At 69.9% G+C, this 57,671-nt stretch carries 47 protein-coding genes and 1 pseudogene (2 of these 48 cut by a window edge); 27 read left to right on the forward strand and 21 right to left on the reverse strand.

Annotation, left to right across the window (positions count from 1 at the left end; all coding sequences use genetic code 11):
* A protein-coding gene (locus ABZ928_RS47770) for a winged helix DNA-binding domain-containing protein (protein ID WP_361534593.1) crosses the window boundary here: on the forward strand, positions 1–538 show its 3' end. The gene continues 653 nt to the left of window position 1, outside the view; 538 of the gene's 1,191 nt are visible here — the last part of the coding sequence; the start codon falls outside the window, past its left edge; it ends in the stop codon at positions 536–538.
* Between the two features lie 69 nt (positions 539–607).
* On the opposite strand, the gene ABZ928_RS47775 is transcribed toward ABZ928_RS47770, so the two are convergent.
* Positions 608–916, reverse strand: coding sequence for a hypothetical protein (locus ABZ928_RS47775; RefSeq protein WP_361534596.1), 309 nt, complete (start codon positions 914–916; stop codon positions 608–610).
* A gap of 174 nt (positions 917–1,090) precedes the next feature.
* Between ABZ928_RS47775 and ABZ928_RS47780 the strand changes: the two genes are divergently transcribed.
* The 8 genes from ABZ928_RS47780 to ABZ928_RS47815 all read left to right on the forward strand — a co-directional run bounded on the left by ABZ928_RS47780 (position 1,091) and on the right by ABZ928_RS47815 (position 9,176).
* Complete coding sequence (locus tag ABZ928_RS47780; RefSeq protein ID WP_361534599.1) at positions 1,091–1,450, forward strand: arsenate reductase family protein; 360 nt, start codon at positions 1,091–1,093, stop codon at positions 1,448–1,450.
* Positions 1,451–1,508: 58 nt separating this feature from the next.
* Positions 1,509–2,333: a hypothetical protein gene (locus ABZ928_RS47785; protein ID WP_361534602.1), complete on the forward strand. Its 825-nt coding sequence runs from the start codon at positions 1,509–1,511 to the stop codon at positions 2,331–2,333.
* Between the two features lie 96 nt (positions 2,334–2,429).
* On the forward strand, positions 2,430–3,104 hold the full coding sequence (locus ABZ928_RS47790; RefSeq protein WP_361534605.1) for a hypothetical protein: 675 nt from the start codon (positions 2,430–2,432) through the stop codon (positions 3,102–3,104).
* A 352-nt stretch (positions 3,105–3,456) separates the two neighbouring features.
* Positions 3,457–4,485: a glutamine synthetase gene (gene glnII / locus ABZ928_RS47795; RefSeq protein ID WP_361534608.1), complete on the forward strand. Its 1,029-nt coding sequence runs from the start codon at positions 3,457–3,459 to the stop codon at positions 4,483–4,485.
* A 385-nt stretch (positions 4,486–4,870) separates the two neighbouring features.
* Entirely contained in the window at positions 4,871–5,440 is a 570-nt protein-coding gene (locus tag ABZ928_RS47800; RefSeq protein ID WP_361534611.1) for a winged helix-turn-helix domain-containing protein, read from the forward strand.
* A 98-nt stretch (positions 5,441–5,538) separates the two neighbouring features.
* Positions 5,539–6,804 carry a sensor histidine kinase gene (locus ABZ928_RS47805; protein WP_361534614.1) on the forward strand — a complete coding sequence of 422 codons (1,266 nt, stop codon included), beginning with the start codon at positions 5,539–5,541 and terminating at the stop codon, positions 6,802–6,804.
* Positions 6,789–7,442, forward strand: a complete 654-nt coding sequence (locus ABZ928_RS47810) for a response regulator transcription factor (protein ID WP_361534617.1) — start codon at positions 6,789–6,791, stop codon at positions 7,440–7,442. The genes ABZ928_RS47805 and ABZ928_RS47810 overlap by 16 nt, the downstream gene beginning before the upstream one ends.
* Before the next feature lie 180 nt (positions 7,443–7,622).
* Positions 7,623–9,176 carry a DUF1996 domain-containing protein gene (locus tag ABZ928_RS47815; RefSeq protein WP_361534620.1) on the forward strand — a complete coding sequence of 518 codons (1,554 nt, stop codon included), beginning with the start codon at positions 7,623–7,625 and terminating at the stop codon, positions 9,174–9,176.
* A 66-nt stretch (positions 9,177–9,242) separates the two neighbouring features.
* On the opposite strand, the gene ABZ928_RS47820 is transcribed toward ABZ928_RS47815, so the two are convergent.
* Entirely contained in the window at positions 9,243–9,677 is a 435-nt protein-coding gene (locus ABZ928_RS47820; RefSeq protein ID WP_361534623.1) for a hypothetical protein, read from the reverse strand.
* Between the two features lie 65 nt (positions 9,678–9,742).
* On the opposite strand from ABZ928_RS47820, the gene ABZ928_RS47825 reads away from it, so the two are divergent.
* The 5 genes from ABZ928_RS47825 (at position 9,743) to ABZ928_RS47845 (ending at position 14,985) form a co-directional block, all read left to right on the forward strand.
* Positions 9,743–10,306: a tetratricopeptide repeat protein gene (locus ABZ928_RS47825; protein WP_361534626.1), complete on the forward strand. Its 564-nt coding sequence runs from the start codon at positions 9,743–9,745 to the stop codon at positions 10,304–10,306.
* 49 nt (positions 10,307–10,355) lie between these two features.
* Positions 10,356–12,278 (forward strand): hypothetical protein, encoded by a 1,923-nt coding sequence (locus ABZ928_RS47830; protein ID WP_361534629.1) that lies wholly within the window; start codon positions 10,356–10,358, stop codon positions 12,276–12,278.
* A 69-nt stretch (positions 12,279–12,347) separates the two neighbouring features.
* Positions 12,348–13,226, forward strand: a complete 879-nt coding sequence (locus tag ABZ928_RS47835) for a metal-dependent hydrolase (protein WP_361534632.1) — start codon at positions 12,348–12,350, stop codon at positions 13,224–13,226.
* Positions 13,226–14,239, forward strand: a complete 1,014-nt coding sequence (locus tag ABZ928_RS47840) for a PDR/VanB family oxidoreductase (RefSeq protein WP_361534635.1) — start codon at positions 13,226–13,228, stop codon at positions 14,237–14,239. The genes ABZ928_RS47835 and ABZ928_RS47840 overlap by 1 nt, the downstream gene beginning before the upstream one ends.
* Before the next feature lie 56 nt (positions 14,240–14,295).
* Positions 14,296–14,985: a TetR/AcrR family transcriptional regulator gene (locus tag ABZ928_RS47845; RefSeq protein WP_361534638.1), complete on the forward strand. Its 690-nt coding sequence runs from the start codon at positions 14,296–14,298 to the stop codon at positions 14,983–14,985.
* An 8-nt stretch (positions 14,986–14,993) separates the two neighbouring features.
* Here the strand turns inward: ABZ928_RS47845 and ABZ928_RS47850 are convergent, their stop codons facing one another.
* The 5 genes from ABZ928_RS47850 to ABZ928_RS47870 all read right to left on the reverse strand — a co-directional run bounded on the left by ABZ928_RS47850 (position 14,994) and on the right by ABZ928_RS47870 (position 25,507).
* Positions 14,994–15,353, reverse strand: coding sequence for an isomerase (locus ABZ928_RS47850; protein ID WP_361534641.1), 360 nt, complete (start codon positions 15,351–15,353; stop codon positions 14,994–14,996).
* A 28-nt stretch (positions 15,354–15,381) separates the two neighbouring features.
* Entirely contained in the window at positions 15,382–17,004 is a 1,623-nt protein-coding gene (locus ABZ928_RS47855) for a SpoIIE family protein phosphatase (RefSeq protein WP_361534644.1), read from the reverse strand.
* A 72-nt stretch (positions 17,005–17,076) separates the two neighbouring features.
* A complete protein-coding gene (gene pulA, locus ABZ928_RS47860; RefSeq protein ID WP_361534647.1) occupies positions 17,077–22,485 on the reverse strand; it encodes a pullulanase-type alpha-1,6-glucosidase in 5,409 nt (1,802 codons plus the stop codon).
* A gap of 145 nt (positions 22,486–22,630) precedes the next feature.
* Positions 22,631–24,031, reverse strand: coding sequence for a glycoside hydrolase (locus ABZ928_RS47865; RefSeq protein ID WP_361534650.1), 1,401 nt, complete (start codon positions 24,029–24,031; stop codon positions 22,631–22,633).
* Between the two features lie 93 nt (positions 24,032–24,124).
* Entirely contained in the window at positions 24,125–25,507 is a 1,383-nt protein-coding gene (locus ABZ928_RS47870; RefSeq protein WP_361534653.1) for an alpha-amylase family protein, read from the reverse strand.
* A gap of 191 nt (positions 25,508–25,698) precedes the next feature.
* Here ABZ928_RS47870 and ABZ928_RS47875 point away from each other — a divergent pair, with 191 nt between their 5' ends.
* A complete protein-coding gene (locus ABZ928_RS47875) occupies positions 25,699–27,774 on the forward strand; it encodes a carbohydrate-binding module family 20 domain-containing protein (RefSeq protein ID WP_361534656.1) in 2,076 nt (691 codons plus the stop codon).
* Between the two features lie 49 nt (positions 27,775–27,823).
* On the opposite strand, the gene ABZ928_RS47880 is transcribed toward ABZ928_RS47875, so the two are convergent.
* Complete coding sequence (locus ABZ928_RS47880; RefSeq protein WP_361534659.1) at positions 27,824–28,612, reverse strand: hypothetical protein; 789 nt, start codon at positions 28,610–28,612, stop codon at positions 27,824–27,826.
* A 114-nt stretch (positions 28,613–28,726) separates the two neighbouring features.
* Between ABZ928_RS47880 and ABZ928_RS47885 the strand changes: the two genes are divergently transcribed.
* Positions 28,727–29,365 carry a hypothetical protein gene (locus ABZ928_RS47885; RefSeq protein ID WP_361534662.1) on the forward strand — a complete coding sequence of 213 codons (639 nt, stop codon included), beginning with the start codon at positions 28,727–28,729 and terminating at the stop codon, positions 29,363–29,365.
* A 67-nt stretch (positions 29,366–29,432) separates the two neighbouring features.
* Here ABZ928_RS47885 and ABZ928_RS47890 read toward each other — a convergent pair whose 3' ends face one another.
* From ABZ928_RS47890 to ABZ928_RS47905, 4 genes are all read right to left on the reverse strand, one after another.
* On the reverse strand, positions 29,433–31,151 hold the full coding sequence (locus ABZ928_RS47890; RefSeq protein WP_361534665.1) for a glycoside hydrolase family 13 protein: 1,719 nt from the start codon (positions 31,149–31,151) through the stop codon (positions 29,433–29,435).
* Positions 31,152–31,340: 189 nt separating this feature from the next.
* Complete coding sequence (locus tag ABZ928_RS47895; RefSeq protein ID WP_361534668.1) at positions 31,341–32,255, reverse strand: sugar ABC transporter permease; 915 nt, start codon at positions 32,253–32,255, stop codon at positions 31,341–31,343.
* A gap of 13 nt (positions 32,256–32,268) precedes the next feature.
* Positions 32,269–33,273: a sugar ABC transporter permease gene (locus ABZ928_RS47900; RefSeq protein WP_361534671.1), complete on the reverse strand. Its 1,005-nt coding sequence runs from the start codon at positions 33,271–33,273 to the stop codon at positions 32,269–32,271.
* Between the two features lie 114 nt (positions 33,274–33,387).
* A complete protein-coding gene (locus tag ABZ928_RS47905; protein WP_361534674.1) occupies positions 33,388–34,659 on the reverse strand; it encodes an extracellular solute-binding protein in 1,272 nt (423 codons plus the stop codon).
* Between the two features lie 413 nt (positions 34,660–35,072).
* Here ABZ928_RS47905 and ABZ928_RS47910 point away from each other — a divergent pair, with 413 nt between their 5' ends.
* Positions 35,073–36,107: a LacI family DNA-binding transcriptional regulator gene (locus ABZ928_RS47910; protein ID WP_361534677.1), complete on the forward strand. Its 1,035-nt coding sequence runs from the start codon at positions 35,073–35,075 to the stop codon at positions 36,105–36,107.
* Positions 36,108–36,239: 132 nt separating this feature from the next.
* Positions 36,240–37,106, forward strand: coding sequence for a phosphatase PAP2 family protein (locus tag ABZ928_RS47915; RefSeq protein WP_361534680.1), 867 nt, complete (start codon positions 36,240–36,242; stop codon positions 37,104–37,106).
* Here ABZ928_RS47915 and ABZ928_RS47920 read toward each other — a convergent pair.
* Positions 37,069–37,956, reverse strand: a complete 888-nt coding sequence (locus ABZ928_RS47920; protein WP_361534683.1) for a LysR family transcriptional regulator — start codon at positions 37,954–37,956, stop codon at positions 37,069–37,071. The genes ABZ928_RS47915 and ABZ928_RS47920 overlap by 38 nt on opposite strands.
* Positions 37,957–38,027: 71 nt before the next feature.
* Here ABZ928_RS47920 and ABZ928_RS47925 point away from each other — a divergent pair, with 71 nt between their 5' ends.
* Entirely contained in the window at positions 38,028–38,948 is a 921-nt protein-coding gene (locus ABZ928_RS47925) for a DMT family transporter (protein WP_361534686.1), read from the forward strand.
* Here ABZ928_RS47925 and ABZ928_RS47930 read toward each other — a convergent pair.
* Together ABZ928_RS47930 and ABZ928_RS47935 are read right to left on the reverse strand one after the other, a co-directional pair.
* Complete coding sequence (locus ABZ928_RS47930) at positions 38,936–41,926, reverse strand: bifunctional [glutamine synthetase] adenylyltransferase/[glutamine synthetase]-adenylyl-L-tyrosine phosphorylase (protein ID WP_361534689.1); 2,991 nt, start codon at positions 41,924–41,926, stop codon at positions 38,936–38,938. The two genes, ABZ928_RS47925 and ABZ928_RS47930, sit on opposite strands and share 13 nt — an antisense overlap.
* 105 nt (positions 41,927–42,031) lie before the next feature.
* Positions 42,032–42,892, reverse strand: a complete 861-nt coding sequence (locus tag ABZ928_RS47935; RefSeq protein ID WP_361534692.1) for a hypothetical protein — start codon at positions 42,890–42,892, stop codon at positions 42,032–42,034.
* A 159-nt stretch (positions 42,893–43,051) separates the two neighbouring features.
* Here ABZ928_RS47935 and ABZ928_RS47940 point away from each other — a divergent pair, with 159 nt between their 5' ends.
* Genes ABZ928_RS47940 through ABZ928_RS47950 form a run of 3 tightly spaced genes read left to right on the forward strand, consistent with a single transcriptional unit; the run spans position 43,052 to position 44,734 of the window.
* The gene (locus ABZ928_RS47940; RefSeq protein WP_361534695.1) at positions 43,052–43,780 is read left to right on the forward strand and encodes a helix-turn-helix transcriptional regulator; all 729 of its coding nucleotides are present in this window, start codon (positions 43,052–43,054) and stop codon (positions 43,778–43,780) included.
* 52 nt (positions 43,781–43,832) lie between these two features.
* Positions 43,833–44,264, forward strand: coding sequence for a pyridoxamine 5'-phosphate oxidase family protein (locus ABZ928_RS47945; RefSeq protein WP_361534698.1), 432 nt, complete (start codon positions 43,833–43,835; stop codon positions 44,262–44,264).
* A gap of 35 nt (positions 44,265–44,299) precedes the next feature.
* The gene (locus ABZ928_RS47950; RefSeq protein ID WP_361534701.1) at positions 44,300–44,734 is read left to right on the forward strand and encodes a VOC family protein; all 435 of its coding nucleotides are present in this window, start codon (positions 44,300–44,302) and stop codon (positions 44,732–44,734) included.
* Between the two features lie 70 nt (positions 44,735–44,804).
* Here ABZ928_RS47950 and ABZ928_RS47955 read toward each other — a convergent pair whose 3' ends face one another.
* Positions 44,805–46,370 carry a hypothetical protein gene (locus tag ABZ928_RS47955; RefSeq protein ID WP_361534704.1) on the reverse strand — a complete coding sequence of 522 codons (1,566 nt, stop codon included), beginning with the start codon at positions 46,368–46,370 and terminating at the stop codon, positions 44,805–44,807.
* Between the two features lie 95 nt (positions 46,371–46,465).
* Positions 46,466–47,827 (reverse strand): glutamine synthetase family protein, encoded by a 1,362-nt coding sequence (locus ABZ928_RS47960; RefSeq protein ID WP_361534707.1) that lies wholly within the window; start codon positions 47,825–47,827, stop codon positions 46,466–46,468.
* 349 nt (positions 47,828–48,176) lie between these two features.
* Here ABZ928_RS47960 and ABZ928_RS47965 point away from each other — a divergent pair, with 349 nt between their 5' ends.
* The 5 genes and pseudogenes from ABZ928_RS47965 to ABZ928_RS47985 all read left to right on the forward strand — a co-directional run.
* On the forward strand, positions 48,177–48,839 hold the full coding sequence (locus ABZ928_RS47965) for a DUF3105 domain-containing protein (protein ID WP_361534710.1): 663 nt from the start codon (positions 48,177–48,179) through the stop codon (positions 48,837–48,839).
* Complete coding sequence (locus tag ABZ928_RS47970) at positions 48,836–49,456, forward strand: DUF305 domain-containing protein (RefSeq protein WP_361534713.1); 621 nt, start codon at positions 48,836–48,838, stop codon at positions 49,454–49,456. The genes ABZ928_RS47965 and ABZ928_RS47970 overlap by 4 nt, the downstream gene beginning before the upstream one ends.
* Positions 49,457–49,641: 185 nt before the next feature.
* On the forward strand, positions 49,642–51,588 hold the full coding sequence (locus tag ABZ928_RS47975) for a S53 family peptidase (protein ID WP_361534716.1): 1,947 nt from the start codon (positions 49,642–49,644) through the stop codon (positions 51,586–51,588).
* A gap of 92 nt (positions 51,589–51,680) precedes the next feature.
* On the forward strand, positions 51,681–53,720 hold the full coding sequence (locus ABZ928_RS47980; RefSeq protein WP_361534719.1) for an NAD(+) synthase: 2,040 nt from the start codon (positions 51,681–51,683) through the stop codon (positions 53,718–53,720).
* A 5-nt stretch (positions 53,721–53,725) separates the two neighbouring features.
* Positions 53,726–53,922: pseudogene (locus ABZ928_RS47985) on the forward strand (hypothetical protein); the annotation flags it as partial.
* An 84-nt stretch (positions 53,923–54,006) separates the two neighbouring features.
* Here ABZ928_RS47985 and ABZ928_RS47990 read toward each other — a convergent pair.
* From ABZ928_RS47990 to ABZ928_RS48005, 4 genes are all read right to left on the reverse strand, one after another.
* A complete protein-coding gene (locus tag ABZ928_RS47990) occupies positions 54,007–55,236 on the reverse strand; it encodes an MFS transporter (protein ID WP_361534722.1) in 1,230 nt (409 codons plus the stop codon).
* A gap of 79 nt (positions 55,237–55,315) precedes the next feature.
* Positions 55,316–56,365 (reverse strand): endonuclease/exonuclease/phosphatase family protein, encoded by a 1,050-nt coding sequence (locus tag ABZ928_RS47995; RefSeq protein WP_361534725.1) that lies wholly within the window; start codon positions 56,363–56,365, stop codon positions 55,316–55,318.
* A gap of 185 nt (positions 56,366–56,550) precedes the next feature.
* Positions 56,551–57,198: a TetR/AcrR family transcriptional regulator gene (locus tag ABZ928_RS48000; RefSeq protein WP_361534728.1), complete on the reverse strand. Its 648-nt coding sequence runs from the start codon at positions 57,196–57,198 to the stop codon at positions 56,551–56,553.
* A 371-nt stretch (positions 57,199–57,569) separates the two neighbouring features.
* Positions 57,570–57,671: the 3' portion of an MFS transporter gene (locus tag ABZ928_RS48005; RefSeq protein ID WP_361534731.1), read on the reverse strand. It continues 1,497 nt past the right edge of the window; only the last 102 of its 1,599 coding nucleotides appear in the window; its start codon lies beyond the right edge, outside the window — the gene reads right to left on this strand; its stop codon occupies positions 57,570–57,572.

Here is a 57,671-nt window from a genome sequence, read left to right on the forward strand (position 1 = left end):
CGCCGCCGCGGCCCAGGCCTCGCTGCTCGGACGGTGGCTCGCGGTGTGCGGGCCCGCCACGGAGGACGACCTCAAATGGTGGACGGGCTGGAAGGTGACGGACGTCCGGCGGGCACTGGCCGCGATCGGGGCGGAGGAGGTGGCCCTGGACGAGGGCAGGGGGTGGGTCGTCGCCGGGGACGCCGACGCGGTGGCCGCCGGTGCGGTGGAGCCGTGGGCCGCGTTGCTGCCGGGGCTCGATCCGACCGCGATGGGGTGGCAGCGGCGGGACTGGTATCTGGCGCCGGAGCTGCGGCCGTCGCTGTTCGACGGGAGCGGCAACGTGGGGCCGACGGTGTGGTGGGACGGGCGGGTGGTGGGCGGCTGGGCCCAGCGCGCCGACGGGGAGATCGTGTGGCGGGTGCTGGAGCAGGGGGGTGTGGGGCGCGAGGCCGAGGCGGCGATCGGGGCGGCGGCGGAGCGGTTGCGCGGGTGGCTGGGCGCGACCCGGGTGACACCGCGCTTCCGGACGCCGATGGAGCGGGAGTTGGCGGGATAACGGGGTTGAGGGGTTGAGGGGTAGCGGATGCCGGGCGCCGAGAAGCTCGGCACCCGGCATCTCAACGGCTCACCGCGCGTAACGCATCAGCGCCCGCACCATGTGGCACGTCGTGTCCGACGGTGGGTGCACGCCGATCGTCTCCGCCGTGCTCCGTATCGTCTCGTTGCGGGCCTGGTTGGGCAGATAGACGCCCGAGTCGAGCAGGGCGATGGCGAGCCGCATCGCCTTGAGGCGGCGGTTGTGCGTGATGTACCACTCGCGCGGACGTCCCGGCGGCAGCGGGCGCTTCTCCACGGGTGCGTACGGCAGGTCCAGCAGCACCGGGTGCTGGGCGGTCGACTGGGTGGGCAACGGCTTCAGTGCGGCAGCGGGCACAGGCATCCTCCTGTCGCGGTCAGGGCATCCGACGGGGTCCTGGAAGCCCCCGCCCTCACCCTCGAACACTGCTTCTATTCTACCCGCCCCCACTGACAAAAGCCCCTGGCCACAAGGGCTTTCGGGGGTGCTGTGACAGGGGTGGAGAACGAGTTTTCGCGTACCGTGGACTGCATGGAGATCTGGATCAACCCGGCCTGCTCGAAGTGCCGCAGCGCGATCAGCCTGCTCGACGCCGAGGGCGCCGACTACACCGTCCGCCGCTATCTGGAGGACGTACCGAGCGAGGACGAGATCAGGGCCGTACTCGACCGGCTCGGCCTGGAGCCGTGGGACATCACCCGCACCCAGGAGGCCGTCGCCAAGGAGCTCGGGCTGAAGGAGTGGGCCCGGGACGAGTCCGCGCGGGAGCAGTGGGTGAAGGCGCTCGCCGCGCACCCCAAGCTCATCCAGCGGCCGATCATCACCGCGGACGACGGTACGGCGCTGGTCGCCCGCACCGACGACGCCGTACGGGATGCTCTGTCCCGATAGGCAAGTGATTGTCCGGCGGCGGGAGTTGAGGCGGTTCCCGCTGTTACCCTCCGCCGCCATGAGCTTCGGTGATCAAGGAATGCCGTACGGAGCCCCGGACCCGTACACCCAGCAGCCGTACACCCAGGACCCGTACACCCAGTGGGTGGTCGAGCAGGAGCGGATACGTCGGCGGCGGCGCACCCGGCGTGCGGTGGCCGCGGGGGTGGGGGGCATCCTCGTCGCGGCGATCACGGCGGGGACCGTGCTGTACACGGACGGGGGCGGCGCCGCGGACGACGTCGCCGCTCCCCCGTCCTCGGCCGTTCCGTCCGTCACCGTCTCCCTTCCCTCCGACGCCCCGTCCGCACTGCCCTCGCTGCTCGCCCGGCCCGTGATCCGGCCGGAGCGGGCCTTCCCGGAGAAGAGCGTGCGGCTGGCGGACGGCTCGCGGTACGAGCGCGTCGATCTGGCCAGCACCCAGGACTGTTCCGAGGGCGTGGCGCCCGAGCTGGCCGCGCTGCTCGCTCAGGGGCAGGGGTGCGAGCGGCTGACCGCCGCACTGTTCACGGACGCCGAGCGGCGCTCGCAGGTGACGGTGACCGTGCTGAGCTTCCGGACCGTGCAGGACGCCTCGTCGGTGTTCGCGATGGCCTCGATGGACCCGGTGACGTATCAGGTGGTGTCGCTCGATCCGCCGCCGGAGGCGGGGCTGCCGACCGTGCCGCCCGGGTCGGCCGGGGTGTTCCGGCGGGTGATGACCGTACGGTCCGTGGTGTTCGCCAACGGGCAGTGGGGGGACGGGTCGGAGGCCGACGAGGCCGCGATCACCGCGGAGACGGAGGGGCTGCTGCGGTACGCCAACGACAACGTGGTGGCGTACGAGGACCCAAGTTCCGTGTGACGTAGGTTACTTCAGTGACTCCTGTAACCGCTGAGTAACATCGTTCGGTATCTCGTACATAGCGGCGTACGCTCCCCTACCTCCCAGGAGGCGCGCATGTCGCGTAGGAGAACACTCAGTTCGGGCAAGAAGGTCGCGCTGCTGGTCGGCGCGGCGGCGATGGCGGGTGGCGGTGCCTTCGTCATGGCGAGCACCTCGAACGCCTCACAGTCGGCTCAGACTCCGCAGACCAAGGCCGCCGCGGACTCCGTCGTCTGCCAGGGGCTCGCCACCGCCCTCGGCAACAACCAGAAGTTCATCGACGGCCAGCGGGCGAACCCGGACGCGCAGTCCGCGGCGCGGATCGCCAACCGTGAGGCGGTCATCGCGCAGATCCAGGTGCAGCAGAAGGCGTCCGGGTGCGCTGTTGGGGAGTCGGCTCAGGGCTCCCAGACGGCACAGCCGGCCGCGACGGGCGCCGCGCCGAGCACACCGGCGGCCGCCGCGGGAAACACCGGAAACGCCGGCGGGGCCGCCGCCTCCGGGCAGCAGGTCTGCAACGGCTCCACCGTCACCCTCTCCGGCGAGGGCGGCGCGCCGGCCGCCTCCAGCAACCAGTTCCCGGCGGGAACCAAGCTGAAGGTCACCAACCTGGACAACAACAAGTCCACGACGGTGGAGGTCACCTCGGTCTCCGGCAGCTGCGTCCTGCTCAACAACGCCGCGTTCGAACAGGTCCGTGAGCCCGGGAAGTTCCTGATCCGGCGGGCCGTGATCGAGAAGGTGGGGTGAGGCCTACGGCGTAGGAACTCGCCAGTACGTGTCATGGGTCCTGCTGCTCGCGGCCACGAGCAGCAGGACCGACACACGTCCGGCCCCGGCGTCCAACCCCATCGCATACGAGCTGTCACCGGGTCCCCGCCCCGGCCCAGCTGTCGACTTTCTGTGTCGCTTTCCGCACACCGGGGGCCCTCACGGCGTGAGACGTGCCACAGAACCAGCAGGTAACACGGGGTTCACATTCGAGCAATGATCGGGAAATCGCCTGTTGACAGGCTGCCGGGCATCAGCGCGGCGTTTCAGTGCCGCAGCGCCGCAGCACCCGCACATGCGCCTAGAGACCCACCCCCGAAGGATGTGGCCCGTGACCTTCAAGGCTGAGTACATCTGGATCGACGGCACCGAGCCGACGGCCAAGCTTCGTTCGAAGACCAAGATACTGGCCGACGACGCCAAGGGTGCCGAGCTGCCGATCTGGGGCTTTGACGGTTCCTCCACGAACCAGGCCGAGGGGCACTCCTCCGACCGTGTGCTGAAGCCCGTCTTCTCCTGCCCGGACCCGATCCGCGGCGGCGACGACATCCTGGTCCTGTGCGAGGTCCTCAACATCGACTTCACGCCGCACGAGTCCAACACCCGTGCCGCGCTGACCGAGGTCGCCGAGAAGTTCGCCGCTCAGGAGCCGATCTTCGGCATCGAGCAGGAGTACACCTTCTTCAAGGACGGCTACCCGCTCGGCTTCCCCAAGGGCGGCTTCCCGGCCCCCCAGGGCGGCTACTACTGCGGTGTCGGCGCGGACGAGATCTTCGGCCGTGACGTCGTCGAGGCGCACCTGGACAACTGCCTGAAGGCGGGTCTCGCGATCTCCGGCATCAACGCCGAGGTCATGCCCGGTCAGTGGGAGTTCCAGGTCGGCCCGGTCTCCCCGCTGGAGGTCTCCGACCACCTGTGGATCGCCCGCTGGCTGCTCTACCGCACCGCCGAGGACTTCGGCGTCTCCGCCACCCTGGACCCGAAGCCGGTCAAGGGCGACTGGAACGGCGCGGGCGCGCACACCAACTTCTCCACCAAGGCGATGCGCGAGACGTACGAGGCGATCATCACCGCCGCCGAGTCGCTCGGCGAGGGCTCCAAGCCCCTCGACCACGTCAAGAACTACGGCGCCGGCATCGACGACCGTCTGACGGGCCTGCACGAGACCGCCCCGTGGAACGAGTACTCCTACGGTGTCTCCAACCGCGGCGCCTCGGTCCGTATCCCGTGGCAGGTCGAGAAGGACGGCAAGGGCTACATCGAGGACCGCCGCCCCAACGCCAACGTCGACCCGTACGTCGTGACGCGCCTCCTCGTCGACACCTGCTGCTCCGCGCTGGAGAAGGCCGGCCAGGTCTGACCCGCCCAGCGGCTCCGGCAGCTCTCTGAGGGGCGTCCACCTTCGCGGTGGGCGCCCCTCGCTGGCGCAAACGCCTGGTGGGGTGATGCACACCACCCTCGATTTCACGTCAAGGAAGCGTCCAAGCAGTGAGAGGAGGCTCCTGTTGCGGGCCTGTGTCTGCTTCAATGGGCCCATGGCCAGCATCCAGAACCCCAGCGCGACAGGTCGCCATGACCTTGAGCCGTTCTGGCCTTCCCGTCAGCACCACGATTTCGACCGGGTGTGTTGCCGCGCGGTGAACGCGCAGGCCCTCTAAAGCCGTACACCCCTTCGGCCTTCGGCCCGCGCGCAGTCGACGTACGTCCACCGACGAACCTTCTCGCGCGAAAAGAGCTGACCTCTCATGGCGACCACTCGTACTCTGTCCACCGCCACCCTCCCCACCCCTTCCGAGAGCGGCGCACGGCATCGACTCCGGGCCGTCGGCCCGAACGACGTTCCCAGCGTCGTGGACTTCCTGCCGCCGGGTGCCACCTGGCTGCCCGCGCCCCAGCACACGCTGCCGACCCTGCCGGGCCAGCCGCCGATGATCGGCTACCTGGTGCTCGTCCCGGCCGACCAGCAGCCGCCCCTCCTGCCGGACCCGGGCGTCCGCTCCGGCGGCCTCGACGGCGACGGCGACCCGCTCGTCCGGATCGACACCGTGCAGCGCACCGCCGAGGTGAACGGTGCCGAACTCGACCTCACCTACCTGGAGTTCGAGCTCCTCGCCCACCTCGTCGCGCACCCCCACCGGGTGCACACCCGCGACCAGCTGGTCACCACGGTCTGGGGTTACGGACATGTGGGCGACGGCCGCACCGTCGACGTCCACATCGCCCGGCTGCGCCGCAAGCTGGGCGCCGAGAACCGGCAGGCCATCCAGACGATCCGCCGGGTGGGCTACAAGTACGCGCCGCCGACCGGGCGCTGACCCACCCTGACGAGGTGAGGGGGTGTACCCAGCACCACCCCCTCACCCGGTGTCCAGGCCCCGTGCCCCCGCCCTCGTCCTCGGCCAGACTGACTGCCATGGACATCGAGACGCGGCGCGACAGTGGTCGTGCGAGGGCACAGGGCATGGGGCGGGCGGCACTTCGGGGGCTGGGGCTGGCGCTGGTGGCGCTGCCGGGGGCCGTGCTCGGTTTCACGCTCTCCCTGGTGTCCATCGCCCTCATCCCGATCGGGGTCGGGATCGTCACCACGCCGTGGGTGCTGACCGGCGTACGGGCGTTCGCGGACTGGCGGCGGGTGCTGGCCGCCGAGTGGGGCGGGGTGCGGATCCCGTCGGCGTACCGGCCGATCCCGGCAGACTCCAATCCCTGGGCGCGCACCTTCGGGATGCTGCGGGACCCGGCGACCTGGCGGGATCTGCGGTGGCTGCCGGTCGACATGACGGCGGGCTTCGTGACCGCGCTGCTGCCGGCCGTGCTCGTGCTCTACCCCCTGGAGGGGTTCGCGCTCGCGGCGGGGCTGTGGCGGGTCTTCCCCGACGGGTACTGGTACGGGTTCGTCCCCGTCACCGGGCAGGTCTCCGCGCTGGGCGCCGCCCTCCTCGGGCTCGTCATCCTCTTCTTCGGCCACTTCTTCGCACCCCGGGCGCTCCAGGCGCACTTCCGGCTGACCCGTTCCGTACTGGCCGCCGGTCAGGGCGAGTTGGCCGAGCGGGTCCGGGTGCTCACCGAGACCCGTCGGGACGCCGTGGACACCTCCGCGGCCGAACTGCGGCGCATCGAGCGGGATCTGCACGACGGGGCGCAGGCGCGGCTGGTCGCGATGGGCATGGACCTAGGCACCATCGAGATGCTCCTCGACAAGGACCCGGAGAAAGCGAAGGCGCTGCTCGCGCAGGCCCGTAAGTCCTCCGTGGACGCGCTCGCCGAGCTGCGGGACCTGGTGCGCGGGATCCATCCGCCGGTGCTGGCCGAGCGCGGACTCGGGGACGCCGTAAGGGCGTTGGCGCTGCGGCTGCCGTTGCCCGCCGAGGTGACGGTGGAGCTGGGCGGGCGGGCCGAGGCGCCGGTCGAGTCGGCTGCGTACTTCGCGATCAGCGAGGTCCTCACCAACGCGGTGAAGCATGCGGGCGCCGACCGGCTCTGGGTCGACCTGCACCACGCCGAGGGCACGCTGCGGATCACCGTCACCGACGACGGCAAGGGCGGCGCGGTGATCGGGGCGGGCTCGGGGCTGGCCGGGGTCGAGCGGCGGCTCGGTACATTCGACGGCGTCCTGGCCGTCAGCAGCCCCGCGGGCGGTCCCACCATGGTGACCATGGAGATCCCTTGCGTGTTGTCCTAGCCGAAGATCTGTTCCTCCTGCGGGACGGGCTGGTCCGGCTGCTGGAAGCCCATGACTTCGAGATCGCCGCCGCCGTCGAGTCCGGCCCCGAGCTGACGCGTGCGCTGGCCGAGCTGGAGCCGGACGTGGCCGTGGTCGACGTACGGCTGCCGCCCACGCACACCGACGAGGGGTTGCAGTGCGCGCTGGAGGCGCGGCGGGCGCGGCCGGGGCTGCCGGTGCTGGTGCTGTCGCAGCACGTGGAGCAGTTGTACGCGCGGGAGCTGCTGGCGGACGGGACCGGCGGGGTGGGGTATCTGCTGAAGGACCGGGTGTTCGACGCGGCGCAGTTCGTGGACGCGGTGCACCGGGTGGCGGCGGGAGGGACGGCCATGGATCCGCAAGTGATTCAGCAGCTGCTGACCCGGCGGGCCGCCGCCGACCAGCCGCTGGGGCGGCTGACCGCCCGGGAGCTGGAGGTGCTGGAGCTGATGGCGCAGGGGCGGTCCAACGCGGCGATCGCGGGGCAGCTCGTCGTCACAGAACGGGCCATTGCCAAACACACCTCCAATATCTTCGCCAAACTCGGACTCGAGGTCTCGGACGATGACAATCGCCGCGTTCTGGCGGTCCTCGCCTATCTGGACCAGGGCCGGTGAACGGCCGCTGATTTTCCGTAACTTCAGCTGCTCAGGCGGCTGTTGGGGCGAGGGTGCCGAGTAATCCTCTGAATTTTGTGAGAGACGGATGAACACCCGTGGGACCACGTCCGTATGGAACGACGCCGCTTCACTCCTGTCGGGCGCCTCGATGCCCCGCAAGGAAGTCAGAGGAGTTCCATGGGACGCAACAATCGTAAACGCCGTACGTCGATGACCACCAAGGTCGTGGCCGGATCGGCAGCCCTAGCGCTCGGTGGGGGCGGGCTTGTCTGGGCGAACTTCTACGCATCGGCTCATGAGTCGAACTCGGGGCAGAACCAGGTGAAGGCCGCCGGGGCACAGATCGCCACGATCCAGTGCCCGGACGTCGGCCAGAAGCTGACGAACGTCCCGAACGGCGCCCGGAACGGCGTGAGTACGGAGCTGGCGAACCTCGACAAGCAGATCACCGAGGCGTACGCCCGGCTGGCATCCACGCGCCAGGCGCAGACGAACGACTCGGGGTTCGTGCAGAACGCCATCCTCGGCCCGCTGAAGGACAAGCGGTCCGCGACCCTGGACCGGATCCGGATCAACATCCAGCGGGCCGGCGGACAGGTCAACAACCTGTCGCAGTTCGCCGCGTGCACCGGGGTCGCGGCCACCCAGCCGCAGACCAACGCCGGTGGCGGCCAACAGCAGAACGGCGGTCAGCAGCAGAACGGTGGCCAACAGCAGAACGGCGGCCAGCAGCAGGGCGGTCAGCAGCAGAACGGCGGTCAGCAGCAGGGCGGCCAGCAGCAGAACGGCCAGGGCGGTAACGGCCCGACCGCCGCCGACTTCGTGGACATCACGAAGGTGCAGGCCAACGCCACGCTGGGGGTGGGCGCGAACGGGCTGCCCGCCAACGGGCGTTCGGGTTCGCGGGGCACCTTCACCACCAAGTGCGGCACCAACGGCAACGACAACCACAACACGGACAACGTGATCGTCGCGCCGGGTGTCAGCAACGGCGCCCATCACCTGCACGACTACGTCGGCAACCAGAGCAACGACGCTTTCGCGAGCGACCAGGAACTGGCGGCGGCACAGACCAGCTGCCAGAACCAGGGCGACAAGTCCTCGTACTTCTGGCCGGTGCTGCGTCTCCAGGACGGTACGCAGGACTTCGACCAGAACGCCGCCGGTGGTGGCACCGAGGGCAACGTCGGCAAGATCCTCCAGCCCGCCCAGGCCCAGCTGAAGTTCGTCGGCAACAAGAAGGGCAACGTCGTCGCGATGCCGACCGCCCTGCGCATCATCACCGGTGACGCCAAGGCCTTCGTCAACGGCAACGCGAACGCCAACGTCAACTGGTCCTGCACCGGCTTCGAGAACAAGGTCCAGCTGCACGACAAGTACCCGATCTGCCCGCAGGGCAGCCAGGTGGTGCGCACGACCAACTTCCAGAGCTGCTGGGACGGTCAGAACATCGACAGCGCCAACCACCGCACCCACGTGGCGTTCGTCCAGGCCGACGGCACCTGCGCCAACGGCTTCAAGGCGATCCCGCAGCTCCAGGTCCGGCTCGTCTACAACGTCCCGGCGCCGACCATCCAGAACGGCACGGTGGTGAAGCCGTACGCGGTGGACTCCTTCCCGGAGAACATCCACAAGCCGATCACCGACCACAACGACTTCATCAACTTCTTCTCCACGAACACGATGAACAAGATGGTCAACTGCATCAACACCGGCCAGAAGTGCCAGTGAGCCAGTGATGAAAGAGCCGGCGGTGGGAATTCCCACCGCCGGCTCTTTCGTGTTCGGCGGAGCCGCTCAGTGGCTGCCCGAGTGCGTCGCGTGCGCCGAGTGGTCCGTGCCCTCCTCGATGTCCCCGCCGAGCGTCTTGCGCAGGGTCGCGGTCACCGCCTTCGTCTCGCCGACGGCCACCCACTTGCGGCCGACCAGGTAGTGCCCGCCGTAGTCCTTGGCCCCGTTGATCCACTCGCGCTGGCCGCGGTCGGTGGCGAAGGTGGCCAGCAGGAACTTGCCGTCGGCGTCGCTCTTGCGGCACGAGGCCTGGCGGAGTTCGTCGGCGTCGATCTGGATGGTCGGCTCGCAGCCCACCTCGGCGGCGAGGTGTTCGAGGCTGCCGGTCGCCGTCTCCGGTACGGCGGCGGCCTTGTCGTCACCGTCGCCGCCGCCGGATCCGCAGCCGGCCAGCAGGAGCGCCGCCGCGGCGGCCGCGAGCATCGGTCGGGTCAACCTCATCTGTTCCTCCGGAACCTTCCCATGGGCCTGGGTGCCCGTCCCCTTGCATACGGGTGCGGGACGGGATGCGCTCAAATCCCGCGCCCCCGTGGGCACACCCGTGCGAAAGTGTGCCGGTGAACGAGAACTGGGAACAGCGCATCACGGCCGCCTGGGCCACCTTCGACGACTACCCCGAGGAGCGGGCCGCCGACTTCCGGGCGGTGATCGACACCCTCGTCGCCGAACTCCCCGAAGGCACCCCGGACGCCCCCTTCGAGCGGGCCTGCGCCTGGGACTCCACCGGCCACTCCGACAAGGCGGCCCCCCTCTACCGCGAGGCCCTGGCACTCGGCCTCACCGGCTACAAGGGCCGCCGCGCCAAGATCCAGCTCTCCAGCTCGCTCCGGAACATCGGCCAAGCCGAGGAGGGCGTCAAGCTCCTCACCCCCGAACTGGACGCCCCCTCCGACGAGTTGGACGACGCCGTACGAGCGTGTCTCGCCCTGTGCCTGTCCAGCCTCGGCCGTGACCGCGAGGGCCTCTCGCTCGTCCTGGGCGCGCTGGCCCCCCATCTGCCGCGCTACCAGCGGTCGATGGCGAACTACGCGCGAGCACTGGTGGAGCCCGAGGACTCTTCGGGGGCCTGACTCACCCGGGTGGCGGTGACCTCCGTACGATTCGCTCGTTTTGCTGAACGTGCAGTCACAGGATGTCGCCCCGCGCCCCGCACCCGCCGCCTCCCCCGAGCCGTTCGTCGATGTCGAACAGGCCGAGGCCGCGCTCGTCGAGCACTACCCACGGCTCGTCCGGCTCGCCTATCTGGTGCTGCCGCCGGGCCTGGGCCGCAACCGGCGGGTCCTGACCGCGCACGCGCTCACGCAGCGCGCGCTGCCCCGGGGCCGCGCCTCGACGCCCGTGATCCCGGCCCAGTCGACGGGCCGGGACGGCGACCCCGGGTACGCCTTCGTCCGCCTCCAGGTGCTGCGTACGGCGCTGGAGGCGGGCCTGCCGCTCACCTTCAAGGCGCGTCCCAAGCGCTCCCAGCTGCCGCCGCTGCTCCCCCAGGTGTGGGGTCTGCGCCTCTTCCCGCGCTCGGGCGGCGCCGATGAACTCGCTCTGGACCAGAAGCTGTCCGCCCTGTCGGCCCCGGCCCGCGCCGCGTACGTGCTGCGCGGTCTGGAGAAGCTCCCGGACGGCGATGTCCGCCGGGTGCTGTCCGAGGCCGGGGTGGCGGAGCCGGACGAGGCGCTGGAGGAGGCCGACACCGTCCCGGCGGCCCAGTACGCCCTCCTCGACTCCCCCGAGTTCGACCCGTGCTCCCTCCAGGCCCGGCCCACCGACCTCATGCGGCGGCGCCAGCACCTGAAGGCCGCGCTCGCCGCCGCCGCGGCCGTCGCCGTGTGCGGGGCGCTGCTCGGGCTGCCGGGCGACGGCTGGGGACCGGACGGCGCCGCCGCCCCGTCGTACGCGCGGAACCCGGCGGCCCAGGCGGCCCTCGACCCGGCCCAGCTGACCCGGGTCCCGGCGCTGGCCTGGCAGGCCGCCTCGCGCAACGACTTCTCCGTGTGGCCCGCGCGCGGCGACCTCACCGACGACACCGCGCTGCTGCGCCGCGCCCTCGCCGTCTGGGCCCGCCCCGGCGAGACGGTACGCGTGTCGGCCACCCCCGGCACCCCGTCGGGCGGCCCGTCCGGACCGGCCCAGCTGCTGTACGCCGGGACCGTCGACAACGCGCGCGTGGTGATCCTCTACGACGGTCTGCGCATCGCCCGCTACGCCGAACCGAAGGACGGCACCGAGGGCGCCGCGCTCGACTTCGCGCGGGCCGACGGGGCGACCTCGGCGGAGGCGAGCGCGATCGTGCTGGGCCGGGCCGACGGCAACATCCGCTATCTGACGGCGCCTTGGGTGAAGAAGGCGGCCGAACGGGACCTGCTGAAGCCGTCCGCCGGCGCGATGGACCTGAGCCTGAAGGACGGCATCACCTCCCCGATGGCCGGCCCCGCCCAGAGCGGCAGCTGCACCTCCTGGAACGTCCTCCAGCTGACGGACGCCTCCGGCACCCGGCTGCTGAGCGACCTCGGCGAACTGGTCCCGGCCCGCCTCACCACGGGCCGCCCGGGCGCCTCCCACGAGGCGACCGGCGCGGAGGCGCTGCGCACCTGGGCGCCGTACGCCTGCTCGCTGTCGGCGATGCGCTCGGCGGGCGTGCGGACGGTGAACGCGTGGTCGTACGCGCAGCAGCGGCTGCCCGACGCGAGCGGAGCGGCGGACTGGGTGTGCACGCGCGCGGAGACCTGGCGCGGCGGCGGGACGCGCGTGCTGGCTCAGTTCCGGACGCCGGGCGGGGCGTACGGGGCGGTCGCGGCGCAGGCCGAGAACGTACCGGCGTGCGGGCCGCGCGATCCGCATGTGCTGGCGGGTGTGCTGTGGAAGTCGGCGGCGGGGTCCTGGTATCTGCTGGCCGCGGGTGACAAGGACACGGCGTCGGTCCGTACGACGGGTGCGGTCAGCGGGTCGGCGCGGGGCAATGTGCTGACCGTGAAGACGAAGGAAGGCGCCCAGGCGGGGCTCAAAGGGACCTTGGAGGACGGGCGGGCGGTCTCCGGACTCCGCTAGCTGACACTGGCGTCAACAAGTCGCTGCACGAGGGTTCCTTCGGGACTTACCCATGAGTACATTGACGCCATGTCTAACACGCCGGACCGGGTCACCCTCAAAGCTCGGAAGGTGTCCTTCGCCTGGGAGGGCACCCCGCTGCACTGGGTGCCCGGCGATCCGTTCACCGCGCACACCATCAATGTGCTCCACCTTCTGCTGCCGGCCGGCGAGCGCTGGTTCGTGCACGTCTACAAGCAGGTGCTGCCGCTCATCAAGGACGAGCGGCTGCGCGAGGACGTCATCGGGTTCATCGGCCAGGAGGCCATGCACTCCCAGGCCCATGACGAGGTCCTGCCGCATCTGAAGGAGCTGGGCCTCGATCCGACGCCGTACACCGCGCAGATCGACTGGTTCTTCGAGAAGCTGCTCGGCGACCGGACGCTGCCGCCGGGCAGGCCGCGCACGTGGTGGCTCCTGGAGCGGGTGGCGATCATCGCGGCCATCGAGCATTACACCGCGTTCCTGGGCAACTGGGTGCTGAACGCCGAGGAGTTGGACCGGCGGGGCGCCGATCCGACCATGCTGGACCTGCTGCGCTGGCACGGCGCGGAGGAGGTGGAGCACCGGTCGGTCGCCTTCGACCTCTTCCAGCACGTGGACGGCAACTACCGCCGCCGGGTCCGGACTTGGGGCGTGGCGTTCGCGGTGCTGGTGTTCCTGTGGCAGCGCGGGGCTCGGTTCTTCATGGAGAACGACCCGACCCTGGTCGACGGCAAGGCGAGCTTCACGCAGTTCTATCGGAAGGGACGGCAGGGCACGCTGCCCGCGACCGGGGACATGCTGAAGTCCATCCCCCGCTATCTCAGCCGCGGTTACCACCCCTCCCAGGAGGGCAGCACCGAGCAGGCCGTCGCCTATCTGGCCTCCTCCCCCGCCGCCGTCGCGGCCGAGAAGGGCGCCGCGTGATGCCCAGGCCGCTGACCGTCGCGGTCGTCGCCGGGGCCGCCTTCCTCACCCGGCGGGCCATGCGCCGCCGTATCCAGGCCTCGCCGCTGTGGCCGATGCCCGCGCTGGAGGAGCCGATCTCCGGGCGGCCGAGGTCGCGTGCGCTGCGGCTGCTGGTGGCCTCACGGGAGGAGGTCGCCGACGGGGTCGTACAACTGCGCCTGGAGGGGCGGGACTTGCCGCGCTGGGAGCCCGGCGCGCATCTCGACCTGGTGCTGCCGTCGGGGCTCGTCCGGCAGTACTCGTTGTGCGGGGACCCCTCCGACACCTCGTCGTACACCGTGGCGACGCGGCTGGTGGCGGACGGGCGGGGCGGTTCGCGCGAGGTGCACGATCAGATCGCCGAGGGCATGGAGCTGGAGGTGCGGGGGCCGCGGAACCGGTTCCCGCTGGTCGACGCGGAGTCGTACGTCTTCGTCGCGGGCGGGATCGGGATCACGCCGATCCTGTCGATGGTGCGGTCACTGCCGGACGGGGCGCGCTGGCGGCTGCTGTACTGCGGGCGGTCGCGGGAGTCGATGCCGTTCCTCAAGGAGCTGGAGGCGCTGGAGCAGGTGACCGTGGCCGTCGGGGCGCCCGAACTCGGGGCGCTGGACGTGCCCGAGGGCGCCGCCGTGTACTGCTGCGGTCCTGAAGGGCTGATGGCCGCGGTCGAAGAGCGGTTCCCGCAGGTGCACTTGGAGCGGTTCACGCCCCGGGCCACCGCGCCCGGTGCCGCCTTCGAGCTCGAACTCCGGCGCAGCGGGCGGACGTTGACCGTACCGGCGGACTCCTCCGTGCTGGCGGCCGTGCGCAAGGAGCTGCCGGACACCCTCTACTCCTGCGAGCAGGGTTTCTGCGGGACCTGCCAGCAGCGGGTGCTGGAGGGCGAGGTGGACCACCGGGACGAGCTGCTCACCGACGCGGAGCGCGCCGACTCGATGCTGATCTGCGTCTCGCGGGCGCGAAGTGAGCGAATTGTGCTGGATATGTGAACACCACCGGCTGGACCGGGCCGTTCCGGTCCGGATTCGATCGGTAAGGTGTTCGCATGACTACCGGGGTACGGCGAAGAATGGGAGTCGAGGAGCGGCGGCAGCAGTTGATCGGCGTCGCCCTCGAACTGTTCAGCCAACGCTCGCCCGACGATGTGTCCATCGACGAGATAGCGAGCGCGGCGGGCATCTCGCGGCCACTGGTCTACCACTACTTCCCCGGCAAACTCAGCCTGTACGAGGCCGCGTTGAAGCGGGCGGCCGACGATCTGGCGGGCCGGTTCGTCGAGGCGCACGAAGGGCCGCTGGGCGCGCGGCTGCTGCGGGTGATGCGGCGCTTCTTCGACTTCGTCGACGACCACGGGCCCGGTTTCGCCGCCCTGATGCGGGGCGGCCCGGCCGTCGGCTCCTCGGCGACCAACGCGCTCATCGACTCCGTACGGCAGGCCGCGTACGAACAGATCCTTTCGCATCTGCGGGTGGCGGAGCCGCCCGCGCGCCTGGAGCTGGTCGTGCGCTCCTGGATCTCGCTCGCCGAGTCGACCGCGCTGATCTGGCTGGACGGCCGGCGCATCCCGCGCGGTGAGCTGGAGACCCAACTGGTCCATGACTTCGCCGCGTTGGCCGCGGTGAGCGCGGCCAACGACGACGAGATGCGCGACCTGCTGCGCACCATGCTCCGGGACGAACCGAACGACGGCCCGTTCACCGATCTCGCGGCCCGGCTGATCCAGCTCGCGTCCTAGGCTCCGACCTAGAACTTGCGGTAGGACGGGTCCAGGTCGCGCACCTCGGCGGAGGCGTGCAGCACGATGCCCGTCTCGTCCTCGATGTGCTTGCGCAGCAGCTCCAGGACCGCCTCGGTCAGCTTCGCCTTGGTCTCGTCGGTGCGCCCGGCGAGCAGACCGAGGGTGACATGGACGACCGCGTGCCCCTGCTCGTCGGGGTCCTCGTACCCGAACGCCGTGTACGCGCTCGGCCGGAACTGCGTCTTGCACGCCTCCGGCTTCGCCGCCGCGATCTCGACCGTCGCCTCGTGCAGCGCCCGGGCGAAACCGTCCCGATCGAAGGCGGGGCCGATCGTCTGGGAGTAGTCGACGGTGATCTGCGGCATGAGCACTCCTGTTCTAAGGCAACAGGCGTCAGCCTAGCCGCAGCGCCAGCATCGCGATGTCGTCCTCCCGGTCGTGGCCGAAGGAGGCCAGGAGGGTGTCGCACAGGGCGTCGAGGCCGGGCAGGGAGCCGGCGGCGGCCGCGCGGAGGTGTTCCATGGAGGCCGAGAGGTCGGTGCCGCGGGTCTCGATCAGACCGTCGGTGACCATGAGGAGCCGGTCGGTGGGTTCGAGGAACAGCTCGGTGACCGGCGGGTGGGGCAGGCCGATGCCGAGCAGCGGTCCGGCCGCCTTGGCGTAGTCGGCGCTGCCGTTGTCCCGGACGATCAGCGGCGGGATGTGCCCCGCGTTGGCCACCTGGGTGCGCCCGGTGGCCGGGTCGATGAGGGCCATGCAGACGGTGGCCGTGAGGTCGGGGTGGTAGCGCTGGAGCATCCGGTCGAGGCGCTCGGCGAGCACGCTCGGGTCGCTGTCCTCGACGGCGTAGGCACGCAGCGCGTGCCGGATCTCCACCATGACGGTCGCCGCGTCCAGCGAGTGCCCGACGACGTCACCGACCGCGGTGAGCACGCCCTCACAGGTGCGCAGCACGGCGTAGAAGTCGCCGCCGATCTCGGTCTCCGGGGACGCGGGCACATACCGGACCACGACGTTCATGCCGGGCAGCTCGGGCAGCCGGTTCGGCAGGGGCAGGAAGCTGTGCTGGAGGGTGAGGGCGACATGCCGCTCCACCTGGTACATGAGCAGCGGCTCGGCGGCGAACGCGGTCGCCTGGGTCAGCTGGGCCAGCAGGCTCTCCCGCTCGGGGCCCATCCGCCGCATCCCGCGCGCGGGCGCGGCCAGGCACACCGTGGCCCTGCCGTCCTGGGTGCGGACGAGCGCCAGCCGGGCGTCGTGCTCGACACCGGGCCGGAAGTACCCGGCCGGCCACAGCGGCGAGGGCACCGTCGTGAGCTGCACACCGCCGGCCTGCCCCCGGGTGAGCCGCCGCAGCAGGGCGGCCACCGCCCGGTCGGCCCCGTCGTCCGGCAGGGCGACCGGGATGCGGTCCCGGGACAGGCCCCGGTACAGCCGGTCCCCCTGGTCCAGGACGAAGACGGCGGCGGGCGTGCCGGTGACCCGAGAGATGCCCTCGGCGGCCGCGTCGGTGAGTTCCTGCAAGGAGCGCGCCGCCTGGATGGTGACGATCGTCTCCGACAGCAGCGTCAGCCGCCGTACCAGCGCCCGGTCGTCGGCCCGCACCCGTGCGTTGCGCACGGCGGCCCGGACCACCGCCTCGATCTCCAGGGGCTCGGCGGGCACCCGCAGATAGGACTCGGATCCCGCGTCCAGGCCCTCGCAGCAGTCGACCGGGGCCACATTGGCGGCCGAGAAGTGCACGACGGGCAGCCCGGCCGTGTGCGGCCGCTCCTTGAAACGGCGGCACAGGTCGAAGCCGCTCATGTCCGGCAGCCCCACGTCGACGAGGGCCACGTCCGGCAGGGTGCCCTTGCGCCGCCGTACGTCGAGTTCGGCGAGCGCCTCGCCACCGCTGGCGACGGGCACGACGCGGTGCCCTGCCCGGGTCAGCAGGGTGCCCATCGCGTAGCGGCTGGCTTCCGCATCGTCCACGACCATGACGGTCGTGCCTGTCAGGTTTCCGTCGACGTCCATGTGTTCAGCGCCCTTGGACAACACGGTGGGGCAGACCCGGACCGGGTCTGCCCCACCAAGGTAATGCCGTTGTCAGGACTTGCGGGAGAATACGGCCACAGTGCGCCCCGGAACGGCGAAGGTGCCCGAAACCCGCTCGTACGAAGACCGCTTGACGGTAGAGTCGGCGCCCTTCGCCTGGACCTCGTGCAGCGCATATGCCGTCCCGGCCAGCGCGGCCACCCGCTGCTCCTGCGCCTGTGGCGTCGCGTTGAACACCACGACCAGGTCACCGAGCTCCATGGTGATCACACCGGGCGTCTCCTCCTTCCCCGACAGCGGGAAGGACAGCTTCGACTGCACCTGCGCGGCCGTGTCCAGGGAGAATTCGGCCTCAGTCGAACGAATTTTCAACAGATCCCGGTACGCCGCCGAGGTCCCCTCGATCTGCTCGCAGCCGACCTTCACCGAGCCCAACAGGGGCTTGGCGTACGGCCACTTGGACGCGTTGTCGGCGGCCATCGGCAGTCCGCGTCCGAAGCCGTTGCCGTCCGCGCAGTTCCAGTGGATGGCGTTGAACCAGTCGCCGCTGTCGTAGGAGTTGCGGTCCAGGGACTTCGAGCGCAGCAGGTCGGTGCCCGCCTGGGAGAGCGCCGGGCCCTGCGAGAGGGTCGCGGTCGCCATGGCGAGGACCTGCATACGGGCCCGGTCGGAGGCGCTGGTCGACGCCGGGAGCTTGTACGTCAACGCGTCGAACAGCGACTCGTTGTCGTGCGCGTCGGCGTAGGCGAGGGCGTCGCCGGGCGCGTCCGCGTACCCGGCGGGCTGCCCGTTGTAGTCGACCTCGGCGCCGGTGACCTCCTTGCCGTCGGTGTCGGTGAACGAGTACTTGGCGAGGTTGCCGCTCAGCCCGACCTTGATGAGGTCCTGGTAGTGCAGCAGCCGGGCCTTCTGCTCGGCCGAAGTGCCGTTGCTCGCCGAGGAGTTGGGGTCCGTGTACAGCCCTGACGCGAAGCCCTGGACGCCCGGGTCCTCGTCGAAGGGCCCGCCGCCGCGCACCGCGTCACGGGCACGGTCGGAGAAGGTGGCGATGCCGGTGCCGGCCATGTTCTTCTGCGTGGCCTGCACGAAGCGGGCGTCGTCGGCGACCTCTCCGAAGTTCCAGCCCTCGCCGTACAGGATGATCTTCTTGCCGTCGACGCCGTCCTTGGCGAGGGTCAGCCCGTCGAGGGCCTTCCGGACCGCGAGGATGTTGGCCTTCGGGTGGTGGCCCATCAGGTCGAAGCGGAACCCGTCGACCTTGTACTCCTTGGCCCAGGTGACGATCGAGTCGACGACCAGCTTGCCCATCATCGCGTTCTCGGTCGCCGTGTTGGCACAGCAGGTGCTGTTGGCGACCGAGCCGTCGGCGAGGAGCCGCTGGTAGTAGCCGGGGACGATCCGGTCGAGGACGGAGGTGTCCGCCTGCCCGCTCGCCGCCGTGTGGTTGTAGACGACGTCCATGACGACCCGCAGACCGTCGTCGTTCAGCGACTTGACCATCTCGCGGAACTCGACCGTGCGCTCGGTGCCGTCCGGGTCGGTGGCGTACGAGCCCTCGGGGACCGTGTAGTGGTACGGGTCGTACCCCCAGTTGTAGGCGTCCTTCGCGGCGGACTTCGCCACGCACTCCTGCTGCTGGTCGGAGTCGGCCGCGTAGGAGGCCAGGTCGCAGTCGGGGGTCGCCTGGTCCGACTTGTTCTCCGGGATGGTGGCGATGTCGAAGGCGGGCAGCAGGTGCACATACGAGGTGCCCGACTTCGCGAGCTCCTTGAGGTGCCGGGAGCCGTCGCTGCTCTTGTCGGTGAAGGCGAGGTAGGTGCCCTGGTCCTCGGCCGCCACCGTCTTGTCGGCGACGGAGAAGTCACGGACGTGCAGCTCCTGGATCTGCGCGTCCTTCAGCGGGGTCGCCTTCGGCTTGGTGTACGTCGACCAGCCGCTCGGGGCAAGGGACTTGTCGTCGAGGTCGACGACGAGGCTGCGCTCCGAGTTCGCGGTCAGGGCGACCGAGTAGGGGTCGGTGACCTTGTTGGTGACGAGCTTCTGGACGCTGGGCGCCCAGACCTTCACGACGTACCGGTACTCCTTGCCCTTCCAGGACTTGGGGCCGGTGACGGACCAGACGCCGGTCTGCGCGTCGCGCTTCATCCTGACCGTGGAGCCGTCGAGCTCCAGCTGCACGGACTGTGCCGTGGGCGCCCAGACGGCCAGTGTCGGACGGCCGCTCTTGTCGAAGGTCGGGCCGAGGTCGGCCTTGGTCGCCGCCGGGTAGAGGTCGTCGAGGACGCCGGCGATCTGGACGCCGGTCGCCGCGAGGACGGCACCGTTGGCGGACCGCTGGGAGGCGACGAGCTGGCCCTTGAGGGCCGCGCGGACGCGGTCGCGGTCACGGGGGTCGACGGTCCAGGCGGTGTAGGACTTCAGGTGCGGGAACTTCTCCTTCTGGGCGTCGGTGAGGGTGGTCCTGGACAGGCGGAGCCAGCGCTCGTCGTCGCTGGTCAGGGCGCCGTCCTTGACGGCGATCGAGCCGTCCGCGCTGTACAGGAGCTGGGTGGAGGCGGCGGCCTCGTTGCCGTTCCAGGCGACCGTGTTCCGGTCGATCCAGACCGCCTTGGAGGTGGTCAGGTCGAGGGCGGCCGCGGAGCCCGCGGGCTGCGGGAGCAGGTACTTCTCCTGGCCGTTCAACAGCCACACCTCATGGCCGTTGGCGGTGAGGTCGAGCGACTGGTCGGACGGGAGGTCCTTGTCGTCGCCCTTGTGGATGATGTAACTGAGGCTGGTGGCACCGTCGGTGAGCGGTACCTCGAAGACCGCGCCATAGGCGTCAGTCTTCACCGGCTCCAGGGGGTTCGACCAGTCCGTGGGGTTCGCGGCGCCCGTCCAGACGTGCAGCCCCCAGCCGTCGTAGTTCCCGTCGGCGCGGTGGTAGTGGAGGACGGCCTTGGTCTTGTCCTGCTCCGGATAGTCCGGCTTCTCGGTGAGGACATCCGTCTTGCCCTGCTCGACCCAGATCTCCCCGGTCTTGGTGACGTCGATCGTGCGGTCGGCGGAGACGTCCTTGTTGCCGTCCTTGTCGATGACGAGGAACCCGACGCTGGAGGCGCCCGCCTTCAACTTGACGTAGGCGAAGGCCCCGTAGGCGTCACGGCCGATGAAGGGGTGGCTGTCCGGCCAGTTGGTGGCCTCGCCGTCGGCGATGTCACCCCAGGTGTACAGGCCCCAGTTCGTGTAGTCGCCGTCGGCGCGCTTGTAGTGGACGACCGCGTAGTCACGGGAGGAGGCGGTGGGGGTCTCCTCGACGGGCGGGGTGCCGCTGGTGGAGGCGGCGGTGGCACTCGCCGTACGTCCGGCCGAGTCGACGACAACCGCCTTGTAGCGCAAGGCCGTTCCGGCCGGTACGTCCTCCCCGATGACCTGCGTGACCTGGTACGGGGCGTGGTCGGCCGAGCCGAGCGTCTTCCACTTGCCGTTGCCGACCTGCGCGGCGAAGACGACCCGGTTGAGCTGACCGCCGTCGACGTCGGCCGTCAGCGAGACCGTGCCGGTGGCGCCGGTGTCCGGGGCCTTCAGGGTGAGCGTCGGCGCGGTGGCGGACTTGGCGACCTTGCCGGCCGCCTTGAGGACGATCGCGGAACCGGCGGGGACGGAGACGGTGACCTTCTTGTCGGAGTCGGAGGTCACCGAGCCCGAAGTCCCGTAGATCCCGGCGAACTTCATGCCCCCCGAACCGGTCGCGAAGGTCGCCGACTTCGCCTCACCGGAGTTGTTGAAGGCGACGACGTACTCGGTGCCGGACTTGGCGTCGGTGCGGGAGAAGGCGTAGACGCCGGCGCCGTCGGCCGCGTACCGCTCGGTCTGCACACCGTCGGCGAGGGCGGGGTTGGCCTTGCGGAGCTGAGCGAGTGCGGCGATCTGCTGGTACAGCGGCGCGCTCGTGTCGTACGCGTCGCTCGCGTGGGTGCGGTCGGTGCCGATCTCGTCGTCGTCGAGGTAGTCGGCGGTCTTCGACGCGAACATGGTCTGGCGGGCGTCCTTGTCGCCGCCCGCGCCGGTGAAGCCCTGTTCGTCGCCGTAGTAGACGACCGGGTTGCCGCGGCTGAGGAACATCAGCTCGTTGGCGAGCCTGTCCTTGGCGAGGAGTTCGGCGTCGGTCGCCTTCGGGTTGTCCTGGTTCAGGAAGTACCCGACGCGGCCCATGTCGTGGTTGCCGAGGAAGGTGACCTGCTCGTACGCGTTGGCCTTGTCGGTCGTGTACTTGTAGTCGTCGCCGAAGACCTTCGCGAGCGTCTGCGCGCTGCCGCCCTGGGAGGCGTACTGCCGTGCCGCCTCCTGGAAGGGGAAGTCGAGCGTGGCGTCGAGGCGGCCCTGCGTGACATACGGGGAGGTGATCGACGTGTCGGCGGAGTAGACCTCGCCGAACATGAAGAAGTCGTCGCGGCCCTGCTTGGCCGCGTAGGCGTCGAGGGCGGTCGCCCACTGCGTCCAGAACTCCATGTTGACGTGCTTCACGGTGTCGATCCGGAAGCCGTCGATGTCGAAGTCCCGCACCCACTTCTCGTAGATCTTCTCCATGCCGCTGACGACCTCGGGACGCTCGGTCCACAGGTCGTCGAGGCCGGAGAAGTCGCCCTGGTCCGAGCTCTCACCGGCGAAGGTGGAGTCGCCGCGGTTGTGGTACATCGTGGTGTCGTTCAGCCACGACGGGACCTTCTTGACCGAGGAGGCGGCCGTGGTGGGCGTACGCGGGAAGGAGTCGGTGTCGACGTCCGGGAAGTCGCCGGTGCCCGCGTAGTCGGAGTCGTCGAAGGGCTCGCCGTCCTTGGTCAGATACGGGAACGCGCCTTTGGAGAGGTAGTCGTAGGACTTCTCCTCATAGTCGACGACGTCGGCGGTGTGGTTGGTGATGACGTCGAAGTAGACCTTCATGCCCTTGGCGTGCGCCTTGGCGATGAGGTTCTCCAGGTCCTGGTTGGTCCCGAAGTGAGGGTCGACCTGGGTGAAGTCGGTGATCCAGTACCCGTGGTAGCCGGCGGAGGCGTTGCTGCCGGTCCCCTGCACGGGCTGGTTCTTGAAGATCGGCGCCATCCAGATGGAGGTGGTGCCGAGCCCCTTGATGTAGTCGAGCTTCTTGGTCAGGCCCTTGAGGTCGCCGCCCTGGTAGAAGCCCTTGTCGGTGGGGTCGTACCCGGTGGTGAGGCGGCTGCCGGTCAGACCGCCCTCGTCGTTGCCGGTATCACCGTTGGCGAAACGGTCCGGGAGCACGAAGTAGAACTGCTCGCGCGTGGAGTCGTGCCGGGCGGGCTCGGCGGCGAGCTTGGCGTCGGACGGGGGCGGCGGCGGAGTGTCCGCCCGTGCCGCGAGAGGTTGGACGAGCGCTGCGGCCAGCGCGGTGACGGTGACCGCGGCGACCCGTCCGGCATGGGCGGTGCGGCGCCTCGACGGCGCCGGCCATCTCGGTATCACAGATGGACTCCTTGCGATTACGGCGGCTCTACGTGGGTCCGACCCCGCGCGACCGTATCGCCGCCGTAACACTTACAGCAAGAGTCATGAAAGTAACGGAAAGAACTTTCAGCTCGCCCTTCACCAGCTGGAGTTGGACCGGGCCCTAACGCCTGACGGTGTAGGTGACCAGAGAACGGGCCGGAACGGTCGCGGTCAGCGCTCCCCCGCTCACGGGCACGGCCGCCTGCCGGGCCATGCTGTTCGAGGAGTTGGTGAGATACGGGGTCGCCGTCCCGCTGCCGATCCCCGTGTTCCGCAGGCTGTACGACACCTGCTGGTCACTGGTCGAGGCGTTCAGCGCTACGACGGTGAGGGTGCCGTCGGTGTTGCGGAACGCCGAGAGCCTGAGGTTGGAGTCGGCGGTCGTGGCGGCGATACGAGTGGCTCCGGGCCGTATGAATCGGCTGTAGCCGGCGAGGGCCCACAGCCGCTTCGACACGTGGTACTCGGCGCCGTCCATCTGGATCAGCCCACGGGTGGCGCCCAGGGAGGCCCCGTACCAGTACACGTAACCGCTGGTGTTCCCCTTGGTCAGCGCGTCATGGACGGCGGACGCGACGGTGAATCCGTCGTAGCCGCTGCCGTCGTCCCAGTTCTCGTTCCAGGTGGTGCCGTTGGGCGACCACTCGGACATCCAGGTGCGCTTCGAGGTCGGCAGCGGGCCGTCGACCGCGCTGGCGTAGGTGTGGCCGGTGTGGGTGGCGACAAGACTGCGGGCGGCCGGGTCCGCCTCGATCGCGCTCGTGTAGGCCTTCTGCTGGGTCCAGCCGAAGGAATCGCAGCAGGCCACCTTGTACCCGGCCGCGTTCGCGACCGGCCCGAGCACCTTCACGAACTCCGTCGCCTGGGCGGGCGTCAGCCGCATCGAGTCGTACGTCGCCGTCCAGTCGGGTTCGTTGGTGAAGCCGAGGTCGGTGATGCCGACGCCCTCCTGAGCGTAGAACCGGGCGTACTGGACGAGGTAGTCGGCGTAGGCCTTGCGCCAGTCCCCGCTCGCGCAGGTGGCACCGGCGAGCCCGCACAGGGTGCCGCCGTTGGCGTCGGTGCCGTTCGTTTTCATGTAACCGGGGGCGGTCCAGGCATCCGCGTAGAAGCGGTTCACCCCGTACGCCTTCGCCTCCTTGGCCAGCCACACCTGCCCCTTGTCGACACCGTCCCACACGTACTTGGGGGTCGCGTTCGGGCCGCCGGGGTCGGTCGGCTGGATGCCGGAGTCGATGCCGAGGCGCAGGATGCTGAGGCCCGCGCCGGTGCTGCGGTTGAGGAGGAGGTCGAGGATCTCGCGCTGCTTGGCGGCCGGTAAGCCCTGCGAGCCGTTCATCACGGCGGCCCGTCCGAAGTGCTCGGAGAAGCCGAAGCCGTCGATGGGCTGGTAGGTGGTGGCGCCGTTGACGGTGGCTGTCGTGGCGGCGGCCGCCTTCGGCGCATGGGCCGCGCTGGTGCCCCCGACCGCCAGAACAGCCGCCAGAGACGTCAGCGTCCACTTGCTGAATCTGCTTCGCATCGTGCACATCCCTTCATGGGAGCGCTCCCATAGACACCGGAGAACGTAGGACGACACTCCGTGAGCGTCAATCCCACGTTCCCCAGGGGATGTTCAGCAGGTGGACTTGCCGCTGTAGATCGCGAGCGCGGTGTTGGCACCGAGCGTGGCGGTGAACTGCCCGCTGGAGTTCACGGTCACCGTCGTGTTGTTCTGGACGTTGCAGTACGTGCCCGCGGCCAGGGACGTCTGATACGTACGGCTCAAGCTGCTCGACTCGTGGTTGATGGCCACGTACCCCTTGCTGCCGCGGCCGAAGGCGATGGCGTCGGCGCCGTTGTCCCACCAGTTGGTGACCGATTCGCCGCGGGTCGCGTTGCGGAAGGCGACCATGCGGATGATCTCGGGCCAGGCGTGCTGGCACTTCCAGCCGTCCTGCCAACAGGCGGTCACCGAGCCGTTGTTGGGCGGACCGGCGTCCGTGTCGGACCACTCGTACCCGGAGTTGATGTCCGGGGCGCCGTACGGGTAGGCGAGCATGAAGACGTTGGCGAGGGTGTAGTTCGCGCCGTCCTTGTAGTTGAGGGTGGAGCCGTTGCGCTCGGTGTCATGGTTGTCGACGAAGACACCGGAGACACCGCTGCTCATGTAGCCCCAGCCCTCGCCGTAGTTCTTCAGGTAGGCGAGGTTCTCGTTGTTGAAGACGCGCTTGAGGTCGTAGGCGTAACGGAACTCCTGCACATCCCCGTTGCCCGTGTACTCGGTGGGCTGAACGGCCTCGCCGCTGCCGTAGATGACCTCCTGCTTCCAGTACACGGAGGTGTTCGACAGCCGTGACTTGATGTTGGCGAGGTCGGTCGCCGGGATGTGCTTGGCCGCGTCGATGCGGAAGCCGTCGACGCCGTAGCCGAGCAGGGTGTTCATATAGCCGGCGATGGTGGCGCGGACGTACTCCTCACCCGTGTCCAGGTCGGCGAGGCCGACGAGTTCGCAGTTCTGGACGTTGGTGCGGTTGGTGTAGTCGCTGATCGTGGCCGTGCAGTCGTCCATGTCGTAGGAGGAGTACAGGCCGGGGTAGTTGTACTTGGTGTAGCTGGACCCGCCGGTGCCGGTGCCGCTGCCCGCCGACATGTGGTTGATGACCGTGTCGACGACGACCTTCACCCCGGCCGCGTGACACGTGTCCACCATGCTCTTGAAGGCGGTGGCGTCACCGAGGCGACCGGCGATCTTGTAGCTGACGGGCTGGTACGACGTCCACCACTGCGAGCCCTGGATGTGCTCGGCGGGCGGGGAGACCTGGACATAGCCGTACCCGGCGGGGCCGAGGGTGTTGGTGCACTCCTTGGCGACCGAGGCGAAGTTCCACTCGAACAGGACGGCGGTCACGTCCTTGGTGCCGGGCGGGGAGGCGGCGGCGGGAGTGGCAGGGGCGATGAGGGCCGCGGCTGCGGCGAGCGCGGTGAGAGACGCGCCGGCTGACCATCTCGATATCACGTGGGGGCTCCTTGCGTGACGGCCGAGCGTCCTTGCCCGGCGCCGGCGCGAACGTACCCCTAACGCAAGGTTTACAGCAAGGGTCTTGAAATTCACAGCAAGAGATTTCATCCCCTGCCTTGACGTGCCCTTCTCAACTAGCCCACGCTCACCACCTGTTGAACACCGATACTTCTTCATCGGAGCCGCAGATGACCAACAGACACCGCCCCCCGGGTGTCTTGCGCCGCGCCGCCTCCGTGGCGGCCGCGGGCGCCCTCGCACTGGCGGGCGCGATGGCCCTGCCCGCGACACCGGCCCAGGCCGACACCACGACCTCCGGCGACGTGATCGCCAACCTGTGGGAGTGGAACTGGGACTCCGTCGCGTCCGAGTGCACGGACGTGCTCGGACCGAACGGCTACGGGGCCGTGCAGGTGGCCCCGCCCGCCGAGTCCCTCAAGCAGTCCTCGTACTACTGGTGGGACGTCTACCAGCCGTACTCCTACAACCTCAACAGCCGCTTCGGTACGGCGGCGCAGTTCGCGTCGATGGTGAGCGCCTGCCACACCGCGGGCGTGAAGGTGTATACGGACGCGGTCATCAACCACACCGCGGCCCAGACGGGCACCGGCTACAACGGCACGACGATCAGCAACAAGTACGACACCCCGGACTGGGACGCGGGCGACTACCACCAGTCCGACGACTGCTCCGACTCCGACCTGATCATCGACGACTGGTCGAACCTCACCGAGATCCAGAACTGCGAACTCCTCGGCCTGCCCGACCTGGAGACCGAGAACGACAGCGTCCGCAGCGGCATCGCGGGCTTCCTCAACAAGCAGCTCGCCCTCGGTGTCGACGGCTTCCGCGTCGACGCGGCCAAGCACATCCCGACCGCCGACCTCCAGGCGATCGAGGCGAAGCTGACCGACACGACGTCGGGCACGGACCCGTACATCTTCCAGGAGGTGTACCCGGGTTCGACCCCGGCCGCCTCGGACTACTACTCCTCCGGTGACGTCCTCGACTTCACCTACGCGAGCAAGACGAAGTCGGCGTTCCAGGGGAACGTGTCCGACCTGGAGTCCCTGTCGTCGTCAGGGATCCTCACCCCGGCGAACTCGGTGTCCTTCGTGACCAACCACGACACCGAGCGCAACGGCCTGCACATGTCCTACAAGGACGGTGACACCTACAAGCTGGCCAACATCTTCCAGCTCGCCTACAAGTGGTCGACCCCGACCATCTACGCCGGCTGGGAGTGGACCCAGAGCGACCAGGCCCCGCCGAACTCCGCCGGCTTCGTCACCGACACCGACTGCTCCAACGGCTGGTACTGCCTCGACCGGGACACCGCCGTCACCGGCATGGTCAAGTGGCACAACGCGGTCGGCTCGGAGTCGGTGGCCAACTGGTCGACCAAGTCGTCGAGCGTGATCGGCTTCAGCCGTGGCACGGCGGGCTACATCGCCATCAACAACGGCTCCTCGTCGGCGACTTACACCTTCACGACGGGCATGGCGGACGGCACGTATTCCAACGTCATCGACAACGGTGCCACGACGGTGACCGTGTCCGGGGGCAGCGCCACCCTCACCGTCCCGGCGAAGGGCGCGATCGCGTTCTACAACGGTTCGTTCACTCCGTGCACGACGTGCGACGACTCGGGTGACGACGGCGGCTCGACGTCGACGGTGACCGCCACCTTCAACGAGTACGCCTCGACGACGTCCGGCACCAACGTCTACGTCGTCGGCTCGATCTCGGCCCTCGGCTCCTGGGACACGTCGAAGGCGATCCAGCTGTCGTCGACCGGGTATCCGATCTGGTCGGGGGAGGTGAGTGTGCCGATCAACACGTCGTTCGAGTTCAAATTCATCAAGAAGGACAGTTCAGGCAATGTGACCTGGGAGTCCAACGCCAACCGAACGGCGTCCACGACGACTTCGGCCGTCAGCATCAACAGCTCCTGGAACGTGGCCACCGCCAGCGCCACCGACGTCACCTTCAACGTCACGGCCACGACCGACTGGGGCACGAACGTCTACGTCGTCGGCTCCATCGCCTCGCTCGGCTCCTGGAACACGGCGGACGCCATCCCGCTGTCGTCGGCCTCGTACCCGATGTGGAGCAAGCTGGTGATCGTCCCGAAGAGCACGACCTTCACGTACAAATACATCAAGAAGGACAGCTCCGGGAACGTGACCTGGGAGTCCGGCACCAACCGCTCGTACACGACGGGGAGTTCGTCGGGCTACACCGCGAGCGACACCTGGAAGTGACCCAGCCCTGAGCTGACCCGACCCACCCCGACCCGAAGAGGCCGCTCGATCAGTGAGCGGTCTCTTCGGCTGTCGGGTCAGGTCCGTCGTCGGTGGTGAGGTCGGCCAGCAGGGTGCGGGCTCTGCGGATTCGCGGGTGTTCGGGGTGCAGGTGGCGTTCGCAGTCGGTCAGGGCCTGGCGGGCGGTTGCTTCCGCCTCGGTTCGGTGGCCGAGGGCGTGGAGGGCGGTGGCGGTGGCCATGTGCAGGGTGCCGGTGGCGGCGCGGTTCCAGCGGGGGGTGTAGCGGCGGGCCTCGGTGAGGGCCTCGTCGTGGCGTCCCTGGCCGTTGAGGCTTTCGACCAGGCCGCAGTGGAGGGAGGCCAGCGTGGCGCCTGCGGCGCGGGGCAGGTTTCCGCGGGCTATGGCTTCGGCCTCTTCGTGGCGGGCCAGTCGGCAGAGGATGAAGACGAGGTTGGCCAGTACGTCCATCTCCAGGTCCGATACCGGCGCCAGATGCTTGAGCCGCGTCAGCCCGCTCAGGATGGCCAGCGCCTCCGTCTCGGCCTCGGTGTAGCGCTCCGCGTCGCTGAGGAGGACGGTGCGGAGGTGCCGCAGCCCCAGCAGGAGGACACGATCGGGGTCGGGCATCGCGTCGAGTTCGGCGAGGAGTGCGTCCGCCTCGTCCAGCGCGTGCGACCTGCGTCCCTGGGCACACGCCGCTTCCAGGGCCGCGACCCTGGCGCACTGCCACGTGGCGAGTTGGCGGCCCCGCGCGCGTCGACCCGCCGTTCTCGCCTCAAGGTCCCTGGCCTCGGCCTCGACCTCTTCGTACTTGCCTTCCGCCCAGAGCTGGGACAAGCGCGCGAAGACCTCCTCGCTCCGCGAGCGGCCCCGTATCGTCCAAGTGGTCCATGCGATCTCCACAAGCGGTGAGCGTACGTGAGCCCGCTCGGCGAACATTAGGCTTCCGTCATGCTGGAGCCCCTACCCACAGCACTGACCGACGGTGACCTGGTCGCGGCGTTCCCGCGGCGGCTCTCCGATGAGGTTCGGGCGGTGCTGGCGGTGATGCCGGGGGCTCGGTTGGCGCCGGCCTCGCCGTTCTCGGTGTACGTGGACGATGAGGCCCTGGCGATTCCGTGCCGGATCTATCCGGACGAGCCGCCCGTTGACGAGGTACGCACACTGACGGCGAGGCAGCGGGTGATCCTGCACTGCCTGTACTCGCGGCACCACGACGGGCGGGTCCGTCAGCGTCACCTGAAGCAGGTCGTCGGCGTGGACCTGCCGTGGGTGGTGCCGTTCGTGGTGCAGTTGGTCGGTGAGTACGTCCTGGAGATTCTGGAGGAGATCGAGGACGGTCTTTCCGGGGCGGGCGATGCGCAGTCCGTGCGGTGGGCGTTGTACGGGGACTTCATCATCCGGAATCCGGAGTTCTTCGCGCTGACCGAGCGCCGGGTGGCGAGCTACTGGACCTGCTACCACCGGTGGAGGTTCCCGGTGTTCGGCACTTATCCCGGCGGCCGGCTGCTGGAGTTGCTGCGGGCCGCAGCGAGTGACCGTGCGGGCAGGCGTTGGCCCCGGCATGCGCCGGCCGGGTTCAAGAGGTAGGCCGCCGCGAACCGTGGAGGCCCGCTGCCTCAACTGGCTGCGGGCCTCCGTTGGTTGGGGGTGCGGGTCAGGCGGTCGTCCACCACACCGTCGTGTCCGACGGGACCTTCGTCTCGCCGTCCGCCTCCGTGATCTCGCCGCTCGTGAGGAGGACGCGGCCGTGGGACGGGGTCGTCACCGACTCGCCGCTGGTGTTGGCGACGCAGACGAACTCGCCGCGGCGGAAGGCCAGTACGCCCTCCGGTGCCCGCAGCCACTCCACCGAGTCGCCGGCGCCCAGGTCGGGGTGGGTGCGGCGGATGGCGAAGGCCTCGCGGTAGAGCTCCAGGGTCGAGCCCTCGACGCCCGTCTGCGCCTCCACGCTCAGGTCCGCCCACTCCGCCGGCTGCGGCAGCCAGCTGCCGCCCGCGCCGAAGCCGTACGACGAACCCTCCCGCGTCCACGGGATCGGGACGCGGCAGCCGTCGCGGAAGCCGTCCTGGCCCTCGCCGCGGAAGTACGCGGGGTCCTGGCGGACCTCGTCGGGGAGGTCTACTACGTCCGGGAGGCCCAGTTCCTCGCCCTGGTAGACGTATGCCGAGCCGGGGAGGGCCAGCATCAGCAATGTCGCCGCCCTGGCCCTGCGCAGGCCCAGTTCCCGGTCGCCCGCCGTGCGGATCTGGGTGCCCAGGCCCGGCGGGTTGGCGAAGCGGGTCGCGTGGCGCGTCACGTCGTGGTTCGAGAGGACCCAGGTCGCCGGGGCGCCCACCGGGGCCATCGCCTCCAGGGTGCGGTCGATCACCTTGCGGAGTTCCTCGGCGTCCCATTCGGTGCCCAGGTACTGGAAGTTGAAGGCCTGGTGGAGCTCGTCGGGGCGGACGTAGTTCGCGGTGCGCTCGACGGTCGGGGTCCAGGCCTCCGCCACGAAGATACGCCCGCCCGTCTCCCACCCCCGCCCTTCTGCGGAAGGCCCTTCGGGCCCCTTCTCATTTCCGGAGTACTCGTCCAGGATGAGCCGCCACTGGCGGTAGATGTCGTGGACGCCGTCCTGGTCGAAGAACGGCATGACATCGTTGCCCAGCAGTTTGAGCTGATCGCCGTTCCCGCCGATGTCCGGCAGGCCCTCCGCCTTGACCATTCCGTGCGCCACGTCGATGCGGAAACCGTCGACGCCCATGTCCAGCCAGAAGCGCAGGATGGAGCGGAACTCGTCGCCGACCGCGGGGTGTTCCCAGTTGAAGTCGGGCTGCTCGGGGGCGAACAGGTGGAGGTACCACTCGCCGTCCGCCACCCGTGTCCACGCGGGGCCGCCGAAGATCGACTCCCAGTCGTTGGGCGGGAGTTCGCCGTTCTCGCCCTTGCCGGGGCGGAAGTGGTAGCGCTCCCGCGAGGGGGAACCGGGGCCTTCGCGCAGGGCGCGCTTGAACCACTCGTGCTGGTCCGAGGAGTGGTTCGGGACCAGGTCGACGATGATCCGCAGGTTCAGCTCGCGCGCGTCACGGATCAGCGCGTCCGCGTCCAGCAGGTTGCCGAACATCGGGTCCACGGCCCGGTAGTCGGCCACGTCGTAGCCGGCGTCGGCCTGCGGCGAGGCGTAGAAGGGGCTGAGCCACACGGCGTCCACGCCGAGGTCGCGCAGATACGGGAGTCGGGAGCGTACGCCTTCCAGGTCGCCCATACCGTCGCCGTTGCTGTCGGCGAAGCTGCGCGGATACACCTGGTAAATCACGGCATCCCGCCACCAGTCGCTGCGCTGGGCTTTGGCGAAGGTCGGTGCCGGGGCGGTGGCGTAGTGCTGCTGGCTCATGGCGTCCTTGATGCGTAAGGGGGTCATGGGGGCGTCAAGTGGCGAGGCGACCGCGATGTCAGCGGGGTCGGATGGACACCGCGGCCGCCTCGGGTCTGAGGGTGATGTGGGCTAGTGAGTAGCGTGCGGCGCCGTCGTGGCTTGTCGCGCAGTTCCCCGCGCCCCTAAAGGGCGCTACCGAACCGTCCGTCAGCCCTTCGTGCCACCTGCCGTCAGGCCGGTCACCAAGTTCTTCTGCACGAGGTAGAAGAACGCCGCCACCGGTATCGCGATCAGCACCGCCGCCGCGGTCATCAGGTTCCGCTGTGCGTCGTGCTCGCTGATGAAGCTCTGCAGACCGACCGCGAAGGTGTACTTCTGGTCGTCGAGCATGAACGTGGTGGCGAAGGCGACCTCACCGAAGGCGGTGATGAAGTTGTAGAACGCGGCGACCGCGAGGCCCGGCTTGGCGAGCGGCAGGATCAGCCGGAAGAACGTGCCGAAGGGGGTGAGCCCGTCGACGCGTCCGGCCTCGTCGATCTCGAAGGGGATGGTGTCGAAGTAGCCCTTCAACAACCAGGCGCTGTAGGGCACCGCGGTCGCGCAATAGACGAGGACGAGTCCAAAGTAGCTGTCGATGAGCTGGAGTTCCGACAGCAACTGGTACATCGGCACGATGAGTACGGCTATCGGGAACATCTGGGTGACCAGTAGCACCCACATGAACTTCCTGTAGCCCGGGAACCGCATGCGCGAGACGGCGTAGCCGGTGGTGGCCGCGGCGAGGACGCCGATGACCGTGGTGCCGAGGGAGACGATCAGCGAGCTCTTCAGCCAGTCGAAGAACGCAGTGTGCTGGAGGACGAACGAGTAGTTGTCCAGCGTCATCTTGTCCCAGATGCCGCCCGGGTGGAGGTAGTCGTCCTTGTCCGGGCCGAGGGACAGGTACACCAGCCAGGCGATCGGGAACAGCGCGATGAGGCTCGCGACGATCAGGAGGCCGTGGGAGAGGAGCGAGGCGAGGGGGCTGCGGTGCTCGCGTCCGCGCGCCTTGCGTGATCCCGTGTCCGACGCCGGCTTGCTCTTGGTCACGTCGGCGGAGTTCGGGGCGGTGGTCGTACTCATGGGAGCTCCTGCCTCAGATCGCGAGCTGCTGGTCATTGCGGTTCAGCCAGCGGCGGTAGAAGGAGGTGAAGACGATCAGGATGCCCAGCAGCAGGATGCCGTAGGCGGCGGACTGGGCGAAGTCACGCGGCTGCTGTCCGAAGCCGAGGAACCACGCCCAGGTGACGAGGATCTGCGCGTCGGGGGCGGTGTTGCCGAAGAGCAGGAAGATGATGGCGAACTGGTTGAACGTCCAGATGACACCGAGCAGTACGACGGTGGAGCTGACGGACCTGAGTCCGGGCAGTGTCACATGCCGGAACCGCTGCCAGGCGTTGGCGCCGTCCATCTCGGCGGCCTCGTACAACGAGGCGTCGATGGACTGGAGTCCGCCGAGGAGCGAGACCATCATGAACGGCACTCCGCACCAGGTGTTGACCATGATCGCGGCGAACCGCTGCCAGAAGGTGTCCTCCAGCCACAGCGGGGTCGGCAGGTGCAGCGTGTCCAGGAAGCTGTTGATGACGCCGCCGTCGGCGAGCATGAACCGCCAGCCGAAGACCGTCACGAAGGTGGGCACGGCCCAGGGCAGGACGAGGATCAGCCGGTAGAAGGTGCGGCCGCGGAGCTTCTGGTTGAGCAGGAGGGCGAGGCCGAGACCGATGCCGTAGTGGAGGGCCACACAGGCGGCGGTCCAGAAGATCGTCCAGATGAAGTGCGACCAGAAGCGGTCGTACGCCAGGTCGCCCCAGAGGATTTCCGCGTAGTTGTCGAAGCCGATGAACTTGTAGGTGGCGTCGATGTGGTTGACGCCGATCGTGCGGGCCGAGTTGAGGCTGTTGGCGTCCGTGAGCGTGAGGTACAGGCCGTACGCCAGCGGGTAGAGCACGAGGACGCCGAGGACGATCACCACGGGGGCGATCATGGCGTAGGCGTACCAGTACTTCTGCCAGCTGTGCCTGAGGCGCTGGCCCAGGCCGGGGCGTGGCCCGCGGTCATCGCGGCGCTTGCCGGTCGCGCGATCGATGGCGACTGTCATGGTTCGACAACCTTCTCGGAATTCGGCGGTTCAAGGGGTCTTCGGCGGCCACAGGCCGATGGCCGCCGGATCCCTCCCCCCATGAATTTGGGGGATCCGGCGGCCGCTCGGGGCTTACTTGCTGAAGTCCGGGACCAGCTTGGCGATGGCGGTCTCGGCGTTGCTCAGGCCCTTGTCGAGGGACTCCTTGCCACCGGCGATCTTCGGCAGCTCGGTGTCCAGCGGGCCCCACAGGGAGCTGTACTCGGGCAGCGCCGGGCGCGGCTGGGCGGCGGCGAGGACCGTGCCGTAGCCGGCGATGCCCGGGTCGGCCTTGACGGCGTCGGTGTAGGCGTCGTCACGGGTGGGCAGCGTGGAGTTCTTCAGCGCGATGGTCGCCTGGGACTTCGCGGAGGTCATGAAGTTGACGAACTTCAGGGCCGCCTTCTGGTGGGCGGAGTCCGAGCCGGCGTAGACGGAGAGGTTGTGGCCGCCGGTCGGGGCGCCCGCCTTGCCGGTGGAGCCGGCCGGGACGGTGGCGATGCCGAGGTTGGACTTGTCGCTGAACGCGGAGCCCTTGTAGAAGTTGGTGATCTCCCACGGGCCCTGGATGATCGCGGCGACCTTGCCGTTGACGAACGCGTCCTGGATGTGGGCGTAGGCGTCGGCGGTGGTGTCGGCCTTGTGCAGGCCCTTGCCGGAGAAGAGGCTCAGCCAGGTGCCGTACGCCTTCTTCGCGGCGTCCGAGTTGACCGTGATCTTCTTGGCGGCGGCGTCGACGGTGTCGGTGCCCTCGCCGTAGAGGAAGGACTGGGCGTAGTAGGCCTGGGTGGAGCCCCAGTAGCCGTCGACACCGGTCTTGTCCTTGATGGTGGCGGCGGCCGTCTTCAGGTCGTCCCAGGTCTTGGGGGCCTCGACGCCGGCCTTCTCGAAGAGGGCCTTGTTGTAGACGAGGGCGAGGGTGTCGGTGACCAGCGGGACGCCGTAGGTCTTGCCTTCGTACTTGGCCTGCTCGATCAGGTTCGACTTGAACTTGCTCTCGTCGGCGAGGGCCTCGGTGCCGTCCAGCGGCAGCAGGTAGCTCTTCTTGGCGAAGGCGGGGGTCCAGCCGACCTCGGAGCGCAGCACGTCCGGGGCGCCGGAGGCACCGGCGGCGGTGTCGAACTTGTTCTGCGCCTGGTCGAACTGGACGTTGACGTACTTGACCTTGATGTCCTTGTTCGCGGCCTCGAACTCCTTGATGAGGGCCTTGTACGTCGGCGCCTCGTTGGTGGCGTTGGAGGTGTCCCACCAGGTGATGGTGGTCGGACCGCTCGAGTCGCTGCTGCTGTCGTCGTCCCCGCCGCAGGCCGTCGCCGTGAGGGCGAGGGACGCCACCAGCGCGGTGGCCGCTATGCCACGCCGCATGAGTTCTCCTTGAGGGTGAAAGCCCGTGTAGTGCAGGGGGCGGTCCCGTCCGCCGTCCTGCGGTGCAGGGGTGGCCCCGTCTGCCATCCACTGCCGACTTGCCGACTGCGCCGTTGCGGCCGCCGGGCGTGGCCGAACGTAACAGCGATGTAAGCGTTGCGAAAGACCTTGCAGCAAAAAAGTGCAAGACGTCGCTGACGTTATCCGGGCGTGACCTGTGGGCAACCACCGTGAGACGCTTGTTTCCAGCGGTGGGGCGGCACAAGGTGGGTTGTGCAAGACTCTGCAAGCTCTTGCCATCACTTTCACGAGGGAGCGCGATGACGCAGCAACCCGGACCGGCGCGGCCAACAGGACGGCCGCGGCGTCCATTTGGTGTGCAAGGGCAGAATCGGCCGGTACAGTCCAATCCCGTGACCACACGGCTTGCTGACATCGCTGCGCAAGCGGGGGTGAGCGAAGCGACCGTCAGCCGGGTCCTCAACGGGAAGCCGGGCGTCGCCGCCACCACCCGCCAGTCCGTACTGGCCGCGCTGGACGTGCTCGGCTACGAGCGTCCCGTGCGGCTGCGCCAGCGCAGTGAGGGCCTGGTGGGCCTGATAACCCCGGAGCTGGAGAACCCGATATTCCCGGCGCTGGCCCAGGTCATCGGGCAGGCGCTGACGCGGCAGGGGTACACCCCGGTCCTCGCCACCCAGACCCCGGGCGGTTCCACGGAGGACGAGCTCACGGAGATGCTCGTCGACCGGGGCGTGGCGGGCATCATCTTCGTCTCCGGACTGCACGCGGACACCTCCGCCGACATGCAGCGCTACGAGCAGCTGCGCGGCCAGGGCGTGCCGTTCGTGCTCGTGGACGGTTTCTCGCCGAAGGTGCAGGCGCCGTTCATCTCCCCCGACGACCGTGCGGCGATGACGCTGGCCGTCACCCATCTCGTCTCCCTCGGGCACACCCGGATCGGCCTGGCTCTCGGCCCCAAGCGGTTCGTGCCGGTGCAGCGCAAGATCGAGGGCTTCGTCCGCGCGATGCAGGACCAGCTGGGTCTGTCCACGGACGCCGTCGAGACGGAGTTCGTCCAGCACTCGCTGTACACGCTGGAGGGCGGCCAGGCGGCGGCCACGGCGCTGATCGGCCGCGACTGCACGGCGGTGGTGTGCGCGAGCGACATGATGGCGCTGGGCGCGATACGGGCGGCCCGGCAGCTCGGTCTGGACGTCCCGAAGGACGTCTCGGTGGTCGGCTTCGACGACTCCCCGCTGATCGCGTTCACCGACCCGCCCCTGACGACCGTACGCAAGCCGGTGCCCGCGATGGGCCAGGCCGCGGTGCGGACGTTGCTGGAGGAGATCGGCGGGACGCCCGCGCCGCACAGTGAGTTCGTGTTCATGCCGGAGCTGGTGGTGCGTGGTTCGACCGCTTCGGCCCCTGGGGACCGGAATCGTCCTTAAGGCGGAGAAGGGGCGGTTCCGAGGCCCTGCGCTGGTAGGAGCCGGGGGACTCGTCCCGCCGTAGAACGTGCGGCCCGGACCCGACCGGGGGATGATCTGGGGGCAAGGGCTTTTCTGGCAGACTCTGTGTCCATGGGTGATTCGACCGTGACGACACTGGAAGGCCGCGAAGAGGCCGTTCCCCAGCCTGTCGCGGCCGATTCGAGGCCGGGCTTCCTGCGCCGGCTGCGCACCCCGCGCCGCCCCCGCCTCTGGTTCGAGATCCTGCTGATCGCGGTGAGTTACTGGACGTACTCACTGATCCGCAACGCGGTCCCGGAGCAGCGGGCCGAGGCGCTGCGCAACGCCGACTGGATCTGGCGGATCGAGCACGACCTCGGGATCGCGGTCGAGGAGTCGGTCAACCACACGGTCAACTCGGTGACTTGGCTGATCGTGGGCATGAACTACTACTACGCGACCCTGCACTTCATCGTGACGCTCGGTGTCCTGGTGTGGCTCTTCCGCAGCCACCCCGGTCGCTACGCGGCGACCCGCATGGTCCTCTTCGCGACGACCGGCGTGGCCCTGGTCGGTTACTACCTGTATCCGCTGGCCCCGCCGCGCCTGATGAACGGCAACGACTTCATCGACACGGTCGTCGTGCACCACACCTGGGGCTCGATGGCCTCCGGCGACCTGAAGAACATGTCGAACCAGTACGCCGCGATGCCCTCCATGCACATCGGCTGGTCGCTGTGGTGCGGCCTGACGATCTTCGCGCTGGCGTCCGTCCCGTGGGTCCGCGTCCTGGGCCTCCTCTACCCGGCGGCCACGCTGGTGGTCATCGTCGCGACGGCCAACCACTTCTGGCTCGACGCGGTGGGCGGCATCCTGTGCCTGGCCTTCGGCTTCACGGTCGCGAGGCTCTGGTACGGCGCCCTCCCCTACCGCCTGCCCCGGCTGGTACCGCCGCCGCCCCTCAAGCAGCCTCGGCCGCGGTCCGCATCGCCGCGATGAACGCCCGCAGCGCGGGCTGCGGCGGCGCGGTCTCCCGTACGGCCGCGTAGATCGACCGCGTGGGACGGCCCCGCAGTTCCCGTACGACGACGCCGGGCCGCAGCCCGACCCCCAGCCCGAGCCGCGGAATCATGCTGACTCCCAGCCCGGCCGCCACGAACCCCTGCGCGGTGACATAGTCCTCGCTCTCGACGACGAACCGCGGCCGGAACCCCGCCGCGTCACAGGCGGCGAGTTGGGCGTCGAGACAAGGACCGGGCCACTCACTCCCGACCCAGGGCTCCTCCGCCAGATCGGCCACGCTCACCTCAGGAGCGTCCGCGAGACGATGCCCCTCGGGCAGCACGGCGAGATACGGGTCGTCCAACAAATGCAACAGCCGTACGCCGTCCCGCACCGTACGTCCGACCACCAGCGCCAGATCCGCCCGCCCCTCCCGCACCTCCGGCAACGGATCCTCGGGATCGATCAACTTGAGCTCGACCTGCACGCCGGGATGCTCGGCCCGCAGCCGCGCCACCGCCGGAGCGACCAGCGACGCCCCCGCCGTCGCGAAGTACCGCACCGCCAGCCGCCCCGTCCGCCCGGCCAGCAGATCGGCCAGGGCCGTCTCCGCCTCGGCGACCTGACGGCTGATGGTGTCCGCGTACCCGGTCAGCAACAGCCCCGCCGCCGTGGGCCGCACCCCCCGCCCGACCCGCTCAAGGAGCTCCGTCCGCGCCTCCTTCTCCAGCGCGGCGATCTGCTGACTGACGGCGGAGGGCGTGTACCCCAGCAGGGCAGCCGCCCCCGTCACCGACCCACTGCTCACCACGGCCCGCAGCACCTGCATCCGACGCACATCCAGCATGTAGCACAGCTTAACAACCTATCCAGAACCCTTCACTTGTCCTCACGCGTCCAGTCCCGGACCGTAGACCCATGTCTCCCGCCTCGACGCTCCGCATGGCAGCCCTGGCCCTCCTGTGGGGCTCGGGCTTCCTCTGGATCAAACTCGCCCTCAACCACGGCCTCTCCCCCGCCCAGATCACCATCGCCCGCTGCGCCCTGGGCACGCTGACCCTGCTGGCCCTGGCCCGCTCGGCCGGCCAGCGCCTCCCCCGCGACCGCGCGACCTGGGGCCACCTGGTCGTGGCCGCCCTGTTCTGCAACGCGATCCCCTTCGCGCTGTTCGCACTCGGCGAGCAGCACCTCGACTCGGGCATCGCGGGCGTCCTCAACGCGACGACCCCGCTCTGGTCCCTCCTGATCGGCCTGCTCCTGGGCACCGACCGCGGCCTCCACCCCGTACGCCTGACCGGCCTCCTCCTCGGCTTCGCCGGTACGGTCCTGATCTTCGCCCCGTGGCACCGCTCGGGCCTGCTCAGCTGGAGCGCGCTGGCCCTGCTGGGGGCGGCGGCGAGCTACGCGGTGGCCTTCGCGTACATGGCCCGCAAGCTGACCGACAAACGGGCACCGATGGCGATGTCGGCGGCGCAGCTGCTCGCCGCAACGGGCTGGACGACCCTGTCCCTGCCGGTGGCGGGCCCGGTCGACGCCGACGTCACGGCACTCCTGGCGGTCACGGCACTGGGCGTCCTGGGTACGGGAGTGACCTTCTACCTCAACTACCGCTTGATAGCGGACGAGGGCGCGACGACGGCGGCAACGGTCGGCTACTTGCTGCCGGTGGTGTCGGTGGCGCTGGGCGCGCTGCTACTGGACGAACAGGTGGGAATCCGGGTGCTGGCAGGCATGGCGATCGTCCTGGCAGGGGTCGCCATGACACGCGTGGAAGGGGCGCGGGGAACTGCGCGACCAGCCCCGACGGCGCCGCAGTCAAAAACGGTTCACGCCCCGTAGAACAACGTCTCCACCACAGCCCGAGCCCGCCGAGCCGTACGCCGATAGTCATCCAGCATGTCCCCCACATGCCCGGGCCCGTACCCCAAGTACCGCCCCACGGCGGCAAGTTCACGCGGGTCGGACGGAAACGTGTCCCCGGCCCGCCCCCGCACCAACATCACCGCATTCCGCACCCGGGTGGCCAACACCCAAGCCTCGTCGAGAATCGCCGCATCCTCACCCGACACGAGCCCCGCGGAGCACGCCGCCGCCAACGCCTCCCGCGTCCGAGTGGTCCTGAGCCCCGGCTCGGCCCACCCATGCCGCAGCTGGAACAACTGCACGACCCACTCGACGTCGGACAGCCCGCCCGGCCCCAGCTTGGTGTGCAGCTTGGGGTCGGCGCCACGAGGCAACCGCTCCGACTCCATACGGGCCTTGAGCCGCCGGATCTCCCGTACGGCGTCGTCGCCCAGCCCCTCCGCCGGGTACCGCAGAGGATCGATCAGCTCGATGAAGCGCTGCCCCAAGTCCGCATCACCGGCGACGACTTCGGCGCGCAGCAGTGCCTGTGACTCCCAGACCAGGGACCACCGGCGGTAGTACGCCTCGTAGGACTTCAACGTCCGGACGAGCGGCCCGGACTTGCCCTCGGGGCGGAGGTCCGCGTCGATGAGGAGGGGCGGGTCGGCGCTGGGGATCTGCAACAGCCGGCGCATCTCGGCGACGACCTTGTTGGCGGCTTCGGCGGCGGACTGTTCGGGCACGCCGTTGCGGGGTTCGTGGACGAAGAGGACGTCCGCGTCGGAGCCGTAGCCGAGTTCGTTGCCGCCGAAGCGGCCCATGCCGATGACGGCGAACCGGGTGGGGAGGGTGTCGCCCCAGGTGGCGCGGACGACCGCGCGCAGGGTGCCGGCGAGCGTGGCCGCCGTGAGGTCGGAGACGGCCGCGCCGACGCGGTCCACGAGGGCGCCCTGGTCGGCCTCGGCGGGCTGGGTCTCGGTGCCGTAGGAGCCGACGATGTCGGCGGCGGCGGTGCGGAACAGTTCGCGGCGGCGGACTCCGCGGGCCGCGGTGACCGCCTTCTCGGCGCTGTCCGCGCGGCTGACGGCGGCGAGGACCTCCTGTTCGAGCGCGGCGCGGCCGCGGGGTGCGAGCCCTTCCTCGTCGCCGAGGAGGGCGACCGCCTCGGGGGCGCGCATGAGCAGGTCGGGGGCGAGGCGTCCGGCGGAAAGCACGCGGGCGAGGTTCTCGGCGGCGGCGCCCTCGTCCCGCAACAGGCGCAGATACCAAGGGGTCTTGCCCAACGCGTCCGACACCTTGCGGAAGTTGAGGAGGCCCGCGTCCGGGTCTGCGGAGTCGGCGAACCAACCCAGCAGTACGGGAAGGAGGGTTCGCTGGATGGCGGCCTTGCGGGTGACGCCGGAGGCGAGGGCCTCCAGATGGCGGAGGGCGGCGGCGGGGTCGGCGTACCCGAGGGCGACGAGCCGTTCGCGGGCCGCCTCAGGGCTCAAACGGGCCTCGCCGGGCGCGAGTTGGGCGACCGCGTCCAGCAGCGGCCGGTAGAAGAGCTTCTCGTGCAGCCGTCGTACGACACTCGTGTGCCGCTTCCACTCCCGGTTCAGCTCGGCCACCGGATCCGTGCGCAGGCCGAGGGAGCGGCCGATGCGGCGCTGGTCGGACTCGTCCTCGGGGACGAGGTGGGTGCGGCGCAGCCGGTAGAGCTGGATGCGGTGTTCCATGGAGCGCAGGAAGCGGTAGGCGTCGTCGAGCTGTACGGCGTCGTCGCGGCCGACGTAGCCGCCGGCGGCGAGGGCCTGGAGGGCGTCGAGGGTGGTGCCGCTGCGGAGGGAGGCGTCGGCGCGGCCGTGCACCAACTGGAGGAGCTGGACGGCGAATTCGACGTCGCGGAGGCCGCCGGGGCCCAGCTTCAGCTCGCGCTCGACCTCCGAGGCCGGGATGTTCTCGACGACCCGGCGGCGCATCTTCTGCACGTCGGCGACGAAGTTCTCGCGCTCGGCGGCCTTCCAGACGAGGGGTTCGAGGGCGGCGACGTACTCCTCGCCGAGTTCGATGTCCCCGGCGACGGGGCGGGCCTTGAGGAGGGCCTGGAACTCCCAGGTCTTGGCCCAGCGCTGGTAGTAGGCGAGGTGGGAGGAGAGGGTGCGGACGAGGGGGCCGTTGCGGCCCTCGGGGCGGAGATTGGCGTCGACGGGCCAGATGGACCCTTCGACGGTGGTCTCGGAGCAGATCCGCATCATGTGCGAGGCGAGCTTGGTGGCGGAGCGCAGGGCCTTGCCCTCGTCGGCGCCTTCCACCGCCTCGCCGACGAAGATGACGTCGACGTCGGAGACGTAATTGAGCTCGTGGCCACCGCACTTGCCCATCGCGATGACCGCGAGCCGGCAGGCCGCGGCGTCGTCCGGAGCGGCCGCCCGCGCTATGGCGAGGGCGGCGCGCAGGGTCGCGGTGGCGAGGTCGGCGAGTTCGGCGGCGGTCTCGGCGAGGTCCGTGGTGCCGCACACATCGCGGGCGGCGATGGAGAGCAGGCAGCGGCGGTAGGCGACGCGGAGGGAGACGGGGTCGGCGGCCTCGGCGAGGCCGCGCTCGAACTCCTCCACGCCGGGGTGGAGATCGCGCGGCTCGTACATGACGAGCGCCTGCCAGTCGCCGGAGTGCCGGGCGAGATGCTCGGCGAGCGCGGCGGAGGCGCCGAGCACACCGAGGAGACGGTCGCGCAGCGGCTTGGCCGCTATCACCGTGTCCAGCAGTTCGCGGCGGGCGGTGGGGGCGGGCTGGGCCTCCAGGAGCCGTACGAGACCGTGCAGCGCGAGATCGGGGTCGGCGGTGGCACCGAGGGCTTCGAGCAGCACCGGATCATTGCGTACGGCGGTGAGCTCGGGGCTCTCCAGGAGCCGCTCGGCGGCCGAGGGATCGGTGAAGCCGTGCCGCAGCAGCCGACTGAAGGTACTGCTCCTGCGCCCCGGCGCCGTCATCCTCGGCCTCCTCCGATCAAGGTCATACCTGCTTGAGCCTAACCGGAGAGGGTCGGAGAAGCGCCGGGGCGGATCGGTCGGGGTGAGAGGCCCGCGCGGTGGGTCTCAGCGGTTCACCACCAGGGTCGCCGGGCGGGACGGGTCCGCGGGGACCTTGTCGCCCGGCATACGGCCCGGGGTGGTGACGCCGTCGAGGGGTGGCAGGAAGGCGGCCGCGACGGGGTGCCCTGCGACGGGGACGTACACCCGCTGCACGGTGCCCGGGGCGGCCTCGCCCGGCAGGGAGGCGTACTGGACGTCGAGGCACAGCTCGCGCAGACGGGCCAGTACGGCGGTGACGGGTGCGCCCGGTTCGACCTTCGGGAGGACGACCTGCGTGGGCCGCGCGCACTCGCGGTCGCCGGGCGGCGGTACGGGCTGTCCGGACCGACCCCCGTGCGGCCCGGACAGGGTGAGCTGGACGAGATCGCCGACGGCGCTGTTCGTGGTGTCGACGCGGATCGTGTCGTCGCGCAGCCACTGGAGCGGATGTCCGTCGAGGTCCGCCATCACCCAGTCGGCGGTGTCGACGACGTACGCCGTCTCGACCGCGGACTGCTCCGGCGGCTCCAGCCGTCGCGGCGCCCGCCCGCGCGAGGCCCGGTCCGCCCACGTCCCCGGCCAGTGCCGCAGCACGACCAGGAGCCGTCCGTCGGGGCGGGTGAAGCGGTGGGCGCGGCCGGCGGGCACGGTGTACGCACCGGCCGGGCTGACCGCCTCGCGGGAGGCGCCGTGGATCTCGACGTCGCCGCGTGCGCCGAGCGTGAAGCGGACGGTCGTGAAGTGGCCGCCCTGCTGCGAGGCGGACTTGGTGACCGCCGCGTCGCAGCCGGTGCCGAGCAGGGCCGCGACGAGGACCAGCGCGGCCGGCCTCGCGCAGGAACGCGGATGGCCGCGACCGTCGTAGGTACGTAGAGGGAAACGCATCGGATGCCTCCGTCTCTCCCGGCAGCCGGAACACTGCCTGTGCCGACGATGCTCCTGCTCAACTGCCGCGGCCCATTCGTCATTTGGCGAATCTCCGGCGTTCGCAGGGCGTGCGGGAGTACGTTCGCCGCAGGCGGGGCCGGTCCTCGGGAGGCATCCATGACGACGGCGGAAGCGCATCTGCGACGTATGGCGGACGTCCTGGCGGAGGCGCGGGAGGACCGCTCGGGCGAGGTGCCGCCCCGGTCCCTGCTGCTCGGGCTCCAGCGGCTGGTCCCGTGCGACTCGGCGAGCTTCTGCGAGCTGGACATTCCGACCCGGCGGGTCCTGAACGCGCAGGAGACGGACGAGGAGGAGGGCGGCGGCATGATGCCCGGGTACTGGCGCTGGCGTCACCAGCATCTCCAGTGCCTCCAGGTCTGCCGTCCGCACGACGCTCCCGAGACGACCCAGATGGCGGACTTCCTCTCGGTGCGCGAGCTGCGGGACCTGCCGATCTACACGGAGTTCCTCACCCCGTGCCCGACCATCGCGGACATCGCCCTGCCCACCGCCCCGAACCGCACCCGGGTGTTCCAGTTCTTCCGCACCGGCGGGAAGCCGTTCACCGACCACGAGATGACGACACTGGAGCTGATGGCTCCGCATGTGTACGAGATCTACCGGACGGCCGCCCGCAGGCGCCGCCCCGCCGTACGGCTGACCCACCGGGAGCTGGACGTCCTGCGCTGTGTGGCCCGGGGCCTGGACACCCCGCGGATCGCCGAACAGCTGTCGGTCTCCCCCAGCACGGTCCGCAAGCACCTGGAGCACGTCTTCGGCAAGCTGGGCGTGTCGAGCCGTACGGCCGCGGTGGCGCGGGTGTTCCCCGATCCGGACGCGCTGTGACCGATGAGTTCCGGCGCCGCGGCGGGTCTGCCCTTGCGAAGGGAGACCGCCCATGCCCGACACACACAGGTCCGACAAGCGACCCGACACCCGGCTCGACCCCCGGTACAGCGACGGGACGGCCACCGCCGCCGACTGGTCCGAGGCGTTGAAGATCCTCACCGAGACCGAGCTGTTCTGGATCTCCACGGTCCGCCCCGACGGACGCCCGCATGTGACCCCGCTGCCCGCGGTGTGGTCCCAGGGCGCGCTGCACTTCTGCACGGGACCGGAGGAGCGCAAGGCGCTCAATCTCGCGGCCAACCCGAACGTCGTGCTGACCACCGGCGTCAACACCTGGAAGGAGGTCGAGGTACGGGAGGGGTACTTCCAGCACGGTGGCGGACGCGCTCTGGTCTTTTCGGTGGCGCCGCGTACGGTTTTCGGCTTCGGTAAGGGAGAACCGTTCAGCCAGACCCGCTGGCGGTTCGAACAGGTCGAGTGATGAGTGTTGTCTGACGTCGACAAGGGAGTCACGCCATGGACATGAGCCTCGAAGTGATCCTGCTGCCGGTCACCGATGTGGACCGGGCCAAGGAGTTCTACCAGGACAAGGTCGGTTTCCATGTGGACCTCGACGGCGAGGTGATGGAGGGCGTACGGATCGTGCAGCTGACGCCGCCCGGGTCGGGCTGTTCGATCGCGCTCGTCGACGGGCTCCAGGTCCCGACGGGGACGCCCCAGCCGGGCACGTATCACGGCATGCAGCTGTGCGTCACGGACGCGAAGGCGGCGTACGACGAGCTGAGGGCACGTGGTCTCGACGTGAGTGAGCCGGTGCAGTTCGCGCCGCAGGACGGGGCCACGTTCATGTACTTCAAGGACCCGGACGGAAACGGCTGGGCGATCCAGGAGTACAAGCGCCGGGAGACCGAGCCGCTGCACCAGGTGCTGGCGAAGCTGGCCGGGGAGTAGCGCGGCGGGGTGACGCGGGGCGCGCGCGAGGTGCGGTCCCGCGTCTCCCTCATCTCTGTTCCGGCCCGTGTCAGGGGGTACGTCGGCGGCGGCGGACGACGACGAGGACGATTCCGGCCAGCAGGGCGGTGCCTGCCGCCGCGGTGGCGATGCGGGTCGGCCAGGGGGTGTCGGAGGCGGCCGGGGCGGTGGGCGTACCGAAGGTGAAGGTGGCGCTGTCGTTGGCGGTGTCGGGGTCGTGGAGGGCGATGCCGGCCGGGCCGGGGCGTACGGTCGCCCTGCCCTTGGCCCCGTCGTACGCCTTGGACGTCTTCACGGACAGGACGAAGGGCTGGCTCTTGCCGGCGGGGACACCGAACGGCACGGAGCACACGTAGTGCCGGTGGCCCGCCGCGAAGCGGGCCGTCCGGTCGCTGTCCCACACGCGGCAGGGGCCGTAGATGCTGTCCTCCTCCTCGGTGTAGGCGATGCCGGTCGCGACCGCGCCCTCGGGCAGGACGACCTCGACGACGGCGACGGACTCGCCGTCGGTCCCGTACACGGAGGCCGGGCCGTGGTTCAGGGCGTCGATGCGCAGTCTCCAGTCGCCCGCTCTGCGGCCCGCCGGTTCCGTGGTGGCCTCGGCGGCGAGGTCCGCGGAGCTGTCGGCCGTGACGGTGAACCGGCCCTCGGCGCCCTGCTCGAAGCCGGTCCCCGCTCCGGAGGCCGGCACCAGGGTGAGTGCCGGTCCGGTGCCCCGCTCGTAGCCGCCGCCGGGTGTGACGCCGGGTTTGACCAGCTCGACCGAGTAGTCGGTCACCGCGGCGAGGAGGCGCTCGCCGACCGTGGCCGTCAGGGGGCTGCTCAGCTCCACGGTCGCCCCGACGGGCACGGAGTCCGGGCCGACCGGGAAGAGGCAGGTGACGCTGGACCGGCCGCCGGGTTCGACGGGCCCGTCGCCCGCGCTGTAGGTGCAGTTGGAGAACTTGTGGTCGAAGACCAGCCCGCCCACCGATTCCCAGCGCAGCATGATGCGCCGGTCGGTGGCCAGATCCCCGGTGTTGCGGAGCTGGAGGGGCACCTGGACCCGGGACCCGGGCTCAAGGTCCGTCATGTCGGGCAGCGCGCCGACGACCAGGGTCGGGGTGCCGACGACGACCTTCGCCTTCGCGGTGGCGCCGGTGGCGTTGTCGGCACTGACCTCGTACGTGATCGTGCCGCTGGTGCCGGGAGCGACGCCCGCGTCCGCCCGCAGGGTGAACTCGACCGCCCGGGCGGGCATGCCGGTGCAGGTGAGGACCTGTCCGGCGGCCTCGCAGTGCGGATCGTGGGCCGCGACGCTCACGATGCCCGTCATGCCGCGCGCGTCGATGCGGATCGTCTCGTGTGTGGGTACGGGAACCTGCGCTCCCCCGTCGTAGAACATCCAGGCCACACCGACGGTCTGCGCCGACGCCCCCACGTTGAGCTGCTTGTCCGCCTCGATCGTCGCGTACGCCCGCGTCGGCAGCGGCGAGGGCGACGTCGACGGCGACGGCGACGGCGACGGCGACGGCGACGGCGACGGCGAGGGATCGTCGGCCGCGGCGGCACCGGGCAGCAGGGCGAGCAGCAGGGCGGCCGCCCCTGTCCCCAGCACCCCGCACACGGACCTCATGCCCATTCGATGCGCGAGCGGCGCCGAAGGTTGCACACGAGAGGGGGCCGGCGGTCCACCGACCGCCGGCCCCCTCTTCTCGTCTTCTCGCGCGCTTACAGAACCGGCAGGTTCTTCCGCAGCTCGAACGCGGTGACCTCGGAGCGGTACTCCTCCCACTCCTGGCGCTTGTTGCGCAGGAAGAAGTCGAAGACGTGCTCGCCGAGCGTCTCGGCGACCAGGTCGCTGCGCTCCATCAGGGTCAGGGCCTCGCCGAGGTTCTGCGGGAGGGGCTCGATGCCCATCGCGCGGCGCTCGGCGTCGGAGAGGGCCCAGACGTCGTCCTCGGCGCCCGGCGGGAGCTCGTAGCCCTCTTCGATGCCCTTGAGGCCGGCGGCGAGGAGGACGGCGTAGGCCAGGTACGGGTTGGCGCCGGAGTCGATCGAGCGGACCTCGACACGGGCCGAGCCGGTCTTGCCGGGCTTGTACATGGGGACGCGGACCAGCGCGGAGCGGTTGTTGTGGCCCCAGCAGATGTACGAGGGGGCCTCACCGCCGGCGCCGGCGGTGCGCTCGCTGCCGCCCCAGATGCGCTTGTAGCTGTTGACCCACTGGTTGGTCACCGCGGCGATCTCCGCCGCGTGCTTCAGCAGGCCCGCGATGAAGGAGCGGCCGACCTTGGAGAGCTGGTACTCCGAGCCGGACTCGTAGAACGCGTTGCGGTCGCCCTCGAACAACGACAGGTGGGTGTGCATGCCCGAGCCCGGGTGCTCGGAGAACGGCTTCGGCATGAAGGTCGCCTGGACGCCCTGCTCCAGCGCCACCTGCTTCATGACCAGGCGGAACGTCATGATGTTGTCCGCCGTGGAGAGGGCGTCGGCGTAGCGGAGATCGATCTCCTGCTGGCCGGGGGCGCCCTCGTGGTGGGAGAACTCGACCGAGATGCCCATCGACTCCAGCATGGTGATCGCCTGGCGGCGGAAGTCCATGCCGATGTTCTGCGGGGTGTGGTCGAAGTAGCCGGAGTTGTCGGCCGGGGTCGGGCGGGTGCCGTCCAGCGGCTTGTCCTTCAGCAGGAAGAACTCGATCTCCGGGTGGGTGTAGAAGGTGAAGCCCAGGTCGGAGGTGCGGGCCAGGGCGCGCTTCAGGACGTAGCGCGGGTCCGCGAAGGACGGGGAGCCGTCCGGCATGAGGATGTCGCAGAACATGCGCGCGGTGCCCGGGGCCTCGGCGCGCCACGGCAGGATCTGGAAGGTCGACGGGTCCGGCTTGGCGATCATGTCGGACTCGTAGACCCGGGCGAAGCCCTCGATCGCGGAGCCGTCGAAGCCGATGCCCTCGTCGAAGGCCTGCTCCAGCTCGGCCGGGGCCACGGCGACGGACTTGAGGAAGCCCAGCACGTCCGTGAACCACAGGCGTACGAACCGGATGTCGCGCTCCTCCAACGTCCGGAGCACGAACTCCTGCTGCTTGTCCATCTAGCTTCCCCATCCTTGCTGGTCAGGCCGCCTGCCTCCAGTCCCGAGAGAGACGGTCGGGCACCTGAGCATCCCACCACAACACCATTTCATCCGTGTTGCGGACCATGATCGGCGGGCCGACCTCCGGGCGAACGCCTCACGTACGGCAGGTGTACTGTTCTGCGCCCATCTTGCCTGCTCGGACCCGCAGAAGTAATGCCGGGCGGGCCGGAACCTCACGGGAACCCGATCGCCGCGCGCCACCCGGTCTCCGTCATTCCTGTGCCCTCCCTTTCAAGAGGCGCCACCTCCCCCACTACGATCAGCTGACCCGACCGGCCCTCCATTACCCAGAAGGACACACCCCATGGGTTCCGCCAAGAAGAAGAACTCCGCCGAGCGACAGGCTCGAATAGCGGAGATGCGGCGCGCCGAACAGGCTCGCGAGCGCCGCAACCGGCTCCTGACGATCGGGGCGAGCGTGGTCGTCGTCGCCGGTCTCGTCGTGGGCGGCGTCGTGCTCGTGCGGTCGCAGGACGACGGCGGCAGCAGCACGGCCGACTCCAGCAACCCGGGGCACTGGACCACGGGCAAGGACGGGGTGAAGACCTGGTCGTCGAAGCTCAGCCAGACCCATGTCACGAAGACCGTGAAGTACCCGATGACGCCCCCGGCCGGCGGTGACCACGACGCGCGCTGGATGAACTGCAACGGCGACGTCTACACCAAGGAACTCAACAACATGAACGCCGTGCACTCGCTGGAGCACGGCTCGGTGTGGGTGACCTACACGTCCAAGGCCAAGAAGGCCGACGTGGACGCGCTGGCGAAGAAGGTCAAGGCGACGCCGTACTCGCTGATGAGCCCCTACGAGGGCCAGGAGGCGCCGATCATGCTGACGGCGTGGGGGCACCAGCGGACGGTGACGGGCGCGAGCGACCCGAACGTGGCGAAGTTCTTCGAGACGTACGTCCAGGGTGAGCAGACGCCGGAGAAGGGTGCGACGTGCTCGGGCGGTCTGACGCAGTGAGGAAGGCCGGCTGGATCGCCTCGGCCGCGGCGGCGGTGCTCGTCGCGACCGGGGGGATCACCTACGCCGTCACCCAGGACGACGGCTCTGCCGGCACCCCGGCGGCCGACTCGGCGGACGCCGGGTTCGCGCGGGACATGGCGGTCCACCACCAGCAGGCGGTGGAGATGTCGTTCATCGTGCGCGACCGGACCACGGACGAGGACGTGCGGCTGCTCGCGTACGACATCGCGCAGACGCAGGCCAACCAGCGCGGCATGCTGCTGGGCTGGCTGGATCTGTGGAATCTGCCGAAGGTGTCCTCGGATCCGCCGATGACGTGGATGGACATGGCCGGCATGGCCTCCGGCGAGGACGGTGCGCTGATGCCGGGCATGGCGACCAACACCGAGCTGGCGAAGCTGAGGAAGCTCAGCGGCAAGCAGGCGGAGATCTTCTATCTCCAGCTGATGACCGACCATCACAAGGGCGGTATCCACATGGCCGAGGCGTGTGTGTCGCGCTGCACGGTGAAGGTGGAGAAGGACATCGCGCAGGGCATGGTGAACGCGCAGGAGTCCGAGATCGATGTGATGGCGGACATGCTCAAGGAGCGGGGCGCGAAACCGCGTTCATAGCGCAGCCGCGGAGGGCCATAGAGGGTTTCCCCTCGGTCCTCATAGCGCGTTAACCCTCAAATGGCCTTGTCATTAGGTTAATTGGGCTCTTCTTGGGATTCGTATTCCCCTGGCATGAACGGTTCATCGAAAGAGTGGCCCCCGTCGAGTGATCCACTCGATACGAACCGCATACAGGGGGTTCCATGAGATCCAACCGCGCCACTCTGCGCGCCGGCGTGAGCATGGCAGCGACACTGCCCATGATCGCCGGCGCGCTGGCGCTCGGCATACCCGCGGCGCACGCCGCGGACACCCCGGCCCGGGACACTCTGGCCGGGACCAAGCCGGCGTGGGCCACGGCCAAGGCCGACAAGGGCGCCACGGCGGACAGTTCGAAGGTCTCCGCCCGCGTCTACCTCGCAGGCCGCGACGCGACCGGCCTCGCCGCGTACGCGAAGTCCGTCTCCGACCCCGACTCGGCGTCGTACGGCAAGTACCTGAGCGCGAAGCAGGCGCAGGCCCGCTTCGGCGCGACCGCTGCACAGGTCGCCGCGGTGAAGTCGTGGCTGACGTCGGCGGGCCTTGAGGTCACCGGGGTCGCGCAGCACTACGTCTCCGTCTCCGGTGACGTGGCCGCCGCCGAGAAGGCGTTCGGCACCTCGCTGCACAACTACGCCAAGGGCTCGAAGACCTACCGCGCGCCCGCGAAGACGGCCTCCGCCCCGGAGAGCCTGAACGGCGCCGTCCTGACCGTCACCGGCCTGGACAACGCCCCGCACAAGGCGACCCACAACGACCAGCTGCCCGGTCCGGGCGCCGTGTTCAAGAACTCCGGGCCGTTCTCCTCGTACTACGGCTCCAACATCGCGAGCACGCTGCCCGACGCGTACGGCGGGAAGATCCCGTACGCCGTCGAGGGCTACACCGGCAAGCAGTTGCGGGCCGCGTACGGCGCGGGCTCGTACACCGGCAAGGGGGTGCGTGTCGCCATCACCGACGCGTTCGCCTCGCCGACGATCGCCTTCGACGCGCAGACCTACGCGAAGAAGCACGGCGACGCCGCCTGGAAGACCGGCCAGCTGTCCCAGGTGCTGCCCAAGGACTACCGGTACACCGGCGCCGACGAGTGCGACGCCTCCGGCTGGTACGGCGAGGAGACCCTGGACGTCGAGGCCGTGCACGCGGTCGCGCCGGACGCGCAGGTCACGTACGTGGGCGCCTCCTCCTGCGTCGACGACGACCTGCTCGACTCGCTCAGCAAGATCGTCGACCAGCACCTCGCCGACATCGTCTCCAACTCCTGGGGCGACATCGAGGCCAACCAGACGCCGGACCTCGCGGCCGCCTACGACCAGGTCTTCCAGTTCGGCGCGGTCGAGGGCATCGGCTTCTACTTCTCCTCCGGCGACAACGGCGACGAGGTCGCCAACACCGGCACGAAGCAGGTCGACACCCCGGCCAACTCGGCGTGGGTGACGGCGGTCGGCGGTACGTCCCTCGCCGTCGGCAAGGGCGACAAGTACCTGTGGGAGACCGGCTGGGGCACCGAGAAGGCCGTGCTGTCCGCGGACGGCAAGAGCTGGACCAACTTCCCCGGCGCGTTCACCTCCGGCGCGGGCGGCGGCACCAGCAAGACCGTCGCCGAGCCCTTCTACCAGAAGGGTGTCGTCCCGGACGCGCTCGCCAAGGCCAACAACGCCTCCGGCAACCGTGTCGTCCCGGACATCTCCGCGATCGCGGACCCGAACACCGGGTTCAAGGTCGGCCAGACGCAGACCCAGGCGGACGGCACCGAGTCCTACAGCGAGTACCGCATCGGTGGTACGTCGCTGGCGGCGCCGGTCATCGCGGCGGTGCAGGCACTCGCCACGGAGGCGCGGGGCGGCAAGGCGATCGGCTTCGCCAACCCGTCGATCTACGCGAAGTACGGGTCGAAGGCGTACCACGACGTCACCGACAACCCGACGGGCTCCGGCCTGGCGGTCGCGCGCGTGGACTTCGTCAACGGCTACGACGCCACGGGCGGTCTGACGACGTCGGTGCGCTCCCTAGGCAAGGACAGCTCGCTGTCCGCGGTGAAGGGATACGACGACGTGACGGGCGTGGGCACGCCCGCGAACGGCTACGTCCAGTCGTTCCGCCGGCACTGAGGCCTCAGGACTGCTGAGACACCAGGGGTGGCGAGAGGTGACCGACACCTCTCGCCACCCCATCGCGTCTCTCTGACGATTACACTGGCCCCGTGCCTCCACTGAACTTCTGGTCGATCTATCAGCACGGGTTCGCGCGCGTGGCCGCCTGTACCGGTCACACGGTCATCGCCGACCCGCCCGCCAACGCCGAAGCGGTCCTGCGCCACGCGCGCCGGTGCGCCGAGGAAGGGGTCGCGGTCGCGGTCTTCCCGGAGATGGGACTGTGCGGCTACTCCATCGAGGACCTGCTGCTCCAGGACGCGCTGCTCGACGAGGTCGAGGCGGCCGTGGCGACCGTGGTGGAGGGCTCCGCCGAGCTGCTGCCGGTGCTGGTGGTCGGCGCCCCGCTGCGGCACCGCAACCGGATCTACAACTGCGCGGTGATCGTGCACCGCGGCCGGATCCTCGGGGTCGTACCGAAGTCGTACCCCCCGAACTACCGCGAGTTCTACGAGCGCCGCCAGATCGCCGACGGCTCCGACGAACGCGGCGGGACCATCCGCGTCGCCGGCGCGGAAGCCCCCTTCGGCGTGGACCTGCTCTTCGAGGCGGCGGACGTCCCCGGCCTCGTGCTGCACGCCGAGATCTGCGAGGACATGTGGGTGCCGGTGCCGCCCAGCGCCGAGGCCGCGCTCGCCGGCGCGACCCTGCTCGTCAACCTCTCCGGCAGCCCCATCACCGTCGGCCGGGCCGAGGACCGCAAGCTGCTGTGCCGCTCGGCGTCCGCACGCTGTCTCGCGGCGTACGTCTACGCGGCGGCCGGCCTCGGCGAGTCCACGACCGACCTGTCCTGGGACGGCCAGGCGATGGTCTACGAGAACGGCGTGCTGCTCGCCGAGACCGAGCGGTTCCCGCTGGGTGACGAGTACGCGGTCGCCGACGTCGACCTGGATCTGCTGCGGCAGGAGCGGGCCCGCATGGGCACGTTCGACGACAACCGGCGCACCCACCGGGCCCGGACCGCCGACTTCCGCACGGTCTCCTTCGAACTCGACCCGCCCCTCACCGACCTGGGCCTCAAGCGCCGCCTGGAACGCTTCCCGTTCGTCCCGGCCGACGCCGACCGGCTCGCCCAGGACTGCTTCGAGGCCTACAACATCCAGGTCCAGGGCCTCCAGCAGCGCCTCGCGTCGATCGGCGGCGCCAAGGTCGTCATCGGGGTCTCCGGCGGCCTCGACTCCACACACGCCCTGATCGTCGCCGCCCGCGCGATGGACCGGGCGGGGCGCCCGCGCACCGACATCCTCGCCTGGACCCTGCCCGGCTTCGCCACCAGCGACCACACCAAGGACAACGCCCACGCGCTGATGCGGGCGCTCGGGGTCACCGCGGCGGAACTGGACATCACGCCGACCGCCCGTCTGATGCTCAAGGAGATGGACCACCCCTTCGCCTCCGGCGAGCCGGTGTACGACGTCACCTTCGAGAACGTGCAGGCCGGTCTGCGCACCGACTACCTCTTCCGGCTCGCCAACCAGCGCGGCGGCATCGTGCTCGGCACGGGTGACCTCTCCGAGCTGGCCCTGGGCTGGTCCACGTACGGCGTGGGCGACCAGATGAGCCACTACAACGTCAACTCCGGTGTGCCGAAGACGCTGATCCAGCATCTGATCCGGTGGGTCATCAGCAGCGGGCAGTTCGACGAGGAGACCGGGAAGATCCTCGCCGCGATCCTCGACACGGAGATCAGTCCCGAGCTGGTGCCGGGTGAGGAGATGCAGTCGACGGAGTCGAAGATCGGGCCGTACGCCCTGCACGACTTCACGCTCTTCCATGTCCTGCGGTACGGGTTCCGGCCGTCGAAGATCGCGTTCCTGGCATGGCATGCGTGGCACGACGCGGGGGGTGGGGCCTGGCCGCCTGGGTTCCCCGAGGCCAAGCGGGTCGCCTACGACCTCGGGGAGATCCGGAAGTGGCTGGAGGTGTTCTGCCGGCGGTTCTTCGGGTTCGCGCAGTTCAAGCGGTCGGCCATGCCGAATGGGCCGAAGGTGTCGGCGGGGGGTTCGTTGTCTCCTCGGGGTGACTGGAGGGCGCCTTCGGACAGTTCGGCTCGGGCTTGGTTGCGGGATCTGGAGCGGTTCGAGCTGTAGTACGCCGGGGGCTGCCGGCTCTGCTCGCCGAGGAGTTGCGGGGTGGGTGCAGTACCGGGCGGCTGGTCGAGGGGTTGTGGCACGGTCGCAGTTCGGGGCCGATGTGGTCGCCAGTACGCCCACCGGGTACCGGCTGGACCTGACGGAGGCTCAAGTCGACTCCTCCGCGCTGTTGTTGTGCGAGGCGGCCAGTGCCTCGCGGGGCTGAAGCCGCGAGGCGACAGGGCTGAAGCCGAAGAAGGGGCGCCCGGCGATCACCGGGCGCCCCTTCACGTCGTACGACCACTCAGTTCCGTACCGCCGCCGCCACCTGTTCCGGCAGATGCCCGGCCACCACCCGCTCCCGGACGACGGACGACGGGGCCGCCCGCCTCCGGTCGACCGCGTACGCCGCCCCCGCGACCCCGAGTCCCAGGACCGCGAGGCCCGCGCCCGCGATCGCCGGGGAGGTGACCCCGAAGCCGGCCGCCAAGGCGAGGCCGCCGATCCACGCGCCGCCGGCGTTGGCCAGGTTGAAGGCGGCCTGGTTGGCGGAGGAGGCCAGGGAGGGGGCGGAGGAGGCCTTTTCCATGACCATCAGCTGGAGGGGGGAGCCGGTGATGAAGGCGGCGATGCCCAGGAGGATCACCGCCAGGGCCGCGCTCCACTCCGTGGACATCAGGAGCGGGAACAGGGCGAGGACGACTACCAGCGAGGTCAGGCCGCCGAACAGCGTGCCCCGCATCGCGTGGTCCGCGAGCCGGCCGCCCACGAGGTTGCCGATCGTCGCGCCGACGCCGAACAGGGCGAGCAGGAGCGTCACGCTGGCCTCGGCGAAGCCGGCGGAGTCGGTGAGCATCGGTGTGATGTAGCTGTACGCGGCGAAGAGCGCGCCGAAGCCCGCGACGGTCGTGCCGAGGGCCAGCCACACCGGGACGGACTTCAGGGCCGCCAGCTCACCGCGCAGGCCGGAGCTCGAAGCCGCCGCCACCCTGTCGTGCGGGATCAGCCACGCGAGCGCGGCGATGGCCGCGAGGCCGATCGCGCTCACGCCCAGGAACGTCGCGCGCCAGCCCATGTGCTGTCCCATGAGCGTGGCGACCGGCACGCCCGCGATGTTGGCGACGGTCAGGCCGAGGAACATCAGGGAGACGGACCGGGCCTTGCGCTCCGGCGCGACCATGTTGGTGGCGACGACCGCGCCGACGCCGAAGAAGGCGCCGTGCGGCAGTCCGCTGACGAAGCGGGCGACGAGCAGCCAGTCGTGGTCGGGGGCGAACGCGGAGGCCGCGTTGCCGGCGATGAACAGCGCCATCAGCCCGATGAGGACACTACGGCGGGACATGCGCGCGGTGACGGCGGCGAGCAGCGGGGCGCCGATGACGACGCCCAGCGCGTAGGCCGAGACGAGGTGTCCTGCGGTGGGGAGGGAGATGCCGAGGTCCGCCGCGACGTCGGGCAGCAGGCCCATCATCACGAACTCGGTGGTGCCGATACCGAAGGCGCCCACCGCGAGGGCGAGCAGGGCCAGGGGCATGGAAAGCCTTTCAGGGTTGTTCCGCGGCGCTTATGTTCACCTGCGGAACAAAGCCTCTCGGGCCCAGTATTCCAGACGGTTACGAGGACGTGTCGACCTTCACACGGGCAGCCAGCGGAAGGTGGTCGCTGCCCGTCTCCGGCAGCGTCCACGAGCTCTCCGGCTCGACGCCCCGCACCAGGATCTGGTCGATCCGCGCCATCGGGAACGACGCCGGCCAGCTGAACCCGAACCCGCTGCCGGCCGCGCCCTGCGTGGAGCGCATCTGGGCGGTCACCGCGTTGAGCGCGCGGTCGTTCATCGTGCCGTTGAGGTCGCCGAGCAGCACGACCCTCGTCAGCGGCTCGTCGGCGATGGCCTCACCGAGGGCGTCGGCGCTCTTGTCGCGCTGCCGGGCGGTGAACCCGGCCTCCATCTTCACGCGCACCGACGGGAGGTGGGCGACGTACACCGCGACCTGCCCCTTCGGCGTGGTCACCGTGGCCCGCATGGCGCGGGTCCAGCCCAGTTTGATGTCGACGGGCTCGATCCCGGTGAGCGGGTACTTGCTCCACAGCCCGACCGTGCCCTGCACCGAGTGGTACTTGTACGCCCCCGCCAGCGCCTTCTCGTACGTCGGCACCGCGGCCGAGGTCAGCTCCTCCAGCGCCAGCACGTCCGCGCCCGACGCGGCCACGTCACGGGCGGTGCCGGACGGGTCGGGGTTGTCGGCGTTGACGTTGTGCGTGGCCACCGTGAGGTCGCCGCCGGAGCCGGTCTTGTCGGTGAGCAGACCGCCGAAGAGGTTGAGCCAGACGATCGCCGGGAGCAGTACCGCGATCAGGGCGGTCGCCGACTTCCGTACCAGGCCGAGGATCAGCAGCACCGGCACGAGGAGGCCCAGCCAGGGCAGGAAGGTCTCGGTCAGGCTGCCGAGGTTGCCGATCCGGTTCGGGATCCGCGAGTGCAGCAGCATCACCAGCGCGAGGAGCACCGCGACGGCGGCGAGGACGAGACCGCGGCGCCAGATTCTCGGATCGCCGCGCCATCCGGTGAGCAGTCGGTCGAGCAGGCGCCGGAGCCTGGAGCCCTGGCGCTCGGGTCCCGAGCCGCCGTTGTCCGTCTCCTCCATGTACGCCTGCTGCGCCATACCGCGTCGCCTCACTGCCTGCCGTGCATCCGTCCGTCCCCCAGTCACAAGACCCTAGGGGATGATCGGTTCCGTTCTCGCCGTCCCATGACGACCGTACCCGTACGAGCACGAACAAGTCGCCGCGGGTAGTTCCGGTCGCGGCGGGAGAAAGCGCGCTCTGTGACGAAACGCGCACACGAGGGCTACGGGGTTGTCGAACTGACGGACGGTGAGCTGACGGGACGTAGGCCTTGGAGCAGGGTGTCCACGATCTCCTCGGACAGGCCGTCGTGGAGGGGGGCGTCCGGGCGCATGACGGCACGCAGCAACATGGGGCCCACGAAGATGTCGTTGAGCAGTTCGACGTCGACGTCCGTACGCAGTTCACCGTTCAACTGGCCGCGGAGCAGCACCTCCATGCCGAGCCGTCGCCGGGGCGCGATGACGAGGTTGTGGTACGCCTCCCAGATCTTCGGGCTGCTCTTCATCTGGGCGTGCACGTTGTGCAGGATCGCCGAGGAACGGCTGACCAGCCCGCGCTGCCGCAGCGTCTCCAGGAGGACGACCAGGTCGTCCCGCATGGAGGTGCCGGGGAGGGCCGGGTCCGGGGGTTCGGCGCTGCGGATGACCTCGACGAAGAGCTCCTCCTTGCCGCGCCAGCGACGGTAGATCGTCGCCTTCCCGACGCCCGCGGTACGGGCGATGCGCTCGATGGACAGCTCCGCGAGCGGCACGCCCTCCTCCAGGAGTTTCACCACCCCCTCGACGATGGCGCGCTCCACGGCCTCGCTGCGGGGGCGGCCCCGCACGGGGCCCGAGTGCCCGGGGTGGCCTTCGGCGAGGCTGCTCACGTCGGTGGATCCCTTCTGTCTGCTGGGAGGATTCTCTCCCGGCCCGCTCCCCCGGCTACTCCACTCCCCCCGCTGCTGGGCCGGTCCGGCCGCCCGGCTGGGTGGCCAGTCGACTGGTCCGGCTCACCCACCTGGTCGGCCAGCCCGGCTCGCCGGCCGGCCCCGCCCCGACGACCGCCCTGCCACCCGCTCGGCCTGCTGGTCGGCGGCCCGGCTGCTCAGCCGGTTGCCCCGTCCACGGGCCCGCCCGCACTGCCACCAGACCGCCCCGACCGCCCGGCGCCAAGGTGACCCGACTGCCTCGGCCGCCAAGGTGACCGCCTGCCCCGGTCGCCAAGGTGACCCGGCGCCCGGCCGATCCGCCCGCTCCGCTACTCCGTCGCCGCGACCAGCTCCCGTCCCTCCTCGTCCTTGTCCGCCGCCGGTGTCCGTCCCGGCAGGAACAGGGCGCAGACGATGGCGCCGATGACCGC

The organism is Streptomyces sp. NPDC046909, assembly GCF_040644695.1.
Lineage (GTDB): Bacteria > Actinomycetota > Actinomycetes > Streptomycetales > Streptomycetaceae > Streptomyces.

Coding starts and splice junctions, on each gene's coding strand:
- ABZ928_RS47800 (WP_361534611.1), top strand. CDS start 4,871: ATGGCGACCACTCGTACTCTGTCCACCGCCACCCTCCCCACCCCTTCC.
- ABZ928_RS47960 (WP_361534707.1), bottom strand. CDS start 47,827: ATGGACAAGCAGCAGGAGTTCGTGCTCCGGACGTTGGAGGAGCGCGAC.
- ABZ928_RS47950 (WP_361534701.1), top strand. CDS start 44,300: ATGGACATGAGCCTCGAAGTGATCCTGCTGCCGGTCACCGATGTGGAC.
- ABZ928_RS47845 (WP_361534638.1), top strand. CDS start 14,296: ATGACTACCGGGGTACGGCGAAGAATGGGAGTCGAGGAGCGGCGGCAG.
- ABZ928_RS47965 (WP_361534710.1), top strand. CDS start 48,177: ATGGGTTCCGCCAAGAAGAAGAACTCCGCCGAGCGACAGGCTCGAATA.
- ABZ928_RS47865 (WP_361534650.1), bottom strand. CDS start 24,031: ATGCGAAGCAGATTCAGCAAGTGGACGCTGACGTCTCTGGCGGCTGTT.
- ABZ928_RS47920 (WP_361534683.1), bottom strand. CDS start 37,956: ATGCTGGATGTGCGTCGGATGCAGGTGCTGCGGGCCGTGGTGAGCAGT.
- ABZ928_RS47790 (WP_361534605.1), top strand. CDS start 2,430: ATGTCGCGTAGGAGAACACTCAGTTCGGGCAAGAAGGTCGCGCTGCTG.
- ABZ928_RS47820 (WP_361534623.1), bottom strand. CDS start 9,677: ATGAGGTTGACCCGACCGATGCTCGCGGCCGCCGCGGCGGCGCTCCTG.
- ABZ928_RS47805 (WP_361534614.1), top strand. CDS start 5,539: ATGGACATCGAGACGCGGCGCGACAGTGGTCGTGCGAGGGCACAGGGC.
- ABZ928_RS47885 (WP_361534662.1), top strand. CDS start 28,727: ATGCTGGAGCCCCTACCCACAGCACTGACCGACGGTGACCTGGTCGCG.
- ABZ928_RS47900 (WP_361534671.1), bottom strand. CDS start 33,273: ATGACAGTCGCCATCGATCGCGCGACCGGCAAGCGCCGCGATGACCGC.
- ABZ928_RS47780 (WP_361534599.1), top strand. CDS start 1,091: ATGGAGATCTGGATCAACCCGGCCTGCTCGAAGTGCCGCAGCGCGATC.
- ABZ928_RS47940 (WP_361534695.1), top strand. CDS start 43,052: ATGACGACGGCGGAAGCGCATCTGCGACGTATGGCGGACGTCCTGGCG.
- ABZ928_RS47925 (WP_361534686.1), top strand. CDS start 38,028: ATGTCTCCCGCCTCGACGCTCCGCATGGCAGCCCTGGCCCTCCTGTGG.
- ABZ928_RS47840 (WP_361534635.1), top strand. CDS start 13,226: ATGCCCAGGCCGCTGACCGTCGCGGTCGTCGCCGGGGCCGCCTTCCTC.
- ABZ928_RS47995 (WP_361534725.1), bottom strand. CDS start 56,365: ATGGCGCAGCAGGCGTACATGGAGGAGACGGACAACGGCGGCTCGGGA.
- ABZ928_RS47895 (WP_361534668.1), bottom strand. CDS start 32,255: ATGAGTACGACCACCGCCCCGAACTCCGCCGACGTGACCAAGAGCAAG.
- ABZ928_RS47890 (WP_361534665.1), bottom strand. CDS start 31,151: ATGAGCCAGCAGCACTACGCCACCGCCCCGGCACCGACCTTCGCCAAA.
- ABZ928_RS47875 (WP_361534656.1), top strand. CDS start 25,699: ATGACCAACAGACACCGCCCCCCGGGTGTCTTGCGCCGCGCCGCCTCC.
- ABZ928_RS47945 (WP_361534698.1), top strand. CDS start 43,833: ATGCCCGACACACACAGGTCCGACAAGCGACCCGACACCCGGCTCGAC.
- ABZ928_RS47935 (WP_361534692.1), bottom strand. CDS start 42,892: ATGCGTTTCCCTCTACGTACCTACGACGGTCGCGGCCATCCGCGTTCC.
- ABZ928_RS47825 (WP_361534626.1), top strand. CDS start 9,743: ATGCGCTCAAATCCCGCGCCCCCGTGGGCACACCCGTGCGAAAGTGTG.
- ABZ928_RS47785 (WP_361534602.1), top strand. CDS start 1,509: ATGAGCTTCGGTGATCAAGGAATGCCGTACGGAGCCCCGGACCCGTAC.
- ABZ928_RS47815 (WP_361534620.1), top strand. CDS start 7,623: ATGGGACGCAACAATCGTAAACGCCGTACGTCGATGACCACCAAGGTC.
- ABZ928_RS47975 (WP_361534716.1), top strand. CDS start 49,642: ATGAGATCCAACCGCGCCACTCTGCGCGCCGGCGTGAGCATGGCAGCG.
- ABZ928_RS47990 (WP_361534722.1), bottom strand. CDS start 55,236: ATGCCCCTGGCCCTGCTCGCCCTCGCGGTGGGCGCCTTCGGTATCGGC.
- ABZ928_RS47835 (WP_361534632.1), top strand. CDS start 12,348: ATGTCTAACACGCCGGACCGGGTCACCCTCAAAGCTCGGAAGGTGTCC.
- ABZ928_RS47930 (WP_361534689.1), bottom strand. CDS start 41,926: ATGACGGCGCCGGGGCGCAGGAGCAGTACCTTCAGTCGGCTGCTGCGG.
- ABZ928_RS47905 (WP_361534674.1), bottom strand. CDS start 34,659: ATGCGGCGTGGCATAGCGGCCACCGCGCTGGTGGCGTCCCTCGCCCTC.
- ABZ928_RS47855 (WP_361534644.1), bottom strand. CDS start 17,004: ATGGACGTCGACGGAAACCTGACAGGCACGACCGTCATGGTCGTGGAC.
- ABZ928_RS47955 (WP_361534704.1), bottom strand. CDS start 46,370: ATGAGGTCCGTGTGCGGGGTGCTGGGGACAGGGGCGGCCGCCCTGCTG.
- ABZ928_RS47850 (WP_361534641.1), bottom strand. CDS start 15,353: ATGCCGCAGATCACCGTCGACTACTCCCAGACGATCGGCCCCGCCTTC.
- ABZ928_RS47915 (WP_361534680.1), top strand. CDS start 36,240: ATGGGTGATTCGACCGTGACGACACTGGAAGGCCGCGAAGAGGCCGTT.